We start from the raw sequence: 57,671 nt of genomic DNA on the forward strand, positions 1-57,671 counted from the left end.
GTTATGCCACGACGAACTGCGTCGGAAGAAAATCAGTGCACTTATCCCTCCCCGGAAAGGCGCGGGTTACTGGCCGGGTGAATATGCGGACCGAAACCGTGCAGTGGCAAATCAACGGCTGAGCGGGAGCAATGCCCGGTGGAAATGGACGACAGATTATAATCGTCGCTCAATAGCCGAAACGGCAATGTACAGGGTAAAGCAGTTGTTAGGCGGTTCGCTGGCGCTACGGGACTACGACGGTCAGGTTGCAGAGGCTTTGGCGCTGGTGCGTGCACTGAACAAAATGACGAAGGCGGGTATGCCAGAAAGCGTGCGCATTGCCTGAACAGTGAGCTGTTACAGGAAGACTCGCCTCAAATCTGATTTATTCAACAAAGCCCTGCAGGGAACAAATTTCATCAGCCAAAGGCATCCCTCCGGCGAAGCCCATTGGATATCTCTCATTGTTGGGAACAGCATAAATAGTTTTTTCTAAAACATATTTTTGAATTTACTCATTTAGAACCGTTCTCACCAGACGTTATTGTTGCAGGCAGTTTGAACACGGACAGCGCGGAAAAACCGGAGCGTACACTAAGTACGTGAGGATTTTGAGCGCGGCCCTGATTCAAAATGACAAATAAAATAGCTCTAATGGGACAGACTCTTAAACAATTCTAATAAACATTCAACCATCCGTTTTTTCGGCGATATATTTTTCTATTAGGAGTGGCGCTGAGAAAAAGTTGCCAATGAATTTATTATGATTGTTAATATTAATAGCTTTTCACTATACATTTAATTAAATAGTTTTATTTTATTTTTTGGATTAATGTCATATCACTTTGGGCATTAGCACAAAACTAAAAATAACGATTAAGCTAATTTCCCATAATCTTATTTTTAATGGCGCACTACACTGAGTAAATAAAATTAACGAGTGAGCGCATGTAACTTTTCTTTATGATGTAAACGGGGGGTGTCAGACGTTGTAGTTGTAATGAAGCAGATATGTTAAACATACCAGATTCGGCCGCTTGATTTATAGAGTATCCGCGTCAGTTCTGCGAAAAAAATTACAGTACCCTAATAAATATTCAATTAACCAACGACGAAATTAAAGATGAATAATGAAAAACGTACCAATGTCCGGTTTTATGTCATCTTGATGGTGCTTATTACCGGTATAATTTTATTTGCTGACAGAAACCTTTTGCCAACAATTGCCAAACCATTAATGCATGCTCTGGATATCTCCCCGGCGACACTGGGTTGGATTTTTAGTTGTTTCTCTATCGTCTACGTTGCCTGTCAGATTCCCGGTGGCTGGCTGCTTGACAGGTTTGGCTCACGTAAAATAGTTACCCTGTCCTTTGTCGGGATGGCTATCGTGAATATCCTACAAGGGTTTGTCACGTTCTATTCCGGAGTGTGGGTGCTGATTTCTTTCTGTATCCTGCGCGGAGTCATTGGGTTTCTGGAAACGCCGGGGGTGCCTGCTTTTATAAGGGTGATCACCACATGGTGCCCGCTGAAAGAGAAAGGCTTAGCAGGAAGTCTGGCCGGGGCGGCACAGTATATGGCGGTATTCGTGTTTGTGCCGTTTTTCGCGTGGTTCGCCAGCGCATATAACTTCCAGAAATTGTTCTTTGTTATTGGCATACTTGAGTTGCTGATTGCCTGGCTTTTTTACAAATCTACCCCCGCTCCGGCACATCATCCGAAAGTGAATCAGGCGGAGCTTGATTATATCCGTGAAGGCGGTGGCCTGCCGGATATGGATATTAAGAAGAAAGAAAAGAAAGCTCAGAAGGTTGTTGAGTGGACTGACATCAAAGCCTTCATCACCAACAGGCAGACTATTGGCATTTTCATCAGCCAGTATTGCTTTAACTGTCTGGCGTTATTCTTCCTCTCCTGGTTCCCTATGTATTTGATGACGGAACGGGGAATTGATATTAAAGCTACCGGTATTCTGGTTGCGATCCCGGCTTTCGGAGCATTTGTTGGCGGTCTTTCCAGCGGCGCGCTCTCCGATTTCCTAATGAGGAAAACATCTTCCCTCACCATTTCCAGAAAAACGCCTATCTATATCGGTATGCTCTGTTCATTCTCTATGTTTTTCTGTAACTACGTTGATTCTATCTATTTAGTGGTAGCACTGATGACGCTCGCGTATTTTGGCAAAGGTTGTTCAACGCTGGGTTGGGTAATTCTTACCGATGTTGCGCCGAAGAAAATCATCAGCACCGCTGGCGGTATTTTCAATGCGTTCAGCAATATCTCAACGATCGTAACGCCAATTGTGATTGGCTACATAGTAAATTACACAGGAAGTTTTACCTGGGCGCTTATATTTGTATCAGCACATGCCCTCCTCGCTTTACTTAGCTACCTGGTTATTGTCTGGCCAATTAAACGTATTGAGGTAGATCCGAACGAGGAAATCTCGGTATCGGCCTCTGAACCAGTGAAAGAATAAGCCGCGGCATCGGTGTTTATCTATCAACCGGTGCTAAAATTTTTATACTGTCGATCGTGATAACGATATGCAGGGGAGAACAAACTATGACGGCCAAAAGTGACTATGCAGCATACCTGCAACGTAAAGAGAGAAAGAAAGCTGAATTGATGGGGAAATACTGGGTTAACCAGGAAAGCCGCTATATATCTCCCTTTCAGATTTATGGGAATTTGTATTATGTCGGTGACAGCTGGGTTTGCGCACATATTGTGGATACCGGAGACGGGCTCATTTTATTTGATGCAGGCAATACTGGTGCGACTGCAATGCTGATTCATGCGATCTGGGCCGCGGGATTTAATCCTGCCGATGTCCGCTGGCTGATACTATCGCATGGTCATGTAGAGCATATTGGTGCGGCTAATTTTTTCAAAAGGATGTTTGATACTAAAATCTATCCGGGAGCGCCAGATGCTGAAATGTTCAGAACTAAGCCCGAGTTCGTCTTTATTCAAGACGGTGCCAGTATCGAAGATGAATTATGCCTGATTGATGTTGAAATCAATGATGGAGATGTGCTCCAGTTCGGTCATATTACCGTAAAATTTGTGCTCGTTCCGGGGCATACTGAGGGATGTATCGCCTGCTTTTTTGATGTGACTGATGGCGATCATACCAGGCGAGTAGGCTATTACGGTGGGTTTGGTTTCAATACATTACAGAAAGAATTTCTTGAAGAGTATGGCGACCCACAGCTGACTCTGCGTCAGCAGTACCTTCATTCACTTGAAAAAGTGCGCAATGAACCCGTTGATATTTTTATGGCAAATCACACTGTTAATATTGATCTGTTAGCCAAACGTCAGCAAATGCTTGCTGATCCAGGCGTAAATCCTTTTATAGATAAAAAGGCATGGTCATTATATCTGGATAAAAACGTGATGATTTACTTAAAATGATGGAAGATTGATATTTACCGTACTAAGAGCGTTATTCGTAACCAGAGGTATTTACTGATGAAATATTTTATTGAACCCGGCAGAACCCGCAAAAGCATCAACTTTATTGATAATATTATTTATTCCCACTCCCATGATCTAAATGGTAATCCTCTGGAACTGAAGTTGTCGATTATGTCACAGAACGGTAATAGTGAAATGAAAGCGGCCTCAGGAAGCGAATATCAAGAAGAAAAAAATCAGCTCGTCAGGCTATCCTCTGGATTCCCGGAGGTGGATTTCGCGGCGTCGATAAAAATATGATGGTGGCGGAAGTTCAGTATCTGGTCGAGGCTGGTTACATCGTTGCATCAATGTATTATCGTGGCAGTCATCAGGCACATTATCCCGAGCAATTAAAAGATGTTAAAACCGTGCTGCGTTTCTTACGTGCCCATGCCGGGGAATATGATATTGATCCGCAATATATAGGTGTAATGGGGCGTTCTGCGGGGGGACATTTAAGTTTAATGGCGGCAATGAATACCGAAGGTTACGATACCGACGAATGGGCGGGATTTTCATCAAAAGTACAGGCAGCTTACGATCTCTTCGGGCCGGCAGATATTGTAACCCTGATGGAAAACGATGAAATTCAGATGCGTAATCCAGGCCACCGCTGGAAAAAAATTGAGGATACTCATGCTGGTGCATTACTGGGAGGCGACCCCGCGATAATGAAAGAACGTGCAAAGGAGGCCTGTGTAAAATATTTCATTAATCATGAGATGGCCCCGGTATTGATTATGCATGGTGATAACGATCCTCTGGTACCACTAACGATTAGTGAAGATATCTATAATGACATTTGTCGCGCTGGGTTAGAATATCGCGTAGATTTCTATGTCGTCAAAAATGGAGGACACGGTACGCCAGAGTTTTTTCAACCGGAAACACAACAAATTTCACTGGGATTTTTTAATCGACAGTTACGTGCAAAATAAAATAATCATTTAATAACAGAGATGCTGCTTCCATTATTAGCTTAGCTAGCATCCGTATGATTTTATATTTCCATATAAAAATAACGCGCAGACAATCATCTTTAATATTCTTCACTAGCTTATCTCTCCAGGCAAGCGGATAAATAGTTTATAAACAAAAAAATCATCAGTTAAAAACATCGATATGAAATAAAATTTCAATTATTAACAACACAATACAGATTATAACTTAGCACGATTTGAACTTTAAAAAAGTCATAAACTATTTAATCATGGAAGATTATGGTATCTACAATACTTACTCGAGTTTGCTTATGAAACAGATTTGTTCTACAGATTTTACACATTTTAAGCATGTGCGTTTTGTACTCACAGACCTCGATGACACGCTAACCTATAGAGGACGGCTGTCAGCTGAAACCTATACGGCGCTGGAAAGGTTGCAAAAAGCGGGGGTTAAAGTGATACCAGTCACAGCCGCGCCCGCAGGCTGGTGCGATCAGATGGCGCGGATGTGGCCAGTTGATGGCGTCATTGGTGAAAATGGCGGCATATTTTTCAGAAGAAAAAATGACGGCCACGGAATCGAACACTTTTTTTGGCATGATAAAGAGAAACATTCTGAGGTTGCTGAACGCCTGAAGCTGATTGGGGAACAGATAAAAAGGGAAATTGTTGCCGCCCGCTTTGCCGACGATCAACCGTTCAGAATGACCTCAATTGCCTTTTCTAAACCGCAAGAAGATCGGCTTTGTTCATTAATACTTGACGCATTAGTACAAGCAGGTGCGGCAACCACTGTAAATAATCTCTGGATTCTTGGCTGGCTTGGGAAATATGACAAGTTATCTATGGCCCGGCGAATACTCAGGGATTTTTACGCGCTTGACATAGATTTCGATCGCTCCGCCATACTGTATAGCGGCGACTCGACGAATGACGCGCCGATGTTTTCATTCTTTGAACATACGGTTGGAGTGAGCACAGTAACAGACTACCTGGATCAAATCCCGCAACCTCCGCAGTGGATTACCTGTGGGCCAGGTGGCGCTGGTTTTGTAGAAATTGCAGATGCGATAATCGCTTCCAGATAATAAGGGGATATTAACTGGTTAAGTAAACTTTAAGTTAACCCCATCCAGCTATATCGGTAATCCTCACGAGCCAGCAGGTCAACCAACGGTTTACCCTTAAAGCGCTGCTTGCGGTTCTTCGGTAACTGCTGGAGAACATAACGAACCCTGAGCACATCAATCAGCGCGGGTTACCCTTTTGGCGTCAGCATTGAGACCCAGATAGTCGAATATTTCGATTAACTCAGCGTGAGATGATTGGTTTTCCCCTAAGGTGGTTGGCTTCTAGTATGGAGCGTTTTCCGCTTCGTACTGCTCAAAGAGGCTAGCGCAGCTAATGCTGCCTGGTCACTACAGGGTTACAGTGAATAAAACTATCAGGAGGCTTAAAGCTGCATCCCTTAGGATTCAGTAAACAGGAATACTTTAAGAAGATGTCTGGAGCGGGCGAAGGGAATCGAACCCTCGTATAGAGCTTGGGAAGCTCTCGTTCTACCATTGAACTACGCCCGCGAGGAAGTGCGTGGGCCATTATAGACCTTACACATCGGCTGACAAGCCTGAACTGCGCTAACTGCCGATAAAATAACCTGTTAGCACTTAGGTTTACTGCCCTGCGGTGGTAAATAACGCAGTGGGTCGATCGCCGTCGCTCGGTAGCGAATCTGGAAATGCAGACGCACGGAGTCCGCATCCGTGCTGCCCATTGTGGCGATCTGCTGGCCAATCTTCACGTTCTGCCCGTTATTCACCATCATCTTATCGTTATGCGCATAGGCGCTGATATAGTCCTCGCCATGTTTAATCATAATCAGATTACCGTAGCCGCGCAGTTGATTACCCACGTATACCACTTTGCCCGCGCCTGCGGCGTAGATCGGCTGGCCGCGCCGGCCAGCAATATCAATACCTTTATTACCGCCATCGCGGGTGGAATACGGCAACACAACTTTACCGCTGGTTGGCCAGCGCCAGCAGCGTTGTCCCACCGGCGGCCAGGATGATTGCGGAACCTGTGAGGAAGGCGTCACGGTAACGGTGCGGCTGGTTGACGGCTTCTTAGTGGATGAATGTCCTTTCGTCGTGGCCCCTGAACGACTGTTCAGCTTCAGCTTCTGTCCGACTTCAATGATATAGGGAGGCGAAATATTGTTAAGTCGGGCGAGATCCCTGACGCTGGTGCCCGTAGCACGTGAAATCGCATACAGCGTATCGCCACGCTTCACGGTATATATGGAGCCGGAACCAGATGAACTGGAACACCCCGCAACGATCAGGCTGCTCATCAATATTATCGTGATATAAAAGCGTTTACCCATCAGGCATCCTGCACTCAACACAAACCGCCACCTCAACAATCAGAACAATCATCATACCAGTCAGCCGGAGGATACCCAATCGCGACACCGCCACCGGAAGTATTAAAGTGATGATATCCATCCGCGCGAGGACATTTGCCGATACCGGCCAGAGTTTATCGCCTTATGCACTGTGTATCATAATGATTTAATTAGGCTCATAATGATATACCGCATTCGGCCCGCTTTTCTCCCCTGCCCCGTCATATGCGCCACATTTTTTAACGTCATCACACTTCCATGTTACCTCGCCCGAGATTTCCGCTTCTGGCGTAATTCTTGCCTGTTTCAGGTATTGGCATACATGCCAAATCTTCATTTCAGAGGGGACGATTATGGAATCGCGAGAAGCGACCGCAACCGGTGAATCATGCATGCGTGTGGATGCCATTGCCAAAGTGACCGGGCGTGCCAGATACACCGACGATTACGTTATGGCAGGGATGTGTTATGCCAAATATGTCCGCAGCCCTATTGCTCACGGTTATGCCAATAACATTGATTGCAGCGAGGCCAAAAAGCTGCCAGGCGTACTGGCGGTGTTTACCTGGGAAGACGTGCCAGATATTGCGTTTGCCACTGCCGGGCATGCCTGGACGCTGGACGAAGGTAAACGCGATATTGCCGACCGCTACCTGTTAACCCGTCACGTCCGTCATCATGGCGACGCGGTGGCGATTGTCGTGGCACGAGATGAGCTTACCGCCGAGAAAGCGGCCCTGTTGGTCAACGTCGACTGGCAGCCACTGCCCGTAATAACGACGCCGGAGGCCGCGCTGGCGCCGGGTGCGGTCAAAATCCATCCGGAGGGCAATCTGCTCAAACAGAGCGAAATGAATGCAGGCAACGTTACCCAGGCGATAGAAACCGCAGACCTGCAGATTCAGGGGCATTATCAAACCCCGGTTATCCAGCATTGCCATATGGAAAGCGTCACCTCCTTTGCCTGGATGGAAGAGGATTCCCGCATCTCCATCATCACCAGCACGCAGATCCCGCATATCGTGCGCCGGGTTGTCGGTCAGGCGCTCAGTATTCCGTGGTCGCATGTGCGGATCATCAAACCGTATGTCGGCGGCGGTTTCGGCAATAAGCAGGACGTGCTGGAAGAGCCGATGGCGGCATTTCTGACCAGCAAACTTGGCGGTATTCCGGTGAAAGTATCGCTGAGTCGCGAAGAGTGCTTTCTTGCTTCCCGTACCCGCCACGCTTTTACTATCAATGGCCGAATGGGTATCAATCGCGACGGCACTTTACAAGGCTATAGTCTCGATGTTCTGTCAAATACTGGCGCTTACAGCTCGCATGGTCACTCCATCGCCTCAGCCGGCGGCAATAAAGTGGCATATCTCTATCCGCGTAGCGCTTACAGATACCGTTCAACAACCTGCTACACCAACCTTCCCACAGCAGGCGCCATGCGCGGTTACGGCGCTCCGCAGGTGGTCTTCGCGCTAGAAGCAATGATCGATGATGCCGCTACCGCGCTGGAGCTCGATCCGGTGGACGTCCGCTTATGTAACGCCGCCCGCGAAGGTGACGCTAACCCGCTCACCGGGAAAATTATCTACAGCGCCGGGTTGCCAGAATGTCTGCAAAAAGGCCGCAAACTGTTTGACTGGGATAAACGCCGCGAGGCGTGTCGCCATCAGCAAGGCAATATCCGCCGGGGCGTCGGCGTCGCCTGCTTCAGCTATACCTCCAACACCTGGCCGGTAGGGGTCGAAATCGCCGGCGTTCGCCTGCTGATGAATCAGGACGGTACAATTAATGTGCAAAGCGGCGCCACCGAAATTGGTCAGGGCGCCGATACCGTATTTGCACAGATGGTAGCAGAGACGGTTGGTGTCGCAGTAAGCAACGTACACGTAATTTCAACCCAGGATACCGATGTCACACCATTCGATCCTGGCGCATTCGCTTCGCGGCAAAGCTATACTACCGCGCCCGCGCTGCGCAAAGCGGCACTGCTGTTAAAAGAGAAAATCCTTGCCCAGGCCTCGACTATGCTGCATCAGTCGGCCATAAACCTGACGCTGATCGACGGCAATATCGTCCTTATCGATCGCCCTGCAATCCCGTTGCTGTCGCTGAAAGAGCTGGCCATGGATGCGTTTTATCATCCTGAACGCGGCGGGCAGCTCTCAGCGGAAAGTTCCGTAAAAACCACCACCAATCCTCCGGCCTTCGGCTGCACTTTTGTCGATCTGAACGTTGATATCGCACTTTGCAAAGTCACCATCAACCGCATCCTCAACGTTCATGATTCCGGTCATATTCTGAACCCTCTGCTGGCGGAAGGTCAGGTGCATGGCGGAATGGGGATGGGTATTGGCTGGGCGCTGTTTGAAGAGATGATTATCGACGCTGACAGCGGCGTCATACGCAACCCCAATCTGCTGGATTACAAAATACCCACCATGCTCGATCTCCCGGAACTGGAGGGGGCTTTCGTCGAAACGCTGGAGCCGCAATCCGCCTATGGCCATAAATCACTTGGAGAGCCGCCAATCATTCCCGTTGCGGCCGCCATTCGCAATGCGGTCAAAATGGCGACGGGCGTGGCGATCGATACGCTGCCGCTGACGCCAAAACGGCTGTTCACCGCATTTCACGACGCGGGTTTGATTAAAGGATAAGACTATGTTTGATATCGCGACCTACCACCGCGCCACGGATATCGACGGGGCCATCACGCTGCTGACGAACAATCCGCAGGCCAAACTACTCGCGGGTGGTACAGATGTATTAATTCAGCTTCATCATCATAACGCCCGTTATCGCCATATTGTGGATATCAATGGATTAGCGGAACTACGCGGCATTACCCTCGCGGATCATGGAGGAATACGCATTGGTTCCGCCACCACCTTCTGCGAACTGATCAACACTCCCTTGATCCAGCACCATCTTCCAGCACTCAGCGCCGCTGCCGCGTCGATTGCCGGGCCGCAAATTCGCAACGTCGCCACCTATGGGGGCAATATTTGCAACGGCGCAACCAGCGCCGATTCGGCGACGCCTACGCTGATTTACGAAGCGACCCTCGAAATCCATTCTCCCGACGGGGTGCGTTTTATGCCCATCAACGGCTTTCACACTGGCCCAGGAAAGGTTTCTCTTGCACACAACGAACTGGTGGTGGCGTTTCATTTTCCTGCCCAGCCTGCCACCGATACCGGTAGCGCCCACTATAAATACGCGATGCGCGACGCCATGGATATTTCCACTATTGGCTGCGCCGCGCGCTGTACTCTGGAGGATGGCCATATTCGCGAGCTTCGGCTGGCTTTCGGGGTCGCCGCTCCGACGCCGATCCGCTGCCCCCACGCGGAACAGAGTGTGCAAAATGCCCCGTTAACCCAACAAACGCTGGAGACGGTTAGCGAAGCGGTTTTACATGATGTCGCACCGCGATCCTCGTGGCGTGCCAGCAAAGCATTTCGTCTACATCTTATCCAGACGATGACTCAAAAAGTGGTCAGCGAAGCCGCTATCAAGGCAGGAGGAGAATGGCAATGAATCACACCGACAGAATCACCCTCGCATGCCAGATCAACGGCATGGATTTTCAACTAAGCGTCCCTCCGGGCATGCCGCTCTCCGAACTGCTACGCGAACAAGGGCTGTTGAGCGTAAAGCACGGCTGCTGCGTCGGAGAGTGTGGTGCCTGTACCGTCCTGGTTGATGGTACCGCCATAGACAGCTGCCTGTATCTCGCCGTCTGGGCCGCGGGTAAAGAGATTCGCACGCTGGAGGGGGAATCACAGAACGGTCAACTATCGCACGTGCAGAGGGCTTATGCCGAATCAGGCGCCGTACAGTGCGGATTCTGCACGCCGGGGCTCATTATGGCCACCACGGCCATGCTTGCAAAACCCCGTAACCAGCCAATGACCATACTGGAGATACGTCGGGGGCTGGCGGGAAATCTGTGCCGTTGTACTGGCTATCAGATGATCCTCAACGCAGTACGTGCCTGCGAGACGCCGGAATAAACCGCATCTGACCGGCCTGAATTCAGGCCAGTCAGATATTCATTAATTCGTATTTTTTAATCTTGCGATAGAGCGTGGCGATGCCAATACCCAGTTCGTCCGCCGCCTGCTTTTTATTGTGATGCCGTGACAGCGCCTCGCGGATCATCTGTTTCTCCATCTCTTCAAGCGCGGTACCGCCAGCGTCCTCGGCCTGAGGAGGCAATATGTTAACGGGTTCGTCATCGCACCCTGGCATTTTATCATTGTGAAGCAAATTCGGCGGCAGCAGCGCGCTATCAATCACCTCACCAGAGGGCACGACGTTAACCAGATACTCCATCAAATTACTCAACTCCCGCAGATTGCCCGGCCAGCGATGACGCTTTAGCAAAGTCACCACATCCGGAGCGATGCCGGGATACACCAACCCAAGCCGACGGGTATGCAGATGCAGAAAGTAATGCACCAGCAGTTCAATATCATCCTGACGTTCACGCAGGGGCGGCAAGGTTAATGGAATCACGTTAAGCCTGTAGAAAAGATCTTCGCGAAATTTACCTTCTGCAATGAACTGCCCCAGATTTTGATTGGTAGCGGAAATAATTCGGATATCCACCTGCACCGGACTGCTGGCACCAAGGGGTAAAATTTCCCTCGCTTCAATCGCGCGCAACAATTTCGCCTGCAGCATCAGCGGCATATCGCCAATCTCATCGAGAAACAGCGTCCCGCTATTAGCGGCCTGAATCAGGCCGGTTTTACCGTTAGCAGACGCGCCGGTAAAAGCCCCTTTCACATAACCAAACAGTTCACTTTCCAGCAGTTGTTCTGGGATCGCAGCGCAGTTAATGGCGATAAAGGATTTGTTTTTACGCTCGCTCAGCTTGTGGATCGCCCGGGCGACAACCTCTTTCCCGGTACCGCTTTCGCCAACGATCATCACGCTGGAAGGACTGGGAGCAATGCGGCTAATCAGTCGCTTAAGCTGACGCATCACCCGGCATTCACCGACCAGTTGCTCAATATGCGGTTCGTCGGTTGCCAGCGATACGGCGGTACTGGTATGCGACTGATGAAAGGCCATCAGGAATAATTGCCGCCCTTGAATATTATGTAACTGGCCGATAATCAGTTCATTTTTATCATCCCAGGAGACAATATGTTGCATATGCCCATGAGTGAAATTGCTTTCAAATGTTAGCGGCCTGAAGCGAACGGATTTTCCCGTCATGGTGTTATTCATAACCCCAAGAATTTTCAGGGCCGTTTGATTGGCGAACTGCACACGGCTGTCTTCATCGATGACCAGCACGCCTTGATCCATATTTTCGATCATGGTCGAGAATATTTTACTGATCCCCTCGCCGCCACCTTGATCCTGAAGAAGTTTCGAAACAAAAATGGTTGATATATGCCGAACGTAATCGGAAAACTCCCGCAGATTATCGTTAATATGTTCCTGCTGTTCATGCGTGACGGCAAGCAAACTGATTACGCCAACACAACGATTCTGTAAAATAACCGGTGTTCCCAGAAATGCTTTCTCACGACAATTATCTTTGCAGTCACATCCTTCGCAAAGAGGATCGTGACGAGAGTGCGTCACCACCTTTTCCTTTTGCGTTTCCAGAACATAACGTAATAACCTTGAATTGCTGCTCAATTGACGACCGAGGAATTTACCGTAGGTGCCTGTGCCCGCAACGCGGCACAGATTTTCATCGACGATCTCCACCTCCAGTTGCAATACACTGGCAAGCATTCTGGCAAAACGCTGAATAGTCGGTTGAATTTGCATCAAAACGGATTGCGTCGTTGCAAGCACCATAGACTCACCTTCCGGCATCACTTAAGTAGTTGAACATTTATAATATTGATGTTTATCAGGGGTTAATAATACTAACCCAGGAAAATATTGCTTTGATAAAAACAGGACTCTTTATCATTTTCCCATCCTCATTATGGAAGAGATGTCACATTTTCATATCAATATGAGAATCGACCCAACAATTTTATCAATATGGCTATCTACTCTGTTCTTCGATGCCTTATTTTCATTCTATTTCTCACCATAAAAAATGACGTTTAAAAAGCCAAACGTTTACGTCCGATAATCCGCAGAAAAAAGAGCGATAATGTGTGATCGCCGCCACAAATAACCGTTCTGAAATAATATCCCCGCAGCACTGGATTAATTCTGGCACAGTTATTGTTAGGTGATGGTATCGCTGTGATATCGCGCAGTCATAGCAATTAAGCCACCTTGCCGTTATTCCACTACCGGGACTTTACAATGAAAACTGTTAATGAGCTGATAAAGGATATCAATTCGCTGACTTCGCACCTTCACGAGAAGGATTTTTTATTAACGTGGGAACAGACAACGGATGAACTACAACAAGTCCTTGATGTTGCCGCCGCACTGAAGATGCTACGCGCCGAGAATATCGCGACCAAAGTCTTCAATAGTGGATTAGGGATTTCCGTTTTCCGCGATAATTCCACCCGAACCCGCTTCTCTTATGCCTCTGCTCTTAACCTGCTTGGCCTGGCCCAGCAAGATCTTGATGAAGGTAAATCGCAAATCGCCCACGGCGAAACGGTCCGCGAAACGGCCAATATGATCGCCTTCTGCGCCGACGCAATTGGTATCCGCGACGACATGTATCTTGGCGCGGGGAACGCCTATATGCGTGAAGTCGGCGCCGCGCTTGATGACGGTTATAAACAAGGTGTTTTGCCCCAGCGTCCAGCGTTAGTCAACCTGCAATGCGATATCGACCATCCGACCCAGGCAATGGCCGATCTGGCCTGGCTGCGCGAGCATTTTGGTTCGCTGCAGAATCTGAAAGGTAAGAAAATCGCCATGACCTGGGCTTATTCACCGAGCTACGGTAAACCGCTCTCTGTGCCCCAGGGCATTATCGGCCTGATGACCCGTTTCGGCATGGAGGTGACCCTGGCGCATCCGGAAGGCTATGACCTGATCCCCGATGTTATCGAAGTTGCCAAAAACAATGCCAATGCTTCCGGCGGCAGCTTCCGCCAGGTCACCAGCATGGAAGATGCATTCAAAGACGCAGACATCGTCTATCCGAAGTCATGGGCGCCCTATAAAGTTATGGAAGAACGGACCAAACTCCTGCGCGCCAACGATCACGCGGCCCTGAAAGCCCTGGAAAGGAAGTGTCTGGAGCAGAATGCGAAGCATAAGGACTGGCACTGCACCGAAGAGATGATGCAGCTCACGCGCAACGGAAATGCGCTGTATATGCACTGCCTGCCGGCGGATATCAGCGGCGTCTCCTGTGAGGAAGGGGAAGTCACCGAAGGGGTATTCGAAAAATACCGTATCGCCACTTACAAGGAGGCCAGCTGGAAGCCATACATCATCGCCGCAATGATCCTCTCTCGCAAATACGCGAAGCCCGGCATCCTGCTGGAACAACTGCTGAAAGAAGCGCAACAGCGCATCAAATAACCCCCCAGGCCGACCTTCCGGTCGGCCCTCCGTTTCCGGAGGCAACAAGGAGAAGGATAGAATATGTCCGTTTTCTCATTGAAAATTGATATCGCCGACAATCGCTTTTACAGCGGTAAAACGTCCGCGCTGTTCTCGCAACGGCAGGCGAAACAGGCTCGCCTGTTCCACCAAAAAATTACCGGTTATCGTCCGACGCCGCTCTGCGCACTGGACAGTCTCGCCAGCCTGTTTGGCGTAAAGAAAATTCTCGTTAAAGATGAATCGAAACGCTTTGGACTGAACGCCTTCAAGATGCTCGGCGGCGTTTATGCCACCGCCCGTCTGCTGTGTGAAAAATACCAGCTTGACATCAATACCCTTTCGTTCTCGCAGCTTAAAAACGCCATTGACGAGAAGATGACCTTCGCGACGACCACCGATGGCAACCACGGCCGGGGCATTGCGTGGGCTGCGCAACAACTAGGGCAAAACGCGGTGATTTATATGCCGAAAGGCTCTGCCCAGGAGCGGGTCGACGCCATTCTCAATCTTGGCGCGGAGTGCATCGTCACTGATATGAACTATGACGATACGGTCCGTCTGACCATTCAGCATGCGCAACAGAACGGTTGGGAAGTGGTACAGGATACCGCCTGGGAAGGCTACACCAAAATCCCCACCTGGATCATGCAGGGCTACGCCACGCTAGCCGATGAAGCCGTGGAGCAAATGCGTGAACTGGGCGTCGTTCCGACCCACGTACTGTTGCAGGCTGGCGTCGGCGCAATGGCAGGCGGCGTGCTGGGCTATCTGGTCGATGTCTATGGCCCGCAGAACCTGCGCAGCATTATCGTCGAACCGGACAAAGCCGACTGCATTTACCGCTCGGGCATTAAAGGCGACATCGTCAATGTCGACGGCGATATGGCGACCATCATGGCCGGTCTGGCCTGTGGCGAACCTAATCCGCTCGGCTGGGAAATTCTGCGCAACTGCGCCACACAGTTTATCTCCTGCCAGGACAGCGTCGCCGCGCTGGGTATGCGCGTACTGGGAAATCCCTATGGCGACGACCCGAGAGTCATCTCCGGTGAGTCAGGAGCCGTGGGGCTGGGCGTACTGGCCGCCATTCACTATCACCCGCAGCGTCAGGCCTTAATGGAAAAACTGGCGCTGAATAACGACGCCGTGGTGCTGCTTATCAGTACCGAAGGCGATACCGATATCAAGCACTACCGCGAAGTGGTCTGGGAAGGCAAACATCCCGTCGCACCGTAGTTCCCTTTATTGACAAAGGCTCCCAGAAGACGCGGGGGTTAAAACTGGAGATAAACAATGGCTAAGAACATTCCATTTAAACTGATTCTGGAAAAAGCAAACCACTACAAAGACGATATGACGCGCTTCCTGCGCGATATGATCGCCATTCCCAGCGAAAGCTGCGATGAAAAGCGCGTGGTTCATCGGATCAAACAAGAAATGGAAAAAGTCGGTTTCGATAAAGTCGAGATCGATCCGATGGGTAATATTTTGGGTTATATCGGTCACGGGCCGCGTCTGGTTGCAATGGACGCACATATTGATACCGTTGGGATCGGTAATATTAAAAACTGGAATTTTGATCCCTATGAAGGAATGGAAACCGATGAGCTGATCGGCGGACGCGGCACCTCCGATCAGGAAGGCGGCATGGCATCAATGGTTTACGCCGGAAAGATCATTAAGGATCTCGGTCTGGAAGATGACTACACGCTGCTGGTCACCGGTACGGTACAGGAAGAAGACTGCGACGGCCTGTGCTGGCAGTACATTATTGAGCAATCCGGTATTCGGCCGGAATTTGTCGTCAGTACCGAACCGACCGACTGCCGGGTGTATCGTGGGCACCGCGGGCGTATGGAAATCCGTATTGATGTCCAGGGCGTCAGTTGCCACGGTTCCGCACCGGAGCGCGGCGATAACGCGATCTTTAAAATGGGGCCGATCCTTAACGAATTGCAGGAGTTATCACAACGTCTGGCCTACGATCCGTTTCTCGGCAAAGGCACTCTGACCGTTTCCGAAATCTTCTTCACCTCGCCCAGCCGTTGCGCCGTAGCGGACAGTTGCGCCGTCTCTATTGACCGTCGTCTGACCTGGGGAGAAACCTGGGAAGGCGCGCTGGAAGAGATCCGCGCCCTGCCGGCAGTGAAGAAAGCCAATGCAGCCGTTTCTCTGTACCACTACGATCGCCCCTCCTGGACCGGCCTGGTCTACCCGACCGAATGCTACTTCCCGACCTGGAAAGTGGAAGAGGATCACTTCACCGTGAAAGCGCTGGTCAGCGCTTACGAAGGGCTGTTTGGCAAAACGCCGGTGGTCGATAAGTGGACCTTCTCCACAAACGGCGTCTCGATCATGGGCCGCCACGGCATCCCGGTAATCGGCTTCGGCCCGGGCAAAGAGCCGGAGGCCCACGCGCCAAATGAGAAAACCTGGAAATCGCATCTGGTTACCTGTGCCGCCATGTACGCCGCCATTCCGCTGAGCTGGCTGGCAACGGAATAATCATTAACCGCACCTCCGCTTAGAGCTTGTCTCCGCAGGCATCATTAGCGTGGCCAGTAGGATACCGACAGTGCGCAGAAACCGGAACGTACACGCTGTACGTGAGGATTATTCGCATCACTCGCCCCTTCGGTGCCACGCCTAAAGTGCCTTCAAAACGCAACGCGTTTTGTACGGGCACAGCCCATGACCAGAATGGCAAATGAAAACATCCTGCCGGGATGGGCTCTTCGCCGGAGGCGATTCTGGAGTCCGCTATGCGCGTGCTGATTAAAAACGGCATTGTCGTTAATGCCGATGCTCAGACAAGACAAGATTTGCTGATAGAGAACGGCATTGTTCGCCAACTGGACGACGATATTATTCCGCAGCTTCCCTGCGAGATTATCGACGCGACAGACTGCTACGTCATGCCCGGCGGCGTGGATGTACACACTCATTTTAACATTGACGCCGGTATTGCCCGCAGTTGTGATGATTTTTTTACCGGTACCCGCGCAGCAGCATGCGGCGGTACAACAACCATCATCGATCATATGGGATTTGGCCCGACGGGATGCCAGTTGCGCCATCAGCTAGGGGTTTATCACGGTTACGCCGCGCATAAAGCCGTCATCGACTATAGCTTTCACGGGGTCATTCAGCATATCAACCACGCCATTCTTGATGAAATTCCGATGATGGTTGAAGAGGGGATCAGCAGCTTTAAGCTGTATCTGACATATCAATACAAGCTTAACGATGATGATGTGTTGCAGGCACTGCGCCGTCTGCATCTCTCTGGCGCGCTGACAACGGTCCATCCAGAAAATGATGCCGCCATCGCCTGCAAACGCGCCGAGTTTCTTGCCGCAGGACTCACTGCGCCGCGCTATCACGCCCTGAGTCGCCCCCTGGAGTGCGAAGCCGAAGCCATTGCCAGGATGATCAATCTTGCGCAGCTCGCCGGCAATGCACCTCTGTATATCGTCCATCTCTCCAACGGCTTAGGGCTGGATTATTTACGTCTGGCGAAATCCAGACACCAGCCGGTATGGGTAGAAACCTGTCCTCAATATCTACTGCTGGACGAGCGTCGCTATAACACACCGGAAGGACTGAACTTCATTCTCAGCCCTCCGCTGCGCAATGTCAGCGAGCAGGACAAACTCTGGTGCGGTATCAGCGACGGCACGATTGATGTGGTCGCCACCGATCACTGCAATTTTTCAATGGCGCAGCGCCAACAGCTCTCCGGCGGCGATTTCAACCGCTGCCCAAATGGGCTGCCCGGCGTAGAAAACCGGCTGCTGCTGCTCTTTTCCAGCGCCGTGATAACTGAGCGCATTACGCCACAACGCTTTGTCAATATGACCAGCGCCCTACCCGCGAAACTGTTCGGCCTGTGGCCGCAGAAAGGGCGGCTGGCGCCAGGCTCCGATGGCGATGTGGTGATTATCGATCCGCATCAGACAACGGAAATTCGCCATGCCGAACAGCATGATAACGGCGACTACTCTCCCTGGGAGGGATTCCGCTGTACCGGGGCTATCGTCAGAACCCTTTCACGCGGCGAAACCCTGTTTTGTCAGGGGGAGTTTAACGCCAGAGCGGGCCGGGGTCGCTTCCTGAGACGCAAGCCGTTTAGCCATCCTAATCACACTGAATAAGTGAGGAAAAATGAGTAAGAAAATTGTTCTCGCGCTGGGCGGGAATGCGCTGGGCGAGGATCTGGCCGGGCAAATGCAGGCCGTTAAAATGACCTCTCAGGCGATCGTGGATTTAATCGCCCAGGGCCATCAACTGGTGGTCACGCACGGTAACGGTCCGCAGGTGGGGATGATCAACCTGGCCTTTGAAGCGGCGGCGAAAACCGCAGCCCATACGCCAATGCTGCCGATGTCAGTGTGTGTGGCATTAAGCCAGGGTTATATTGGTTACGATCTGCAAAACGCGCTGCGCGAAGAACTGTTATCACGCGGCATACAAATGCCGGTGGTGACACTGGTCACGCAAGTGGAAGTTGACGCCAGCGATCCTGCCTTTCTTAATCCAACCAAACCCATTGGTTCTTTCTTCACCCGGCAAGAAGCCGAATTGCTGGAGAAACAGGGTTATACGCTGAAAGAAGATGCCGGTCGCGGCTACCGCCGCGTTGTCGCCTCTCCCAAACCAATAGACATTATCGAAAAAGAGACCGTCAAGGCGCTGGTCGAGGCCGGACAGTTAGTCATTACCGTCGGCGGCGGTGGTATTCCCGTGATCCGTGAAGGCAACCATCTGCGAGGCGCCAGCGCGGTTATCGACAAGGACTGGGCCAGCGCCCGGCTCGCCGAAATGATCGATGCAGATATGCTCATCATTTTGACGGCAGTGGAAAAAGTGGCGATTAACTTCGGTAAAGAAAATGAGCAATGGCTGGATCGTCTGTCATTAAACGATGCCGATCGCTTTATCAACGAAGGCCATTTCGCCAAAGGCTCCATGCTGCCGAAAGTTGAAGCCGCCGTGTCATTCGCCCGTTCCCGGCCTGGACGGGAAGCGCTGATTACCGTCTTGAGCAAAGCGAAAGAAGGCATTGAAGGAAAAACCGGCACCGTGATCTGCCAGTAGCCGGACAATACAGCGCCATCCGGCATACGCTCCACACGGTTGCCGGATGGTGACGCTAACGTCCCCTGTCATCCTCTGCGAACAGCGTGGTCGTTGGTGACAAACAACACGCAACCTTATGCAACTTCCAGCACTTCTCTGGTTGATTTTACCCCCTGATGCATCAGCATCATCAGCGCTTCCAGGACTCCGCCGCCGATCGCCCGCGCTTTATCAGACACGGTGGTAAAATCGGCTGTCTCGCCACGCGGGTCAATATCACCGATTTTAAACCCGCCGACCACCGCCAGCCCGTCGCTTAACAGGCCACGCACCATGCCCGACAGCGGGGCCTTAATTTCACTGTCGCCAATCCAGGCGATCACCTCCCCCTCCTTCACCAGGTCGCCTAATTTTACATTGGCACGCATGATGCCCGCTGCGGGCGCACGAATCACCCGTCGCGCGGTATGCCCCATAATATTCCCCGGCACGCCGGTATTTTCTTGTGCGCAACCGGAGTAAATCACCTTTCCCAGCCAGTGGCCGCGATTGGTTTCTATTACCGCATGACAATCCTCACCTGCGCTAAATCCTGGCCCTAAAGCAATCGTCACCGGGGCCATCGCAATATGGGTGCCCAAATTGTGTTTTGCCAGAATGGCATCCACCACGCAGACGGGCTTTAACGTATCAAGAGATGCACAGACAGGATCGACCAGTACCGGAATGATGCCGCGCTCCGCCAGCGCTATCGCGTCTGTCGCCGAATTCACCCGCCGGGCGGTGACGCTTTCCACCACCATTTCCCCCTCAAACACCGCCTGAGCAAATGCCACGCTACGGCGGATCACCGTCGGTTGCTCCACTTCCAGCATGAATACCTTGAATCCGGCATGGTAAAGACGCAACGCCACGCCGCTGGCGATATCTCCCGCGCCGCGGATCACCACGCGCTGATGCCCGGAAGGATGCGCAGGTTTCATCATTAATCCGCCAGGCGCATTATTCTTTATCTGTAAAATCTCAGCCAGCACGCTTACCGCGATCTCCTGCGGCGTTTCAGCGCCAATGTTGTAACCTACCGGCGCATGCAGGCGCGCAAGATGTTCTTCCGCGATGCCTTTTTCCCGCAACTGGCGCAAAAAAAGCTGAACCTTGCGGCGACTTGCCAGCAGCCCCAGCCAGGCCAGCGGACGCTCCACCAGCTTATCCAGCGCCTCGCGATCCTGATTATTGGTGGCGATAAGGACGAAGTTATCGGGCCGGATCTCCAGCGCATCCACCGCCTCAGCAAACGAATCGGCATGCAGTAACTGCACCGAGGGCGGGAATGCCGCCAGATTTAAGCTTTCACGATAAATATCCGCCACGGCGATATCAAAACCCAACAGCGCGGCGCTCTGTGCTATCGCCCGATTCACATGCCCGGCGCCGATCAGCACCAGACGGGGACGGAGCCCATGTACGCTGATGAAGACCGTCATCGCGCCACCGCAATCAGAACCGACAGCATCCGCACCATTACGCGCCATCCGCCCATGAAACAAACGCGGCTTTCTTTCCCGTAAAGCCTGTTGCGCCTCATCGATCACTTTGCGCTCCACCATTCCTCCGCCAATCGTGCCAAAGGTCGTTCCATCCTGATGAATCAACATCTCAGCTGAATGTCGCGGCGTTGAGCCACGGCTATCGACAATTTGCGCCAACGCAAATGGACTGTTTTGTTCTTCGAGTCTTGCCGCTTCTGTGAAAATATTCATAAAAACCTCAATGGATATCCCTATGGTGGTTCCGGTTTCCCGGCCTCGCTATCTCACAAGTCTGCGCGTAATCGGTGGCTGTTCCCGTACCGCCCCCAGCCAGATGGCATCCACATTCCCATTGCGCAATAGCTGGAACAGATCGTATTCCGTCGCGCTATTCTCAGATTGAGAAAATTGATTGAGAAACCAGATACGCCTGCTGTCCGGCGGGACGTTTTTAAACGCCCCCTGTGGGTGGCGAATTAGCCGAAGAAGGTGCCCGAAGGTCAGCGGCTCATCCGCCGTCAGGCCAGTGATCTCAGCAAACAACGGCCAGCGATGGACATTCTCCGCGCCCGTATTCTCCCCCAACATCTGCCCGCCCATAACGGCAATCACGCAGCAACTGCTTTCAGGTATGCAAGGTTCGTGCTCATCCGGCGCTTTAAGCGGCAATCCGTGAGCGCCATCCGCTTCTACCAGAATAACGTCACATTCCGCACGGGCCGCCAGCGCATCAATGGCCTGCGGCGAAAATCCTCTCGCTTTCCCTTCCTGCGCTTTCCATGCGCGAAAACAGGCCCAGATGGGCCGCATAAGATAGTGGGAAGGCAGAGCGGCAGGCTCCCTGCAGAAGATCGTTGGGCAAGCGGCATCGGGCAGAAACATATGCGTCGTTGTGGTCACGATGACCCGCCTGCCGTAGCCATGAAATAATCTCGCCAGCCAGAAAAGCGTACTCGTTTTCCCTCCAGCCCCGACAAGCGAAATAATCAAGGGACGTTTCTGCGCACCTAAATCAAAGAATAAACCGGCGTGACTCTTTATATTTTTATCAATAATCATCAGCCACCTAAAATAAGGAATGGACGATGCCGCCAATCGACTGCATTATTACCGCCGCGGGGCTTTCATCACGAATGGGAAAATGGAAAATGATGCTACCCTGGCAGGACGGGACAATTCTTGATGCAAGTATCAAAAATGCCCTGCAATTTTGCAGCCAGGTTATTTTAGTTACCGGCTATCGCGGCGATGAACTGTACCATCGCTATGCCGGCGCAAGTCATATACTGATAACGCACAACCCTGACTATGCTGATGGTCTGTACTCTTCTGTGAAGGTCGCCGCAAACGCCGTTAAAAGCGAATACTGCTTCATCACCCACGGAGACATGCCCTGCCTGACGTTTGAAATATTTAATAAAATATGGTCATTACGCAATGACAGCGCGCTAATCCCGTACTATCAGGGCACGCCAGGCCATCCGATTCTGCTCACCCGACGCTGCCTGTTACAGGCCCTCTCCGGCCCGCAAAAAAATATGCATCAGGCATTACTGGCTGGCGCGCATAATAAGGTGGAAATAGATCATATAGAAATCATTTCGGATGTTGATACGCCAGAGGATTTTATTCGCCTCCATCAGCGTTAATAAAAATTATCACGACCAGGTTAAACGATTGCGTTCAAACAAAAAAGTTCCACACCCTCCACACTTATCATAATGATACAAATTCCTTCTTTTTGAGAAAATAAAAGGCGTTCGTGAAACAACCGTTTGATAAATGGATCATACTGATTTTAATTCTCATTTACGACATGTGAGATATTTCACAAAGCGGGCTCAAGTTTAGAAGCACTTCACAAAAAATTATATTTATGCCCGGTGTCCGTAATCATGGTGTGAATGTTGCTCTACCCCCCCCAGACCTCCGGTTTATCCACACCGGTTAATTCATGATAAAAGGAGAGGGTTATGGGGGATATTATGCGTCCCGTGCCATTTGAGGAGCTTTTGACGCGCATATTTGATGAATACCTGCAACAGGGTTCTATCTTTGGTATTCCTGAGCAACAGTTTTACTCACCCGCCAATGATAGGTCAGTCAACGTCTTTGGTGAAACCTGTGCCACCCCCGTTGGTCCTGCCGCTGGCCCGCACACCCAACTGGCGCAAAATATCATCACCTCCTGGCTGACTGGCGGCCGCTTCATTGAACTGAAAACAGTACAAATACTTGACCGGCTGGAGCTGGAAAAACCCTGTATCGATGCGGAAGACGAATGTTTCAATACTGAGTGGTCCACCGAGTTTACTCTGCAAAAGGCCTGGGATGAATACCTGAAGGCCTGGTTCGTCCTGCATCTGTTAGAGCAGATGTTCCAGCCCGCCAGCGCTGGCGCCGGGAAATCATTTATCTTCAATATGAGCGTCGGCTACAACCTGGACGGCATCAAACAACCGCCGATGCAGCAGTTTATCGACAGTATGATCGATGCTTCAGCGCAGCCGAAATTTACGCAATACCGCGACACACTTAGCCGCTGGCTGCATGACGACGATTTTCTGGCACGCCACGGACTGAATAAACAGCGGGAAACCCTGCGCGCGCTTCCCGAACGTATTCCTGCCACCCTGGTTCACGGCGTCACCCTCTCTACCATGCATGGCTGTCCGCCACATGAAATCGAGGCCATCTGCCAGTACATGCTGGAAGAAAAGGCGCTGAACACCTTCGTAAAACTGAATCCAACCCTGTTGGGCTATGCCCGCGTTCGCCAGATTCTGGATAGCTGCGGCTTCAGTTATATTGGACTGAAAGAGGCGTCGTTCGAGCACGATCTCAAACTGCCTCAGGCGCTGGAAATGCTGAAACGCCTGATGACGCTGGCGAAAAAGAAATCGCTGGGCTTCGGCGTCAAGCTCACCAACACCCTTGGCACCATCAACAATAAAGGCGCGCTTCCCGGCGATGAGATGTATATGTCCGGTCGGGCGCTGTTCCCGCTTTCTATCAACGTGGCGGCGGAACTGTCCCGGGCCTTCGACGGAAAATTACCGATCTCATATTCCGGTGGCGCCAGCCAACTGACAATTCGCGATATTTTCGATACCGGGATCCGCCCTATTACTATGGCGACCGATCTATTGAAGCCCGGCGGCTACCTGCGTCTGAGCGCCTGCATGCGTGAGCTGGAAGCATCGGATACCTGGGGAATGACCCAAATCGACGTGGAGCGATTAAATCGGCTGGCAGAAGACGCCATGACGATGGCCTATACCCAGAAACACTGGAAACCGGAAGATCGTATTGAGGTAGCGGAAAGCCTGCCGCTAACCGATTGCTACGTCGCGCCGTGCGTTACCGCCTGCGCTATTAAGCAGGATATCCCCGAATATATTCGCCTGATGGGAGAACAGCGCTACGCCGATGCGCTGGCGCTTATCTATCAACGCAACGCTCTGCCTGCCATTACCGGTCATATTTGCGATCATCAATGCCAGTACAACTGTACGCGCCTGGATTACGACAGCGCCCTGAACATTCGCGAACTGAAAAAAATCGCTCTGGAAAAAGGCTGGGATGAATACAAACAACGCTGGCATAAACCCGCAGGCTCCGGCTCCCGGCATCCGGTAGCGGTGATCGGCGCGGGCCCCGCGGGGCTTGCCGCAGGTTATTTCCTGGCGCGAGCCGGACATTCAGTTACCCTGTTTGAGCGGGAAGCTAACGCTGGCGGCGTCGTCAAAAACATTATCCCGCAGTTCCGCATCCCTGCTGAGTTAATCCAGCATGATATTGATTTTGTTGCCGATCACGGCGTGAAATTCGAATATGGCTGTGATGCCCATCTCACGATAGAACAGTTGAAAAACCAGGGCTATCAGTATGTGCTGATCGCCACCGGTACTGACAAAAACAGTGGAGTGAAGCTGGAAGGCGATAATCCTCATGTCTGGAAATCGTTGCCCTTCCTGCGTGAATACAATCAGGGCTCCACGCTGAACCTGGGTAAACACGTGGTTGTTGTTGGTGCCGGGAATACCGCGATGGACTGTGCCCGGGCGGCGTTGCGCGTGCCCGGTGTGGAAAAGGCAACCATTGTCTATCGCCGTTCACTGCAGGAAATGCCTGCCTGGCGTGAAGAGTATGAAGAGGCATTGCACGATGGCGTTGAGTTCCGCTTCCTGATGAATCCACAACGCTTTGCTGCCGACGGGACGCTCACCCTGCGCGTGATGTCTCTTGGCGAGCCTGATGAGAAAGGGCGCCGCCGTCCGGTAGAAACAGATGAGACCATTACGCTGCATGCCGACAGCCTGATCACCGCCATTGGGGAACAGCAGGACACCGATGCGCTGAGCGCCATGGGAGTCCCGCTGAACGATAAAGGCTGGCCGGAGGTAAACGCCAACGGTGAAACCCGCCTGACAAACGTCTTTATGATTGGCGATGTTCAGCGTGGTCCTTCCTCTATCGTCGCCGCTATCGGCTCTGCCCGGCGGGCAACCGATACGATCCTTTACCGGGAAAATATCCGCTCTCACCACGCCGATAAACGCTGGAATAACGTAAATCCTGCTGAAATCTACCAGCGTAAGGGGGAGATATCGGTCGCCATCATCGACAAAGACGATCGCGATGCCTTCGTTGCCCAGGAAGGCGAACGCTGCCTTGAGTGCAACTACTTATGCAGCAAGTGTGTCGATGTCTGCCCAAACCGCGCCAACGTATCGATTGCGATACCAGGCTTCAGGAACCGCTTCCAGACGCTGCACCTGGACGCTTACTGCAACGAATGCGGCAACTGCGCCCAGTTCTGCCCGTGGCAGGGCAAACCTTACAAAGACAAAATCACCGTCTTTAGCCTGGCGCAGGATTTTGACGCCAGCAGCAATCCAGGTTTCCTGGTGGAAGAGGATCGCGTACGCATCCGTCTCAATAACCAAAGTTGGGTCCTGAATATTGATAACGACGGCCAGTTCGCCAGCATCCCACCGGGACTGGATGAAACCTGCCGCATCATCAGCCATGTCCACCAGCAACATCACTATCTGCTGGGCCGGGTGGAGGTATAACCATGTTAATTCTGAAAAATGTCACTGCCATACAGCTTCACCCTGCGAAAGTGCAAGAGGGTGTTGATATCGCCATAGACAATGACGTTATCATCGGGATCGGCGATGCGCTGACCCGACGCTACCCAGAGGCGGACTGGAAAGAGATGCATGGGCGCCTCGTCATGCCCGGGCTGGTTTGCGCACACAACCATTTCTACTCCGGCCTGTCGCGCGGCATTATGGCGAAAATTGCGCCCAGCCCGGATTTTATTTCAACGCTGAAAAACCTGTGGTGGCGGCTGGATCGCGCGCTGGACGAAGAGTCGCTCTACTACAGCGGATTAATTTGCGCCATCGAAGCGATTAAGAGCGGATGCTCTGCGGTCATCGATCACCACGCTTCTCCCGCGTACATCGATGGATCGCTCTCCACGTTGCGCAATGCTTTTCTGAAAATCGGCCTGCGCGGAATGACCTGCTTTGAAACGACCGATCGCAACGGTGGGATCGATGAGCTACAGGCCGGTGTGGAAGAAAATATCCGCTTCGCCCGCCAGATAGATCAGGCCAGGGAAGCGGGCACAGAACCCTATCTGGTGGAAGCGCATATCGGCGCTCATGCCCCCTTTACCGTACCGGACGCTGGCCTGGAAATGCTGCGCGAAGCGCTCAACGCCACCGGTCGCGGGCTGCATATCCACGCCGCGGAAGATCGCTATGATGTTTCCCACAGCCACCATATGTATGGCAAAGATTTGCTTATCCGGCTGGCGGAATGGGATCTTATCAATCGCAAAACGCTGGTCGCGCACGGCCTTTATTTGTCCGCAGACGATATCGCCCTGCTGAACGAACAGGATGCGTTTCTGGTGCACAACGCCCGCTCCAACATGAACAACCATGTCGGCTACAACCACCATCTTACCGATATTCGCAATCTGGCGCTGGGCACCGACGGTATCGGCTCCGACATGCTGGAAGAGATGAAATTTGCCTTCTTTAAACATCGTGATGCCGGCGGTCCGCTGTGGCCTGACGGTTTCGCTCGTGCCCTGACTAACGGCAACGAGCTGCTGAACCGCAACTTCGGCGCACGCTTCGGTCGACTGGAGGCGGGTTATAAAGCCGATCTGACCATTTGTGATTACGCCGCGCCCACGCCGCTGCTGGCTGACAACATCGCCGGACATATCGCCTTTGGTCTCGGTTCCGCCAGCGTCCATAGCGTGATGATCAACGGCGCGATGGTTTATGAAGACCGCCAGTTCGCTTTCGATTGCGATTCGATTTATGCCCAGGCACGGAAAGTTGCTGCGGATATGTGGCGTCGAATGGACTCGCTGGCATAACCCACGCCTCTTTCGTATCGACAGAAAGATTGATGAGGAAAGATTATGATCGAGCAATTTTTCAAACCGGACTCCGTAGAACAAGCGCTGGAGCTCAAATCACGCTACCAGGATGATGCCGTCTGGTTTGCCGGGGGCAGTAAGATCAATGCCACGCCGACGCAGCCTGACAAGCAAATTGCCATTTCCCTACAGAACCTTGAACTGGAGTGGGTTGACTGGGATAACGGCTCTCTGCGAATTGGCGCAATGACGCGCCTGCAGACTCTGCGCGATACCCACTATATTCCCGACGCGCTGCACGACGCGCTGGGTTTCGTTTACTCCCGCCACCTGCGTAACCAGTCGACTCTTGGCGGTGAGATCGCCGCCCGTCAGGAAGAGTCCGTTTTGCTCCCTGTTCTGCTGGCGCTGGACGCGCACCTGATATTTGCCGACGGCAAGAGCCTGTCGCTGGAGAATTACCTCACTCAGCCCGGCTCGCCCCTGATCACGGAAATTGTCATCAACAATCCGTTTTGCGCCTGTGCAACCCGTAGAATCAGCCGCTCGCAAGCCGGGTTAACCGTAGTCACCGCCGCGGTGGCTATTCCGGAACAGGATGAAATACGTATCGCGCTGGACGGCGTGGCGGACAGGCCAGTCCGTTTGCGGGATGTGGAATCACAGCGCCTGGAAGGCCGTGCGCTGGAGCAGGCCGTCGCCGCCTCCATTTTCCCTCAGCAGGATCTACGGGGCAGCGTGGCTTATAAACGCTATATCGCCGGTGTGGTCGTGGCGGATTTGTATACCGACTGCCAGCAGACAGGGGAGAAGGTCGTATGATTATTCACTTTACCTTAAACGGCACTGCGCGCGAGATGAAGGTGAATCCTGGCGCTAACGTACAGGCATTACTTTTCGATCTTGGCATGCATTCGGTGCGCAACAGCGATGATGGTTTTGGTTTCGCCGGTTCTGACGCGATTCTGTTTAATGGCCGCATCGTCAACGCCTCTCTGCTTATCGCCGCCCAACTGGAGCAGGCAGCGATCCGCACGAGCGAATCGTTGGGCAAATGGAATCAACTGAGCCTGGTACAGCAGGCAATGGTCGACGTCGGGGTGGTGCAATCGGGCTATAACGACCCCGCTGCCGCGCTAATTATCAGCGATCTTCTCGAGCGTATCGCGGACCCGACGCGTGAAGAGATCGACGACGCGCTCTCCGGTTTATTTAGTCGAGATGCTGGCTGGCAACAGTATTATCAGGTGATAGCGCTGGCGGTGGCACGTAAAAGCAACCCGCAGATAACCCTTGATAGCGCACCAACCTTCCGCGACGACCTGGCAATTGTCGGCAAGCTGTATCCGAAAACCGATGCGGCAACCATGGTGCAGGCTAAACCCTGCTACGTCGAAGACCGTATCACACCCGATGCCTGCGTGATTAAGATGCTGCGCAGCCCGCATCCTCATGCACTGATTACCCACCTTGACGTTAGCAAAGCCGAGGCGCTGCCGGGAGTCGTTCACGTTATCACCTATCTTAACTGCCCCAACATCTACTACACCCCCGGCGGCCAGAGCGCTCCGGAGCCGTCGCCGCTCGACCGAAGGATGTTTAGTCAAAAACTGCGTCACGTTGGCGATCGCGTCGCGGCGGTCGTTGCAGAAAACGAACAGATAGCACTGGCGGCGCTGAAGCTTATCGACGTCAAATATCAAGTGCTCAAGCCGGTCATGTCGATTGACGACGCAATGGCCGATGACGCGCCGGTAATTCACGATGAACCGGTTGTCTATATGGCCGGGGCGCCGGATACGCTGGAAGAAGATAACCGCCATGCAACCCAGCGCGGGGAACATATGATCATCAATTTCCCCATTGGCGCGCGTCCACGTAAAAATATTGCCGCCAGTATTCACGGTCATATTGGCGATATGGAAAAAGGCTTCGCCGAAGCCGATGTGGTGATTGAGCGTACCTATTCCTCTACCCAGGCCCAGCAGTGTCCGGCAGAACCCCATATCTGCTTTACCCACATGGACGGTGACCGTCTGATTATTCACGCGTCAACGCAGGTTCCATGGCACTTACGTCGCCAGGTTGCTCGCCTCGTCGGAATGAAACAGCACAAGGTTCATGTGATTAAAGAGCGTGTGGGCGGCGGATTTGGTTCCAAGCAAGATATCCTGCTGGAAGAAGTTTGCGCCTGGGCCACCTGCGTCACCGGACGCCCGGTCTATTTCCGCTACACCCGTGAAGAGGAATTTATTGCCAATACCTCCCGCCACGTTGCCAACGTCACCGTAAAGCTTGGGGCGAAGAAAGATGGTCGCCTGACCGCGGTGAAGATGGATTTCCGCGCGAATACCGGCCCCTACGGCAACCACTCTCTCACCGTGCCGTCCAACGGACCAGCGCTGTCACTGCCTTTGTATCCCTGTGATAACGTCGATTTCAACGTAACAACCTACTACAGCAATATCTGTCCGACCGGCGCCTATCAGGGATACGGCGCACCGAAAGGCAACTTCGCTATCACCATGGCGCTGGCCGAACTGGCCGAACAGCTACAGATTGATCAACTGGAGATGATTGAGCGTAATCGCGTCCATGAAGGTCAACCATTGAAAATTCTTGGCGCAATTGGCGAAGGTAAAGCGCCAACATCGGTGCCGACCGCGGCCAGCTGTGCGCTGGAAGCGATTCTGCATCAGGGGCGCGAGATGATCCAATGGTCCTCACCCAAACCGCACGACGGTGACTGGCGAGTGGGCCGCGGTGTCGCCATCATTATGCAGAAGTCCGGGATCCCCGATATCGATCAGGCCAACTGCATGATTAAACTCGAATCTGATGGCACGTTTATCGTGCATTCCGGCGGGGCGGATATTGGTACCGGCCTGGATACGGTGATCACCAAACTGGCGGCGGAAGTGCTGCATTGCCCACCGCAGGATGTATACGTTATTTCCGGCGATACCGACCACGCCCTGTTTGACAAAGGCGCCTATGCCTCATCCGGCACCTGCTTTTCCGGCAATGCGGCGCGCAAAGCGGCGGAAAATCTGCGGGAAAAAATCCTCTTTCACGGAGCTGAAATGCTCGGTGAGCCGCTGAGCGATGTTGCGCTGGCAGCCCCTGGCGTGGTGCGTGGCAAGCAGGGTGAAGTGAGCTACGCTGACATCGGCCACAAAGCCGAAACTGGCACCGGTTTCGGGACGCTGGTCGCCACCGCCAGCTATATCACGGCCGATTTCGCGTTCCCGTATGGAGCGAACTTCGCCGAAGTGGCGGTAAATACCCGCACCGGCGAGATTCGCCTCGATAAATTCTATGCGTTGCTGGACTGTGGCACGCCGGTTAATCCCGAACTGGCGCTGGGACAAATTTACGGGGCGTCAATGCGCGCCATCGGTCACAGCCTGAGCGAAGAGATTATCTATGACGCACAAGGCCATCCGCTCACCCGGGATTTGCGCAGCTATGGCGCACCGAAAATCGGTGATATTCCGCGTGATTTTCGCGCGGTGCTGGTACCCAGCGACGATAAAGTCGGTCCATTTGGTGCCAAATCTATCTCCGAAATTGGCGTGAACGGCGCGGCGCCGGCCATTGCCACCGCCATTCACGATGCCTGCGGCGTCTGGCTGCGCGAATGGCATTTTACACCGGAGAAAATACTGAGCGCCTTAGGAAGGCTGTAACGCGAAGAACCGCGACAGTACACAGCAAGCATTCCCTCTCCTCCGGGAGAGGGAAAGAACCACGCGGGCTTTTTTATTCCAGTAATACGGCCAGATTAAGAGCCTATCCCACCAGGCGTTATTGGCGCAGACAGTTTGAACACGGCCAGCGCGGAAGAACCGGAGCGTACACGTAGTACGTGAGGATTCTGAGCACTGCCCAGGTTCAAAATGACAAGCAAAATAGCCCTGACGGGATAGGCTCTAAGAGCCCGGCCCAACAGGCGTAGTTGGCATGGCCAATGAAAGCCTTCTGCTGGGCCAGGCGCAAGGTGATTCAATCATTATTAAATGCCGTCTGTGGGTTGATCGCCTCGCGGCTCAGGGCGTTCTGCGCTCAGCATCCACAGAATTTTAATCTACTGAATCAGATGATCAAATTTGCTTATACCCAAACAGAGGGAGTAAAGGGATGTCTGATCTACCCCATGCAGGTTCCGACCTGATTTATGAACTGGAGGATCGCCCTCCTTTTCGCGAGACAATAGTGGGAGCGATTACCCATTTATTAGCTATTTTCGTCCCCATGGTCACCCCTGCCCTGATTGTCGGAGCAACGCTACAACTCTCTGCGGAAACCACCGCGTATCTGGTCTCGATGGCGATGATCGCCTCCGGGATCGGCACCTGGCTGCAGGTTAACCGCTACGGCATTATCGGCTCGGGTTTGCTGTCGATACAGTCGGTGAATTTCTCGTTCGTTACCGTGATGATAGCCCTCGGCAGCAGCATGAAAAGCGATGGTTTTCATGAGCAGTTGATTATGTCATCACTGCTCGGCGTGTCGTTTGTCGGCGCATTTCTGGTCGTAGGTTCCTCGTTTATCCTCCCCTATCTACGCCGGGTGATCACGCCCACGGTCAGCGGCATTGTGGTGCTGATGATTGGCCTGAGCCTGATTAAAGTCGGCATTATTGATTTTGGCGGCGGCTTTGCAGCAAAGAGTAGCGGCACCTACGGTGATTATCAAAATATCGGCGTCGGCTTGTTAGTCCTGATAGTCGTGATCGGTTTTAACTGCTGCCGCAACCCGTTACTGCGCATGGGAGGGATCGCCATCGGATTAGGCGTCGGCTATATCGTATCGCTATGTCTTGGCATGGTCGATTTCAGCAGCATGAAAAACCTGCCGTTGGTGACCGTACCGGTCCCGTTTAAATATGGTTTTCATTTCAGCCTGCATCATTTTCTGGTGGTCGGCACCATTTACCTGCTGAGCGTGCTGGAGGCCGTTGGCGACATTACGGCAACGGCGATGGTTTCGCGGCGTCCAATCCAGGGCGATGAGTATCAGTCGCGCCTGAAAGGCGGCGTGCTGGCTGACGGACTGGTCTCGGTCATTGCCTCCGCACTCGGCTCCCTGCCGCTCACTACCTTTGCGCAAAATAACGGCATTATCCAGATGACCGGCGTCGCCTCGCGCTATATCGGGCGCACCATCGCCGTGATACTGGTGATCCTCGGTCTGTTTCCCACAATTGGCGGCTTCTTCACGACCATTCCCTCTGCGGTACTCGGCGGCGCGATGACGCTGATGTTCTCCATGATCGCTATCGCCGGGATCCGCATCATCATTTCAAACGGTCTGAAGCGCCGCGAAACGCTTATCGTCGCGACCTCTCTCGGTCTGGGGCTCGGCGTTTCCTATGACCCGGAAATTTTCAAAATATTGCCTGCCTCCATTTATGTGCTGGTGGAAAACCCCATCTGCGCGGGCGGGCTGACCGCGATCCTGTTGAATATCATCCTCCCTGGCGGCTATCGGCAAGAGGACGTTTTGCCCGCAGCGACCTCGGTGGAAGAAACGGATTAATTGTAAGGGGATCACATGTCAGGTGAACACACGCTTAAAGCCGTGCGCGGCAGTTTTCTCGATATCACTCACACCATCGACAATCCCGAAGCGCTTGAATCGGCGTTGCGGTTTGTCGAGGATGGGTTGCTCTTGATTTATCAGGGGAAAATCGAGTGGTTTGGCGAATGGGAACAAGGGAAACATCAGGTTCCGGAGGCTACCCGCATCCGCGATTATCGTGGAAAACTGGTGACTCCCGGATTTGTCGATACCCATATCCACTATCCGCAGAGCGAAATGGTCGGCGCCTATGGCGAACAGCTACTGGAGTGGCTGAACAAACACACCTTTCCCACCGAGCGGCGTTATCAGGACCTGGAATATGCGCGCGAGATGTCCTCTTTTTTCCTGAAGCAATTACTGCGTAATGGCACCACCACTGCGCTGGTCTTCGGTACCGTACACCCCCAATCGGTAGATGCCCTGTTCGAAGCCGCCAGCCATATCAATATGCGCATGATCGCCGGCAAAGTGATGATGGATCGCAACGCCCCGGCTTACCTGTTGGATGATGCGGAAAGCAGTTACCAGCAAAGTAAAGCGCTGATTGAACGCTGGCATAAAAAGGGTCGCTTGCTGTATGCCATCACCCCTCGTTTCGCCCCAACGTCTACGCCGCAACAGCTTGCGATGGCGCAGCGCCTGCGCCAGGAGTACCCGGACACATGGTTACATACGCATCTGTGTGAAAACAAAGATGAAATTAACTGGGTGAAAACACTCTACCCCGACCATGACGGCTACCTTGACGTCTATCACCAGTACGGATTGACCGGTAAGAACTGCGTCTTCGCTCACTGCGTGCATCTGGACGAGAAAGAGTGGGATCGCCTGAGCGAAACAGGTTCCAGCATCGCCTTTTGCCCCACGTCAAACCTGTATCTCGGCAGCGGCCTGTTCAATTTGCAAAAAGCCTGGCGCAAAAAGATCAACGTTGGCCTGGGCACCGATATCGGGGCGGGCACCACCTTCAATATGCTGCAAACGCTAAACGAGGCCTACAAAGTCATGCAGCTTCAGGGATACCGTCTCTCGGCCTATGAGGCATTTTACCTCGCGACGCTGGGCGGGGCGAAGGCGCTGGGGCTCGATCCTCTCATCGGTAATTTCACCCCGGGAAAAGAGGCGGATTTTGTAGTGCTGGAGCCAACGGCAACACCGCTGCAGCAATTACGTTACGACAACTCGGTGTCTTTGATCGACAAACTGTTCGTGATGATGACGCTGGGTGACGATCGCTCTATTTATCGTACCTATATTGACGGCCGCCTGGTGTATGAGCGCACCTGACGCAACCCTTATATTCGACTGAGGACATGATTATGTCTGGAGATACTCTGCCAACGCCTAACGCATCACAACCCCGCGGTGCGCTCGATGCTTACTTCAACATTACGGCTCGCGGCAGTTCAGTTCGCCAGGAAATCCTGGCCGGGCTGACCACCTTTCTGGCGATGGTCTATTCGGTCATCGTGGTGCCCGGTATGCTGGGAAAAGCGGGATTCCCGCCAGCCGCGGTGTTTGTCGCAACCTGTCTGGTCGCAGGATTCGGGTCACTACTGATGGGGCTGTGGGCCAATTTACCCATGGCGATCGGTTGTGCCATTTCTCTGACCGCCTTTACCGCCTTTAGCCTCGTGCTGGGACAACAGATCAGCATTCCCATCGCACTCGGCGCGGTATTTCTGATGGGGGTCATTTTCACCGCAATTTCAGTCACCGGAGTACGAACCTGGATCTTGCGTAATCTGCCAATGGGCATCGCCCACGGTACCGGAATCGGTATTGGGTTGTTCCTGCTGCTCATTGCGGCGAACGGCGTCGGTATGGTGATAAAAAACCCGCTCGAAGGGCTACCGGTTGCGCTAGGCGCATTTACTTCTTTTCCGGTACTCACGAGTTTGCTGGGCCTGGCGGTCATTTTTGGTCTGGAAAAATGTCACGTTCCCGGGGGGATCCTGCTGGTCATTATCGCTATCTCAATTATTGGCCTGATTTTCGATCCCGCCGTCCAGTATCACGGCCTGGTCGCGATGCCCAGTCTGAGCGGCGAAGACGGAAAGTCGCTGATTTTTAGCCTCGATATCATGGGTGCGCTGAAGCCAGCCGTACTGCCCAGCGTACTGGCGCTGGTGATGACCGCCGTCTTTGATGCCACAGGTACGATTCGCGCGGTGGCCGGGCAGGCAAATCTGCTGGATAAGGACAACCAGATTATCAACGGCGGTAAAGCGCTAACCAGCGACTCCGTGAGCTCCGTATTCTCCGGCCTGGTCGGCGCCGCCCCCGCGGCGGTCTATATCGAATCCGCCGCAGGAACCGCCGCCGGAGGGAAAACCGGCCTGACGGCGACCATTGTCGGCTGCCTGTTTTTGCTGATCCTGTTTTTATCTCCGCTGTCTTATTTAATCCCTGGCTATGCCACCGCACCGGCACTGATGTACGTAGGGTTGCTGATGCTAAGTAATGTCTCAAAACTCGATTTCAACGACTTTATTGATGCGATGTCGGGCCTGGTCTGCGCGGTGTTTATCGTCCTGACTTGCAATATCGTCACTGGCATTATGCTCGGCTTTGTCACCCTGGTTGTCGGGCGCATTTTCGCCCGCGAATGGCAAAAACTGAATATTGGTACCGTAATTATCACGCTCGCCCTGGTGATATTTTATGCTGGAGGATGGGCCATTTAAGTACCCACGGACAGGGTATCGAGGCTCGTCATTTTTAATCCCCGGTAAGCGATTTGGCCGTTTACCGGGTTAAGGAGAAATACGCATGAGCGCCATAGATTCTCAACTTCCTCCCCCCGCAGATCCCGACAATACGATCGACGAAGTTGATCGTCTCTTATCGCCGGGAAAGCTCCTCATTCTGGGGCTACAGCACGTACTGGTTATGTACGCGGGTGCGGTAGCAGTACCGCTGATGATTGGTGACAGACTCGGACTGAATAAAGACGCCATCGCCCTGTTGATCAGCTCCGATCTTTTTTGCTGCGGCGTAGTCACGCTGCTGCAATGCATTGGAATCGGTCGTTTTATGGGCATTCGTCTGCCGGTGATTATGTCGGTGACGTTTGCCGCCGTAACGCCGATGATCGCCATTGGGATCAACCCGGATATTGGCCTGCTGGGGATTTTTGGCGCAACCCTTGTCGCCGGGCTCATAACCACATTGCTGGCGCCGCTTATCGGGCGCTTAATCCCGCTATTTCCTTCACTGGTGACCGGCGTGGTCATCACCTCTATTGGTTTGAGTATTATTCAGGTTGGCGTCGACTGGGCTGCCGGGGGCAAAGGTAACCCGGAATACGGCAATCCGGTATATCTGGGCATTTCATTTGCGGTACTGATTTTTATCTTATTGATCACACGGTTCGCAAAGGGCTTTCTCTCTAACGTCGCCGTTTTATTAGGCATTATTTTTGGCTTTACGCTGTCCTGGATGATGAATGAGGTTAACCTTTCTGGCCTACAGGACGCCTCATGGTTCGCTATCATCACCCCAATGGCTTTCGGGACGCCGGTCTTTGATCCGGTATCGATCCTGACCATGACGGCGGTGTTAATCATCGTCTTTATTGAATCGATGGGAATGTTCCTCGCTCTCGGAGAGATCGTTGGCCGCAAACTCTCCTCGCAGGATATTGTCCGCGGGCTGCGCGTGGATGGTGTGGGCTCGCTGATTGGCGGCCTGTTCAACAGCTTCCCCCATACTTCATTTTCGCAAAACGTCGGTCTGGTCAGCGTCACCCGCGTGTACAGCCGCTGGGTATGCATCGCTTCCGGGATGATTTTGATTCTGTTTGGCATGGTACCGAAAATGGCGGTACTGGTTGCGTCGATTCCACAGTTTGTCCTGGGCGGCGCTGGTCTGGTCATGTTCGGAATGGTGCTGGCGACGGGCATTCGCATTCTGTCGCGCTGTAACTACACCACTAATCGTTACAACCTCTATATTGTGGCAATCAGTCTCGGTATCGGCATGACGCCCACCCTGTCGCATGATTTTTTCTCTAAATTGCCCGCGGTCCTCCAGCCGCTGCTGCATAGCGGCATTATGCTGGCCACCATTAGCGCTGTACTACTTAACCTGTTCTTTAATGGCTATCGGCATCATAGCGAACTGGCGCAAGAAACCGCGTCCTCGGGCGTTAAAGTCCGAACGGTACGCATGTGGCTACTGCTGCGCAAGCTCAAGAAGAGCCAGCGGGAGGAGTAAGATGAATGCCGCTCTGCGCTGTATTATTAGCCTGTTACTGCTAGTGCTACTGGCGATCCCGGCGGTTTCCGAGGGCATTGCGCTGGCCATTGAAAGTCGGTTTCAGTTTATGCTGCTTTTCTGAGTCTCCCTTCTTCGGCGGCCTCATCAGATAAGATGAGGCCGTCATCTATAGGTGAAATAGTCCGAAGTGTTAATTATTCCGTCGCAACAGGGCTTATAATAGCCAGTGCTTATGATTTTTGGTGAAAACTATGCGACAGGAACATGTTATTTTGCTGGATGAGCAAGATAAGCCCTCAGGTATGCTGGAGAAGTATGCCGCCCACACCCGCAGTACTCCTTTGCATCTTGCGTTTTCCTGCTGGTTGTTTAATGAACATGGTCAGTTGCTGGTCACCCGGCGTTCACTGGGCAAAAAAGCCTGGCCCGGCGTCTGGACGAATTCTGTTTGCGGGCATCCGCAGACCGGCGAAACCTTTGAGCAGGCGGTTGCCCGCCGCTGCCGCTTTGAACTTGGTGTTGATATTACCGACATCACGCCGGTCTTTCCTGCATTTCGCTATCGGGCCATCGCGCCAAACGGTATTGTCGAAAACGAAGTCTGCCCGGTATATGCTGCCCGAATAGCCAGCCCGCTACAGGTTAATCCCGATGAGGTTATGGATTACCAGTGGAGCAATCTTACAGCGGTGCTAAGCGGTATCCGCACCACGCCGTGGGCTTTTAGTCCGTGGATGGCAATGCAGGCCGCTGATAATAATGCGCGTAACGCGTTAATCAACTTTAGCCGCCAGATGTAAAAAACCCCAGCAGCGCTGGGGTCTCGTTTATTGCCGTTATGCTTATTTTACCGGACGCATCGCCGGGAACAGGATCACGTCGCGGATAGTGTGACTGTTGGTGAACAGCATCACCATACGGTCGATGCCAATGCCCAGCCCCGCCGTTGGCGGCAGACCGTGCTCCAGCGCGGTAACATAGTCTTCGTCGTAGAACATCGCTTCGTCGTCACCGGCTTCTTTCGCGTTAACCTGATCCTGGAAGCGCTGCGCCTGGTCTTCCGCATCGTTCAGCTCGCTAAAGCCGTTACCGATTTCACGCCCGCCGATGAAGAATTCAAAGCGGTCGGTAATTTCCGGGTTCACGTCATTACGGCGCGCCAGCGGAGAGACTTCTGCCGGATATTCGGTGATGAAGGTCGGCTGAATCAGGTGCGCTTCCGCCACTTCTTCAAAGATCTCGGTCACGATGCGACCCAGACCCCAGCTCTTCTCAACGTGAATGCCGATGCTTTCCGCAATGGCTTTTGCAGAATCGAAGTTATCCAGATCGGCCATATCTGTTTCAGGACGGTACTTCTTGATCGCTTCGCGCATGGTCAGTTTTTCAAACGGCTTGCCGAAATCAAAGGTCTGATCGCCGTAAGGCACTTCGGTATGGCCGAGAACGTCCTGCGCCAGGGTGCGGAACAGGGATTCGGTCAGCTCGATCAGGTCTTTATAGTCCGCATAGGCCATATAGAGTTCCATCATGGTGAACTCTGGGTTATGACGAACGGAGATACCTTCGTTACGGAAGTTACGGTTGATTTCGAACACGCGCTCGAAGCCGCCAACTACCAGACGCTTCAGGTACAGTTCCGGCGCGATGCGCAGGTACATGTCCAGATCCAGCGCGTTGTGATGGGTGATAAACGGACGGGCGGAAGCGCCACCGGGGATCACCTGCATCATCGGAGTTTCCACTTCCATAAAGCCGCGGCCGACCATGAACTGACGAATGCCTGCCAGGATCTGCGAACGCACTTTAAAGGTGTTGCGGGATTCATCGTTGGCGATCAGGTCCAGGTAGCGCTGACGATAGCGCGCTTCCTGATCCTGCAGACCGTGGAATTTGTCCGGCAGCGGGCGCAGGGCTTTGGTCAGCAGACGCAGTTCGCTGCAATGGATGGAGAGTTCACCGGTTTTGGTTTTGAACAGCTTACCGCGCGCCGCGATGATGTCCCCGAGGTCCCATTTTTTGAACTGCTCGTTGTAGACCCCTTCCGCCAGATCGTCGCGGGCGACATACAGCTGAATGCGGCCGCCAACGTCCTGCAGCGTAACGAAGGAGGCTTTCCCCATAATGCGACGGGTCATCATACGGCCAGCAACGGCGACTTCAACGTTCAGCGCTTCCAGCTCTTCGTTTTCTTTGGCATCGAATTCAGCGTGCAGTTGGTCAGAGGTGTGGTCACGACGGAAATCATTCGGGAACGGGATACCCTTCTCACGCAGTGCAGCCAGCTTTTCACGACGGGCTTTCAGTTCATTATTAAGGTCAATTGCCGCGTCAGCGCCCTGTGCTTGTTGTTCAGACATGTTGGTTCCTCATAGCCCTGCTTTCAAACTTGCTTCGATAAATTGATCCAGGCTGCCGTCCAGCACCGCCTGAGTGTTACGGGTTTCCACCCCGGTACGCAGATCTTTAATGCGGGAGTCATCCAGCACATAAGAGCGGATCTGGCTACCCCAGCCGATGTCGGATTTAGTATCTTCCATCGCCTGCTTCTCAGCATTTTTCTTCTGCATCTCCAGCTCATAAAGCTTCGCTTTCATCTGCTTCATGGCCTGGTCTTTGTTCTTGTGCTGTGAACGGTCGTTCTGACATTGAGTCACTAAGCCAGTCGGGATATGGGTGATACGCACCGCGGATTCCGTCCGGTTAACGTGCTGACCGCCCGCGCCGGACGCGCGGTAAACGTCAATGCGCAGATCCGCCGGATTAATTTCGATATCAATATCGTCATCCACTTCCGGGTAAACGAACGCGGAGCTGAAAGAGGTGTGGCGTCGGCCGCCGGAATCGAACGGGCTCTTACGCACCAGACGATGAACGCCGGTTTCGGTACGCAGCCAGCCGTAGGCGTAGTCACCGATAATCTTGATGGTCACGGACTTAATGCCCGCCACTTCGCCTTCGGACTCTTCGATAATCTCAGTCTTAAAGCCGCGCGCTTCCGCCCAGCGCAGATACATACGCATCAGCATGCTGGCCCAGTCCTGCGCTTCGGTTCCGCCGGAACCTGCCTGGATATCAAGGTAGCAATCGGCGCTGTCATATTCACCGGAGAACATACGGCGGAACTCCAGCTGCGCCAGCTTCTCTTCCAGTCCGTCAAGCTCAGCGACGGCTTCGTTAAAGGTCTCTTCGTCGTCGGCTTCAACGGCCAGCTCCAGCAGGCCAGAGACATCTTCCAGCCCCTGAGACATTTGATCCAGCGTATCAACGATGGCTTCCAGCGAGGAGCGCTCTTTACCCAGCGCCTGGGCGCGCTCGGGTTCATTCCAGACGTCCGGCTGCTCCAGCTCGGCGTTTACTTCTTCGAGACGCTCTTTCTTGGCATCATAGTCAAAGATACCCCCTAAGAACGTCCGAGCGCTCCGTAAGGTCCTGAATGCGGTTTTTTACCGGATTTATTTCAAACATGATCGGTTTCTTTTAATGGATTCGTCAAAATGCGGTGATAAGAGCGGAATTCTACCGGATTCGCGCTCTTATTAATATACTGTTGTCAATTTGGCCAGAGGTGGTCGATAATCAGCTGCAGGCTACGGTTGCCGCGGAACTCGTTGATATCAAGCTTATAGGCAAGCTGCACTTCGCGCACGCCGTTATCCGGCCAGATGGAAGTATCAACATTGAACGCGATACCGTCCAGCAGCGGGCCGCCGCCAACAGGCTCAACCATCACTTTCAGATGACGTTCGCCCACCAGCCGCTGTTGCAACAGGCGAAAGCGCCCGTCAAACAGCGGCTCCGGGAACATCTGCCCCCAGGGACCGGCATCACGTAACATTTGCGCGACTTCCATGCTCATCTCCGCCGCCGCCAGCGGGCCGTCGGAGACGACTTCCCCCTGCAAAAGCGCGGGATCGAGCCACTCAGTCACCAGCTCGCCAAACCGTTGCTGAAATTCGGCAAAACGCACCTCTTCCAGCGACAGTCCCGCCGCCATAGCATGACCGCCAAACTTCAGGATCATACCAGGGTAGAGCGTATCCAGGCGTTCCAGCGCATCACGCATATGCAGCCCCGGGATCGACCGACCGGACCCTTTTAACGTTCCGTCCCCGGTAGGCGCAAAAGCGATAACCGGACGGTGAAAGCGCTCTTTAATGCGCGAAGCCAGAATGCCGACCACGCCCTGGTGCCACTGCGGATGATACATCGCCAGCCCGCCAGGCAGCGCCTCACTGCCGTGCTCCAGCCTCTCGCACAAGGCCAGCGCTTCCGCCTGCATGCCCTGCTCTATCTCTTTGCGCGTCTGGTTTAACGCATCAAGTTCATTAGCCAGCATCCGTGCTTCGCCGATGTTGTCGCATAGCAACAATGCGACGCCGACGGACATATCGTCCAGCCGCCCCGCCGCGTTCAGACGCGGTCCGAGAGCAAAGCCCAGATCGCTGGCCGCCAGCTTTTGCGGATCGCGATTAGAAATTTCCAGCAACGCCTTGATGCCAGGGCGGCATTTCCCCGCCCGGATACGGCTCAGCCCCTGCCAGGTCAGGATGCGATTATTGGCATCCAGCGGCACCACATCGGCCACGGTACCGAGCGCGACCAGGTCGAGCAGATCCGCCAGATTCGGCGGCGCAATGCGGTGCTCGTCAAACCAGCCTTTATCACGCAAAAAAGTGCGCAACGCCAGCATCAGGTAAAAAGCGACGCCAACCCCGGCCAGCGATTTCGACGGGAATTCGCAGTCGATCAGGTTAGGGTTAATAATGGCTTCCGCCGGGGGTAACGTATCTCCCGGCAGGTGGTGATCGGTCACCAGCACCGGAATACCCAGCGAGTGAGCATATTCGACGCCCGTATGGGATGAAATACCGTTATCAACGGTCATAATCATCTGCGCACCGCGAGCGTGAGCCTGAGCGACCACCTCCGGGCTTAGGCCATAACCATCTTCAAAGCGGTTAGGCACCAGATAGGAAACATTACCGTAGCCCATCGACCGCAGAGCCAGTATGCTTAGCGCGGTGCTGGTGGCGCCGTCGGCGTCAAAATCGCCGACCACCACAATGTGCAGCGCCTGTTTAAATGCGCCATAGAGCATCTCAACCGCTTTTTCGACCCCGCTCAGCTGTGACCACGGCAGCATGCCTTTCACGCCGCGCTCCAGCTCCTGCGCACTGCGCACGCCGCGACTGGCGTACAAGCGTTGCAGCAGAGGCGGGAGACTGGCAGGTAAATCGACGCCATCAACCGCCTCACGGCGGCGTAGTTGTATCTGTTGTTTCACGCGTATCAGTTACCGCTCGTTTGTTTTTGATACTCATCAAGGAGTGCTTTCAGATCCTTAGGATCCCGATAGCCTGGCATAAGCGTGCCGTCACTCAGCACCATCGCCGGAGTACCGTTAACGCCAAACTGCACGCCGAGCGTGTAGTGTTTAGCGATATCAATATCGCAGCTCGCGGGCTCAACACTTTTGCCGCTCATCGCATTATCCAGCGCTTTGTTACGATCTTTCGCACACCAGATAGCCTTCATATTCTGCTCGGCTTCGCTTTGCAGGCCTTGTCGAGGGAAAGCGAGATAGCGCACCGTAATGCCCAATGCGTTGTAATCGCGCATCTGTTCATGCAGTTTATGGCAGTAGCCGCAGGTAATATCAGTGAAAACGGTAATAACCTGCTTTTCCTGCGGCGCTTTATAAACAATCATCTCTTTTTCCAGCGCCTTCAGCTTACTCGCCAACAGCGTATTAGTGACGTTCACCGGCTGCGCGCCGCTAACGTCATACATCGGCCCCTGGATAATATGCTTACCATCATCCGTAACATACAGCACGCCGCTTTCCGTTAACACGGTGCTGATACCCTTGATCGGAGAAGGTTGAACGTCCGAACTCTGAACCCCCAGTCTGGTCAACAGCTGTTTAATCGCCGCGCTATCGGCATGTGCCGCGCCGGACAAAGTGGTTGCCAGTAGGGTGAACATCAGTAAACCTTTTTTCATACTCAGTCCTTTTTTCAGCACTCACGCACGCGGGTGATGCTGTTGATGAAGTTGTCGCAGACGCTCGGTCGCCACATGGGTATAGATCTGCGTCGTGGAGAGATCGCTGTGTCCTAACAGCATCTGCACCACGCGTAAGTCGGCGCCATGATTAAGCAAATGCGTAGCAAAAGCATGGCGCAACACGTGCGGAGAGAGCTTTTCGCTGTCAATCCCCGCCAGTACGGCATAGTGCTTAATTCGATGCCAGAACGTCTGTCGCGTCATCTGCTGCGCGCGCTGACTCGGGAAAAGCACATCGGATGCCGCGCCGTTCAGCAGCCAGGGACGCCCGTACTCAAGGTAATTCTCAACCCACAGTATCGCTTCTTCGCCTAACGGCACCAGTCGTTCTTTATTACCTTTCCCGATCACGCGCAACACGCCCTGACGCAGGCTAATGTCGCTCATGGTCAGGCCAACCAGCTCTGACACGCGCAGACCGGTGGCGTACAGCACTTCCAGCATTGCTTTATCGCGCAGCTCAAGCGGTTGTTCAACCAGAGGTGCCTGTAACAGACGCTCAACCTGAGCCTCGCTCAGATCCTTCGGCAGCCTCTGCGGCAACTTTGGCGATGCCAGCCGCGCGCTGGGATCGTCCGGGCGGATTTTTTCCCGATAAAGGTGCTGGAAGAAACGGCGCACGGCGCTTAGCAAGCGCGCGGTGCTGGTGGCTTTATAGCCGCCGGTTTGCCGCTCCGCCAGCAGCGACTGGAGATCTTCGCCGCTAACGCTGGCAAGCGACAGCCCGCGGTGGTGCAACCATTCGACCACCATCGTCAGGTCCCGACGATAGGCGCTTAGCGTGTTTTCCGCCAGATTACGCTCCAGCCATAAAGCATCAAGAAACTGCTCGATTTGTCCGAGATCCTGTTCCACTCCGGCCTCTTTGCTTATTAAAACGGCGTCATTATACCCTAAATAATTCGAGTTGCAGGCTGGCGCGACCTTTCTGGTACACTACGCCAAAGTCACAGCAAGAATTGAGACGTTTTCGCGATGAACATAGGTCTTTTTTACGGTTCCAGCACCTGCTATACGGAAATGGCGGCAGAAAAAATACGCGATATCATCGGCCCTGAACTGGTGACGCTACACAACCTGAAAGATGACTCCCCTGCCCTGATGACGCAATATGATGTGCTGATCCTCGGCATTCCGACCTGGGATTTTGGCGAGATCCAGGAAGACTGGGAGGCTGTCTGGTCGCAGCTCGATACCCTGGATCTGCAGGGTAAGATTGTGGCGTTGTACGGTATGGGCGACCAGTTAGGCTACGGCGAATGGTTCCTTGATGCGCTCGGTATGCTGCACGACAAGCTGGCGACCAGAGGCGTGACGTTTATCGGCTACTGGCCAACCGAGGGCTATGAATTCACCAGCGCCAAACCGGTTATCGCCGATGGTCAACTGTTCGTTGGCCTGGCGCTCGACGAAACGAACCAGTACGACCTGAGCGATGAACGTATTCAGAGCTGGTGCGAGCAAATTCTCGGCGAAATGGCCGAGCAGTTTGCCTGAGTCCGCGCACAGGCCAGGCCTATCCGACGTTGTTGTCACAGCCAGCCTCAACAGCGTACAACAACCGAAACGCAGATGGAGTCTATAAGGACTGACTCGCGACGTTCGCTCTCCGGGCCGCCCGGAAGAGTGTTCAAAATAGGTTGGTATGTTGCCGGGCACTGCCCTGGTGCAAAATAGCAAGTAAAATAGTTCTGATGGGCCAGTCGCTTAATCTTGCGTGGGTTTCTGTAACACCAGCCGACACAAATCGCGCCACTCTCCCGCATCCATGCTATCCGCCGCAACCCACAAATTTTGCGTCCGGTGGTCTTCCATATGCCGCAGCCGCAGCAACATTCCGCTGCTGATCACCCACGGCGTGCCGATAATCGCCCACTCCGTTTTTTGCCAGCGTAAGCGAGAGTCAATCAGCAGCTTTATTTCACCCTGTCGGGCGTGGATCCGCCGCTGGCTACGCACGCAGTCAAACACCACCAGCGACAAGAGTATCAGCCAGAGTGGGGTATAACTTAGCGGCCAGGGCATCAGCAGCACCAGCGCCGCCACGATGCCATGCAGCAACAGTGAGAACCACTGCGCTCGCCATGAGATGCGTAAATCAGATTGCCACAGGACCACGTTCCCGATTCCGTGTCTGAATTAATTTTACCATCCGTTGCAGTTCTGCATCAGCCGGCTCACCATGATTCATTAACCAGTTGAATAAATCCGGATCGTCGTTTTCCAGCAGGCGGATAAACAACTGTTTGTCGCCATTGCTCAACGAATCGTACTCATGCTCGAAAAACGGCATGATGGAAATATCAAGTTCACGCATACCCCGACGGCATGCCCAGTGGATACGAGCTTTATTGTTAATGTCCATGTTGTCATTCCTGCACAGAGATATTGCTTAGTTTAACGCGTTTTCGCTATCGACTTCACTGGAATATCAAGATTCGCGAACGCTATTCCATGAAATCCCTAAAAATACCCGGGTTTTGCTGAATGCCTCCCCCACGATTAACGCGCCCGGCGCCATGCCGACTTGTGGGGATATTTATTCTTCTCCCTTGCCTTCGCTCTGGCGTTTAAGGGCACTCGTGGCCTGGCGAAAGCGCTTGCATTGCGCAATAGCTCTTTTACCATTAGTCGCACACTCTGCGTTAAGCTATTCAGGATATGACTATGGCTTTTACACCTTTTCCTCCGCGTCAGCCCTCCTCTTCCGCTCGCCTGCCGTTAACGCTGATGACGCTGGATGACTGGGCGCTGGCGACGATTACCGGCCCGGATGGCGAGAAATATCTGCAGGGGCAGATTACTGCCGACGTCAGTCACCTGACCGACGAGCAGCATCTGCTTGCCGCGCATTGTGACGCCAAAGGCAAGATGTGGAGCAACCTGCGCGTTTTCCGCCGTAACGAGGGGTTTGCGTGGATTGAACGCCGCAGCCTGCGTGAAGCGCAACTGACCGAGCTAAAAAAATACGCAGTATTTTCTAAAGTGACGATCGCCGCCAATGATGACCTCGTGCTGTTAGGCGTCGCCGGTTTCCAGGCGCGCGCCGCGCTGGCGCCGCTGTTTGGCGAATTGCCTCATGCCGAAAAACAGGTTGTCAGCGAAGGCGCCACTAGCCTGCTGTGGTTTGCGCATCCGGCTGAACGTTTCCTGCTGGTGACCGATGTGGAAACCGCTACCCGCATCACCAACGCTCTGCGCGGTGAAGCCCAGCTTAATAACAGCCAGCAGTGGCTGGCGCTGAATATTGAAGCCGGTCTGCCGGTTATTGATAGCGCCAACAGCGCGCAGTTTATTCCGCAAGCCACCAACCTACAGGCGCTGGGCGGTATCAGTTTTAAGAAAGGCTGCTATACCGGTCAGGAAATGGTTGCCCGTGCTAAATTCCGGGGCGCCAACAAGCGCGCCCTGTGGTCTCTGGCGGGGAAAGCCAGCCGCGTACCGGAAGCCGGGGAAGACCTGGAGCTGAAAATGGGTGAAAACTGGCGTCGTACCGGCACCGTTTTAGCCGCGGTGCAGTTAGACGATGGTCATCTGCTGGTGCAAGTGGTGATGAATAACGATATGGAGCCCGACAGCGTCTTCCGCGTACGTGATGACACCGGTAGCCTGGGCATCGTGCCGCTGCCATATTCGCTGGAAGAGCGTTAAGGCCCGATTATAGCCTTAGCAGAGCCGTCTCCCCGGAGGCGGCGCTCTAAAACGTCGAGCGCACAACATGGTCGGAGGGAGTTTCCCGATGACGCTTTATTAAACCTACCCCACGTACAAATAAATCGCCAGGAAATGGCATACGCTGCCGCCCAGCACAAAGCCGTGCCAGATCGCATGGTTGTACGGAATGCGCTTGCAGACGTAGAAAATCACGCCCAGCGAATAGACCACGCCGCCAACCGCCAGCAGCGTCACACCGCCCACCGAGAGTTTAATCGCCAGTTGATAGACGACGATCAGCGACAGCCAGCCCATTGTCAGATAGGTCACCAAAGAGAGGATCTTGAAACGATGCGCAATTGTCAGCTTAAACAAGATCCCCAGCAGCGCCAGACTCCAGATCACTATCATCAGCCCGCGGGATAGCGGCGAATTTAGCCCTACCAGCAGGAATGGCGTATAGGTTCCGGCGATCAGCAGGTAGATAGCGCAGTGGTCGAACTTTTTCAGCCAGAGCTTGGCCCGCTGATGCGGAATCGCGTGATAGAGCGTGGAGGCAAGAAACAGCAAAATCATACTGCCGCCGTACAGGCTGTAGCTGGTAATGGCTGTAGCACTGGCATTCGCATCTACCGCCTGAACCAGCAACAACACCAGACCGACAATGCCAAATACCAGGCCGACCCCATGACTGACGCTGTTGGCAATTTCCTCTGCCAGAGAATATCCCTGAGTGATTAATGGTCTGCGAACCATAGTTGACTCCGAAAACAAGTACGCTTTCAATGCTCACTTAGGTTAACTGAGAATGATTCCAGTGAACACCTGTTAGCTAAAATAAAAAGGTGAATATTTATTAACAATATAAAATCATAAAGTTACAGATAAATTTCAACTAACAGTCGTTCGCTTTTTAATTAAAGCTTTTCAAATTCAATCACATAAAACTGCTTTTCATGCGGATAGATCTCTGCAATTACCTTTTTCAGCTGCGGCAGCGTCATATTTTCCTGCTGAGCCTGCAATTCACTCAGAGTATCCAGAGTCACCGTTGATGTCGCCAGTACGCGAATGGCGCAGAAATAGCCATCATCTTCATAGCGGCCAACGCGCAGAATATCGCCCGCTTTAAAGTGCGATTCAGACGCATCGCGGATGGTAATGGTCTTGCGCCCGGCGAGGATGTCCTCCTGAAAACGCTGAAAAAAAGTGATGTCATTTGGCTGCATGATATCATTCCGTCCTGGTCATTATGAATTGTGAGTTTGCCCTGTGAGTATCTTCTCCCACGCCGCTATCGCCAGTCTCAATAATCTTGAGATGATGGTCTATCACTACGTCATTAAAAATCGCGACAAAGTGATGTACATGACCATCCGCGAACTGGCGGAAGCCGCCGGGGTCTCGACGACTACCGTCCTGCGCTTCTGCCGCAAGCTACAGTGCGAAGGTTACTCGGAGTTTCGCGTACGCTTTAAATTATATTTAGAGCAGGATGAGCCGCAACAGGCCAATTTTGGCGCCAGCGAAATAATAAGCTTTTTTAAAAGCGTGAATAACGATGAATTTGACCAGCTACTCGCCCAGGCGGTCGATATTATTCTCGCTTCCGAGAGAATTATTTTCGTCGGCGCCGGAACCTCCGGTGCGCTGGCAAAATATGGCGCACGCTTTTTCTCTAACGTCGGAAAATTCAGTAATCATATCGACGATCCTTATTTTCCGGTTACCAGTGATATGGCGCGTCATGCGCTGGCAATTGTGCTGTCCGTCTCCGGTGAAACCGAAGAGATCCTGCGCTTCGCCAGCCAGTTCAGCCTGCATCGCTGCAAGGTGATGTCCATCACCAGCCACGAACACTCGCGGCTGGCAAAGCTGGCCGATTTCAATCTCTCCTGGCATGTGCCGCAAACGCGTATTGCTGGCGGTTATGATATTACCACGCAGATCCCGGTGATTTATATTCTTGAAACGCTGGGACGTAAATTAGCGCGCAAACTCATCTGAAAATAACAGGATGTTTTTTCGATGTAACAAATCCCACGCCGGGTAAATTGTTATATCGTGACATTTATATTCTCTTTGTTAGACTCAAACCAGATTGTATTAATTTGAGATTGAGCAACAATGAAAAAACTCACCTTACCAAAAGATTTCTTATGGGGCGGCGCCGTTGCCGCTCATCAGGTTGAAGGCGGCTGGAACAAAGGCGGAAAAGGGCCAAGCATCTGCGACGTGCTGACGGGCGGGGCGCATGGCGTACCGCGTGAAATCACCCAACAAGTCGTAGCGGGTAAATATTATCCAAACCATGAAGCGGTCGATTTTTACGGTCACTATAAAGACGATATTAAGCTGTTCGCCGAGATGGGTTTTAAATGCTTTCGCACCTCCATCGCCTGGACCCGCATTTTCCCGCAGGGTGACGAGACGCAGCCGAACGAAGAAGGGCTGAAATTCTACGATGATATGTTCGATGAGTTGCTCAGATACAACATCGAACCGGTCATCACCCTCTCCCACTTTGAAATGCCGCTGCATCTGGTACAGCAATACGGCGGCTGGACCAACCGTAAAGTAGTGGATTTCTTCGTCCACTTCGCGGAGGTGGTATTTGAGCGCTACAAGCACAAAGTCAAATACTGGATGACCTTCAACGAGATCAACAACCAGCGCAACTGGCGCGCGCCGCTGTTTGGCTACTGCTGTTCCGGCGTGGTGTATACCGAACATGAAAACCCGGAAGAAACCATGTATCAGGTGCTGCATCACCAGTTCGTCGCCAGCGCGCTGGCGGTGAAGGCGGCACGCCGCATCAACCCGGAGATGAAGGTCGGCTGTATGCTGGCGATGGTTGCGCTCTATCCCTTTTCCTGTAATCCGGAAGATGTCATTTTCGCGCAGGAATCCATGCGTGAGCGCTATGTGTTTACCGACGTTCAGTTACGCGGCTACTACCCGTCTTATGTGCTGAACGAATGGGAACGTCGCGGCTTTAACATCAGCATGGACGCTGGCGACGCGGAGATCCTGCGTGAAGGCACCTGCGATTATCTTGGCTTCAGCTACTACATGACTAACGCGGTAAAAGCAGAAGGCGGTAGCGGCGATGCCATTTCCGGCTTCGAGGGCAGCGTGCCGAATCCGCACGTCAAAGCCTCCGACTGGGGCTGGCAGATTGACCCGGTCGGCCTGCGTTATTCCCTGTGCGAGCTGTATGAACGCTATCAGAAGCCGCTGTTTATCGTCGAAAATGGCTTTGGCGCCTACGACAAAGTGGAAGAAGACGGCAGCATCAACGACGATTACCGCATCGACTATCTGCGTGCTCACGTAGAAGAGATGATTAAAGCGGTGACCTATGATGGCGTGGATCTGATGGGCTATACGCCATGGGGCTGCATCGACTGCGTGTCATTCACCACCGGGCAATACAGCAAGCGTTACGGTTTTATTTACGTGAACAAGCATGACGACGGCAGCGGCGATATGTCACGCTCGCGGAAGAAAAGCTTTACCTGGTATAAAGAGGTTATCGCCAGCAACGGCGAAACGCTCTAACTCAGCCACGCCGGGCGGCGCTACGCTTGCAACGCCCTACAAAACCATAGGCCCGGTAAGCAATTAGCGCTACCGGGCGTTTATTTTCCACCCGCTAATTCAAGAAAACTCCCCGTCACATACGAAGCTTTCTCACTCAGTAACCAGACAATGGCCTGCGCGACCTCCTCCGGCTGGCCGCCGCGCTGCATAGGGAGCATCGACTTAACGCGATCAACCCGCCCTGGCTCACCGCCGGAAGCATGCATTTCGGTATAGATAAGACCAGGGCGCACACAGTTCACGCGAATCCCCTGGGCCGCTACTTCCAGCGCCAGCCCGGTAGTGAGCGTATCCACGGCCCCTTTTGACGCCGCATAGTCAACATATTCGAAAGGCGCTCCCAGCCGCGATGCCACAGATGAAACATTAACAATCGCACCACCCTGCCCCCCGTGCTTTCTGGACATCCGCTTTACCGCCTCCCGACAACAGAGGAAATAGCCTGTCACATTGGTCGCCAGTACGCGATTAATCCGTTCAGCGGTTAAATTTTCTATCGTGCTCTGTTCAAACAAAATCCCGGCGTTATTCACCAACGCGCTCAGCGGCTCAGCTTCGCGATCGATGGCTTCGAACATCGCCATAACCTGGCTTTCATCGCTGATGTCGGCACGCAAAGCAAAGGCATTCCTGCCTGCGGCAATAATCGAATTCACGACCTCTGTAGCCGCTCGAATATTGTGATGAAAGTTAACCGCGACGGTATAGCCCTCTTCTGCCAGTTGCAGAGCCGTCGCCCGTCCTATCCCACGACTACCGCCGGTAACCAGTGCTATTGCCATATCATTTCTCCTAAAAATAAAGGCGCCGAAGCGCCTTTAAAAGATAGTCGAATCAGCTGATTACTGATATTCAGCGATCGGTACGCAGGAACAGAACAGGTTACGATCGCCGTAAACATCATCCAGACGTTTCACGGTCGGCCAGTATTTATTGTTCAGCCCTGCCGGGAATACCGCCAGCTCGCGACTGTAAGGATGGTTCCACTCGCTCACCAGTTCGCCCTGCGTGTGCGGCGCGTTAACCAGCGGGTTATCCGCCAGCGGCCACTCACCGGCCTTCACGCGATCGATTTCCGCGCGAATCGCCAGCATCGCATTGATAAAGCGATCCAGCTCCATCTTGCTTTCCGATTCCGTCGGTTCAACCATCAGCGTACCCGCCACCGGGAACGACATGGTCGGCGCATGGAAGCCGTAGTCGATCAAACGCTTGGCAATATCCAGTTCGCTGATGCCGGTCTCTTCTTTCAGCGGACGGATGTCGAGAATACACTCGTGCGCCACGCGGCCATCACGACCGGTATACAGCACCGGAAATGCATCTTTCAGCCGGCTGGCGATATAGTTGGCGTTCAGAATCGCCACCTGACTTGCCTGCTTCAGCCCTTCCGCCCCCATCATGCGGATGTACATCCAGCTGATCGGCAGAATGGATGCGCTGCCGAACGGGGCGGCAGACACCGCGCCCTGACGGGTCAGCATCCCTTCGATGTGCACCACGCTGTGACCCGGAACAAACGGCGCCAGATGCGATTTCACACCGATCGGCCCCATACCCGGGCCGCCGCCGCCGTGCGGAATGCAGAAGGTTTTATGCAGGTTGAGGTGCGAAACGTCTGCGCCGATAAAACCCGGAGAGGTAATGCCGACCTGCGCGTTCATATTGGCACCATCAAGATAAACCTGACCGCCGAACTGATGCACTATCTCGCACACATCACGAATGGTTTCTTCGTACACGCCGTGGGTGGATGGGTAAGTGACCATGATGCAGGAGAGGTTCTGCGCATGCTGCTCCGCTTTCGCCCGCAGATCCGCTAAGTCGATATTGCCGTTTTTATCGCAGGCCACTACCACCACCTGCATTCCTGCCATATGCGCTGAAGCCGGGTTGGTGCCGTGAGCCGAAGCGGGGATCAGGCAGATATCACGATGCCCTTCATTGCGGCTTTCGTGGTAATGACGAATCGCCAGCAGACCCGCGTATTCGCCCTGTGCGCCAGAGTTCGGCTGCATACACACGGCGTCATAGCCCGTCAGTTTCACCAGCCAGTCAGAAAGCTGGCTGATCATCTGATGATACCCTTCCGCCTGATCTGCCGGACAAAACGGATGCAGTTCCGCAAATTCCGGCCAGGTGATGGGGATCATCTCGGCGGCGGCATTGAGCTTCATAGTACAGGAACCCAGCGGGATCATCGCCTGGTTCAGCGCCAGATCCTTACGCTCCAGCGCATGCATATAGCGCATCATCTCCGTTTCGCTATGGTAGCGGTTAAATACCGGATGCGTCAGGATCGCGTCATCACGCAACATGCAGGCCGGAATTGAGCGGCTATCAAGCGCCACATCTTTATCCAGCGTATCAATGTTAAGGCCGTGGTCGTCACCCAGCAGGACAGAGAACAGTTGCCGCACATTTTCGCGGGTTGTCGTTTCATCCAGCGTGATGCCAACGGCGTTGTGGATGTCGCTGCGCAGGTTGATCTCTGCCGCTTCCGCGCGCGCCAGAACGGCGGCTTTATCCGCGACTTCCACACACAGGGTGTCAAAATAGTGCGCGTGACGCAGTTTCAGCCCTTTTTGCTGTACGCCCGCCGCCAGAATGTCGGTCAGGCGGTGAATGCGATTAGCAATGCGCTTCAGCCCAACCGGGCCGTGATAAACGGCATACAGGCTGGCGATGTTGGCCAGCAGCACCTGAGAAGTACAAATATTGGAGTTGGCTTTCTCGCGACGGATATGCTGTTCGCGAGTCTGCATCGCCATGCGCAGTGCGGTATTGCCCGCCGCATCTTTCGATACGCCGATAATACGGCCCGGCATAGAGCGTTTGAATTCATCTTTGGCGGCAAAGAACGCCGCGTGTGGGCCGCCGTAGCCCATCGGTACGCCGAAGCGTTGCGCAGAGCCGAACACAATGTCCGCACCCTGCTTGCCCGGCGCCGTCAGCAGCACCAGCGCCATAAAGTCAGCGGCCACGCTAACGATAACTTTACGCGACTTCAGTTCGCTAATCAGCGCGCTGTAGTCGTGAACTTCACCGGTGGTGCCAACCTGCTGCAACAGCACGCCGAACACATCCTGGTGATCCAGCGCTTTTTCCGCATCATCGACAATAACATCGAAACCAAAGGTTTTCGCCCGGGTGCGCACCACGTCCAGCGTTTGCGGATGAACGTCAGAGGCGACAAAGAAACGGCTGGCGTTTTTCAGTTTGCTGATGCGTTTTGCCATTGCCATCGCTTCCGCTGCGGCGGTGGCTTCATCCAGCAACGAAGCGGAGGCCATATCCAGCCCGGTCAGATCCAGCGTCACCTGCTGGAAATTCAGCAGCGCTTCCAGACGCCCCTGCGAAACTTCCGGCTGATAAGGCGTATACGCAGTGTACCAGCCCGGATTTTCCAGCATATTGCGCAGGATAACCGGCGGCAGCTGCACCGCGGTATAACCCATGCCAATGTAAGACGTGAAGCGCTTGTTGCGACCGGCAATCGCTTTTAATTCTGCCAGCGCGGCGTATTCCGTCGCCGCTTCACCTACCTGCGGCGGCGTGGCAAGCTGAATGTCTTGCGGCACAATCTGGCAGATTAGGGCGTTTAGCGACCCGGCGCCAACGGCATTCAGCATCTCTTGCTGCTGCGCGGCATCCGGTCCGATATGGCGTGTAATGAAAGCGCCGCTATTTTCAAGCTGGCTTAACGTCTGTGTCATGGGCGATGGTTCCTGAAACGTGCGGTGAATCGTGGTTGTCTCTGGCTCAATTGCCCGGTGGCGCTAACGCTTACCGGGCCTACGCGTGCGAAAACGAATACGCAAAATCATTCACATGGCAGGACGGCGGCGACGCAGAGAATCCCAGGAGCTTACATAAGTAAGTGACTGGGATAAGCGAGGAGGCCAACACACCTGCAACATGAAGGATGACGCGTATTTATTCGTCTTCTAACAATGCTTCGTATGCGGTTGCATCCAGCAGCGCATCGATTTCACTTTCGTCACTGGCTTTGATTTTGAAGATCCAACCGCCCGCATATGGCTCGCTGTTGACCAGTTCCGGGGAATCGTTCAGATCTTCATTGACGGCAACGATTTCACCGCTAACTGGCGCATAAATATCAGAAGCCGCTTTTACCGACTCGGCAACGGCGCAGTCAGCGCCCGCGTCAACGGTCGCGCCCACTTCCGGCAGGTCAACGAAAACCATATCGCCAAGCAGCTCCTGCGCGTGCTCAGTGATGCCGACGGTATAGGTGCCATCCGCTTCTTTGCGCAGCCATTCGTGTTCTTTGCTGTATTTCAGTTCTGCTGGTACGTTGCTCATCAATTCATCTCCAAAAGGGGAAATCACACCACGGCTTTGCCGTTGCGTACAAAAACGGGTTTCGTCACTTTTACCGGCATTTCGCGGTTGCGGATCTGCACCACGGCGGTTTCACCAATGCCTGCCGGCACACGCGCTAAGGCAATGCTGTAACCCAGTGTGGGGGAGAAGGTGCCGCTGGTGATAATGCCTTCTTTCTGATTACCATCGGCATCGCTAAAGTGGACCGGCAGGCCGCCGCGCAGGACGCCTTTCTCAGTCATTACCAGCCCCACCAGCTTCTCGGTGCCTTTTTCACGCTGCAGTTCCAGCGCTTCGCGACCGATAAAATCACGATCAGCGGGCTCCCAGGCGATGGTCCAGCCCATATTCGCCGCCAGCGGAGAGACGCTTTCATCCATCTCCTGGCCGTAAAGATTCATCCCCGCCTCCAGGCGCAGCGTATCCCGGGCGCCAAGGCCGCACGGCTTAACGCCTGCGTCCAGCAGGCCACGCCAGAAACCTGCCGCCTGCTCGTTCGGCAGCGCGATTTCATAGCCCGCTTCCCCGGTATAGCCGGTGGTGGCGATAAACAGGTCGCCGGACTGCACGCCAAAAAAGGGCTTCATGCCTTCAACGGCCTGCCGCTGGGTCTCGGTAAACAGCGTGGCCGCTCTCTCCTGCGCCTTCGGCCCCTGTACGGCAATCAGGGAAAGATCGTCGCGCACGGTTACCCCAAGGCCATAGGATTCAGAATGCTGAGCAATCCAGGCGAGATCTTTCTCACGGGTGGCGGAGTTAACAACAAGGCGGAAATAATCTTCAGAAAGGAAATAAACAATCAGGTCATCAATGACGCCGCCGGAGGCAGTCAGCATTCCGCTATAGAGCGCTTTACCCGGGACGGTAAGCTTCGCCACGTCATTCGCCAGTAAATAGCGCAGAAATTCGCGGATACGGCTACCATGAAAGTCCACGATGGTCATATGCGACACATCAAACATCCCGGCATCACGACGCACCGTGTGATGCTCATCGATCTGCGATCCGTAATGCAGCGGCATCATCCAGCCATGGAAATCCACCATGCGCGCGCCGCATAACGTGTGTTGTTCAAACAACGGAGTCTGTTGAGCCATCTTTTCCTCATCGAATAAAACGGAAACCAGCCACTGGTTTTAGCGATTTTACGCCGCAAACGCGCCGCCGCCATCGCTGACGAACACCGACGCAAACGTTCTCTTTGGCCTGAACTTACCACCGAAATCCGGACTAAACCATAAGCTAAATCAGGACATCACATTAGCTTATGACAAAAATCCACGGCACAACCAACAGAACTTTAAACTAAAAAATCACCTATTATTCCGCGCAAAATAAAACAAAATCGCCAATGAAGCAGAAAATTATGACATTTAATGTTGAATTAAAAACCTAAGATCGGTGATGAAAATAAGACGGCATTAATAAAACTAATGCGAAAAAAGAGGTGAAATTAGATTATTTCAAATGAGAGAGGGTAGCCCGGCGCGGAGGCCGGGGAAATAAATGTGACGAACTTAACGTAACCAGGCAGGAAGGTCGTTTAACCCCATCGCCTGACGAATAAGCTGTGGCTTCACGCCGGGTAACGTATCCGCCAGCTTGAGGCCGATGTCGCGCAGTAGCTTCTTCGCCGGATGGCTGCCGGAGAACATCTCGCGAAATCCCTGCATCCCCGCCAGCATCAACGCTGCGCTATGCTTACGCCTGCGCTCGTAGCGACGCAGATACAGATGCTGACCGATATCCTTACCCTGCGCATGCAGGCGTTTCAGTTCATCAATCAGCTCGGCGGCATCCATAAAACCAAGGTTAACGCCCTGCCCGGCCAGCGGGTGAATAGTGTGAGCGGCATCGCCAACCAACGCCAGGCGATGGGCGGCAAACTGACGGGCATAGCGGCCGGTCAACGGAAAGACCTGACGCTCGCTCTCAACGGCGCACAACCCCAGACGATTATCAAAAGCAATATTCAGCGCCTGGTTGAAAGCGGGTGCCTCTGCCTGTTGCATCCGTTTCGCTGCCTCGGGAGACAGCGACCAGACGATAGAGCAGAGATGCGGATCGCTCAGCGGCAAAAACGCCAGGATGCCTTCGCCGTGGAACGCCTGGCGAGCAATCGCTTCGTGCGGCGCTTCAGTGCGAATGGTAGCGACCAGCGCGTGATGCTGATAATCCCAGTACGTCAGCGGAATGTCGGCATTGTTGCGCAACCACGAATTGGCGCCGTCAGCGCCAATCACCAGCCGGGCGGTTAACATACTGCCATCCTGCAGGCTAAGAAAGGCTTCATTTTCCCCCCAGGCGACATGCTGCAACTGGGCCGGAGCCAGCAAGGTGACGTCGGAACAACGCTGCGCTTTTTGCCACAGAGCATGGTGTATCACCGCGTTTTCAATAATATGCCCCAGGTGGCTAAAGCCCATGCTTTGATCATCGAAGCGAATGCGACCAAAACTGTCTTTATCCCACACTTCCATGCCGTGATAGCAACTGGCGCGTCGGGCAATGATATCCTGCCAGACGCCCAGTTTGCTCAATAGCGTTTCGCTGGCGGCGTTAATCGCCGACACCCGCAGCGCCGGCGGCGCATCGGCGTTCAGCGGTTGAGGCTCAGCCTGTTCCAGCACCGCAACGCGCAGCCCGCTACCCTGCAACCCGCAGGCAACCGCCAGCCCCACCATTCCACCGCCCACAATGGCGACATCAACACTTTGCACGTTTCACTCCTTAACGGGGGACCCAACCGAGGGTACGCTGCGCCAGCGCATCGCGAGCCGGGGTAAATAATTCCATCGCCATCAGACCGACATTGCGCCCCACGACCAGCGGCGCCCAACGATTGGCGAACAGATGCACCAGACCGT

The 57,671-nt window shown here is 53.4% G+C and carries 48 protein-coding genes, 1 tRNA gene and 1 pseudogene (1 of these 50 running past the window's edge); 29 read left to right on the forward strand and 21 right to left on the reverse strand.

From position 1 onward, the window contains the following. The 6 genes from FE839_RS10350 to FE839_RS10375 all read left to right on the forward strand — a co-directional run. Window positions 1–328, forward strand: a 328-nt coding sequence (locus tag FE839_RS10350; RefSeq protein WP_138360744.1) for a transposase, incomplete at its 5' end; no start/stop codon positions are given. 777 nt (window positions 329–1,105) lie between these two features. Next, entirely contained in the window at window positions 1,106–2,464 is a 1,359-nt protein-coding gene (locus FE839_RS10355; RefSeq protein ID WP_138360745.1) for an MFS transporter, read from the forward strand. Between the two features lie 86 nt (window positions 2,465–2,550). Then, window positions 2,551–3,405: an MBL fold metallo-hydrolase gene (locus FE839_RS10360; protein WP_138360746.1), complete on the forward strand. Its 855-nt coding sequence runs from the start codon at window positions 2,551–2,553 to the stop codon at window positions 3,403–3,405. Between the two features lie 57 nt (window positions 3,406–3,462). Then, a complete protein-coding gene (locus FE839_RS10365) occupies window positions 3,463–3,708 on the forward strand; it encodes a hypothetical protein (protein ID WP_138360747.1) in 246 nt (81 codons plus the stop codon). After that, the gene (locus FE839_RS10370) at window positions 3,669–4,388 is read left to right on the forward strand and encodes an alpha/beta hydrolase fold domain-containing protein (protein ID WP_338324973.1); all 720 of its coding nucleotides are present in this window, start codon (window positions 3,669–3,671) and stop codon (window positions 4,386–4,388) included. Before FE839_RS10365 ends, FE839_RS10370 begins: the two co-directional genes overlap by 40 nt. Before the next feature lie 314 nt (window positions 4,389–4,702). Next, window positions 4,703–5,482, forward strand: a complete 780-nt coding sequence (locus tag FE839_RS10375) for an HAD-IIB family hydrolase (protein WP_138360749.1) — start codon at window positions 4,703–4,705, stop codon at window positions 5,480–5,482. Window positions 5,483–5,541: 59 nt separating this feature from the next. Here the strand turns inward: FE839_RS10375 and FE839_RS24855 are convergent. From FE839_RS24855 to actS, 3 genes and pseudogenes are all read right to left on the reverse strand, one after another. Next, a pseudogene (locus tag FE839_RS24855) lies at window positions 5,542–5,803 on the reverse strand (integrase); the annotation flags it as partial. 97 nt (window positions 5,804–5,900) lie between these two features. After that, window positions 5,901–5,974: transfer RNA gene (locus FE839_RS10385), tRNA-Gly, on the reverse strand. Window positions 5,975–6,054: 80 nt separating this feature from the next. Next, window positions 6,055–6,780, reverse strand: coding sequence for an amidase activator ActS (gene actS / locus FE839_RS10390; protein ID WP_138360750.1), 726 nt, complete (start codon window positions 6,778–6,780; stop codon window positions 6,055–6,057). Between the two features lie 374 nt (window positions 6,781–7,154). On the opposite strand from actS, the gene xdhA reads away from it, so the two are divergent. The 3 genes from xdhA to xdhC are packed head-to-tail and all read left to right on the forward strand — an operon-like array spanning window position 7,155 to window position 10,817. After that, the gene (gene xdhA, locus FE839_RS10395; RefSeq protein ID WP_138360751.1) at window positions 7,155–9,458 is read left to right on the forward strand and encodes a xanthine dehydrogenase molybdenum-binding subunit XdhA; all 2,304 of its coding nucleotides are present in this window, start codon (window positions 7,155–7,157) and stop codon (window positions 9,456–9,458) included. Between the two features lie 4 nt (window positions 9,459–9,462). Beyond that, window positions 9,463–10,341 (forward strand): xanthine dehydrogenase FAD-binding subunit XdhB, encoded by an 879-nt coding sequence (xdhB, locus tag FE839_RS10400; RefSeq protein WP_138360752.1) that lies wholly within the window; start codon window positions 9,463–9,465, stop codon window positions 10,339–10,341. Further along, window positions 10,338–10,817 carry a xanthine dehydrogenase iron sulfur-binding subunit XdhC gene (xdhC, locus tag FE839_RS10405; protein ID WP_138360840.1) on the forward strand — a complete coding sequence of 160 codons (480 nt, stop codon included), beginning with the start codon at window positions 10,338–10,340 and terminating at the stop codon, window positions 10,815–10,817. The genes xdhB and xdhC overlap by 4 nt, the downstream gene beginning before the upstream one ends. A gap of 31 nt (window positions 10,818–10,848) precedes the next feature. Here the strand turns inward: xdhC and FE839_RS10410 are convergent, their stop codons facing one another. Beyond that, on the reverse strand, window positions 10,849–12,627 hold the full coding sequence (locus FE839_RS10410; protein WP_138360753.1) for a sigma-54 interaction domain-containing protein: 1,779 nt from the start codon (window positions 12,625–12,627) through the stop codon (window positions 10,849–10,851). A gap of 465 nt (window positions 12,628–13,092) precedes the next feature. Here FE839_RS10410 and ygeW point away from each other — a divergent pair, with 465 nt between their 5' ends. From ygeW to arcC, 5 genes are all read left to right on the forward strand, one after another. Then, a complete protein-coding gene (gene ygeW / locus FE839_RS10415; RefSeq protein ID WP_138360754.1) occupies window positions 13,093–14,280 on the forward strand; it encodes a knotted carbamoyltransferase YgeW in 1,188 nt (395 codons plus the stop codon). Between the two features lie 63 nt (window positions 14,281–14,343). Then, window positions 14,344–15,540, forward strand: a complete 1,197-nt coding sequence (dpaL, locus tag FE839_RS10420; protein ID WP_138360755.1) for a diaminopropionate ammonia-lyase — start codon at window positions 14,344–14,346, stop codon at window positions 15,538–15,540. 57 nt (window positions 15,541–15,597) lie between these two features. Beyond that, window positions 15,598–16,809, forward strand: a complete 1,212-nt coding sequence (locus tag FE839_RS10425; RefSeq protein ID WP_138360756.1) for a YgeY family selenium metabolism-linked hydrolase — start codon at window positions 15,598–15,600, stop codon at window positions 16,807–16,809. 257 nt (window positions 16,810–17,066) lie between these two features. Further along, window positions 17,067–18,458, forward strand: a complete 1,392-nt coding sequence (gene hydA / locus FE839_RS10430; protein ID WP_138360757.1) for a dihydropyrimidinase — start codon at window positions 17,067–17,069, stop codon at window positions 18,456–18,458. Window positions 18,459–18,468: 10 nt separating this feature from the next. Beyond that, complete coding sequence (gene arcC / locus FE839_RS10435) at window positions 18,469–19,401, forward strand: carbamate kinase (RefSeq protein ID WP_138360758.1); 933 nt, start codon at window positions 18,469–18,471, stop codon at window positions 19,399–19,401. Window positions 19,402–19,517: 116 nt separating this feature from the next. Here arcC and yqeB read toward each other — a convergent pair whose 3' ends face one another. Together yqeB and yqeC are read right to left on the reverse strand one after the other, a co-directional pair. Beyond that, entirely contained in the window at window positions 19,518–21,143 is a 1,626-nt protein-coding gene (gene yqeB / locus FE839_RS10440; RefSeq protein ID WP_138360759.1) for a selenium-dependent molybdenum cofactor biosynthesis protein YqeB, read from the reverse strand. A gap of 48 nt (window positions 21,144–21,191) precedes the next feature. Further along, window positions 21,192–21,971: a selenium cofactor biosynthesis protein YqeC gene (gene yqeC, locus FE839_RS10445; RefSeq protein ID WP_138360760.1), complete on the reverse strand. Its 780-nt coding sequence runs from the start codon at window positions 21,969–21,971 to the stop codon at window positions 21,192–21,194. A 26-nt stretch (window positions 21,972–21,997) separates the two neighbouring features. On the opposite strand from yqeC, the gene FE839_RS10450 reads away from it, so the two are divergent. The 11 genes from FE839_RS10450 to idi all read left to right on the forward strand — a co-directional run bounded on the left by FE839_RS10450 (window position 21,998) and on the right by idi (window position 37,931). After that, window positions 21,998–22,561 carry an NTP transferase domain-containing protein gene (locus FE839_RS10450; protein WP_138360761.1) on the forward strand — a complete coding sequence of 188 codons (564 nt, stop codon included), beginning with the start codon at window positions 21,998–22,000 and terminating at the stop codon, window positions 22,559–22,561. Window positions 22,562–22,885: 324 nt separating this feature from the next. Further along, window positions 22,886–25,990, forward strand: coding sequence for a putative selenate reductase subunit YgfK (gene ygfK, locus FE839_RS10455; RefSeq protein ID WP_138360762.1), 3,105 nt, complete (start codon window positions 22,886–22,888; stop codon window positions 25,988–25,990). A gap of 2 nt (window positions 25,991–25,992) precedes the next feature. Beyond that, window positions 25,993–27,321 carry a putative aminohydrolase SsnA gene (gene ssnA / locus FE839_RS10460; RefSeq protein WP_138360763.1) on the forward strand — a complete coding sequence of 443 codons (1,329 nt, stop codon included), beginning with the start codon at window positions 25,993–25,995 and terminating at the stop codon, window positions 27,319–27,321. Window positions 27,322–27,366: 45 nt separating this feature from the next. Then, window positions 27,367–28,146: a molybdopterin-dependent oxidoreductase FAD-binding subunit gene (ygfM, locus tag FE839_RS10465; RefSeq protein WP_138360764.1), complete on the forward strand. Its 780-nt coding sequence runs from the start codon at window positions 27,367–27,369 to the stop codon at window positions 28,144–28,146. Continuing rightward, complete coding sequence (locus FE839_RS10470; protein ID WP_138360765.1) at window positions 28,143–31,013, forward strand: molybdopterin-dependent oxidoreductase Mo/Fe-S-binding subunit; 2,871 nt, start codon at window positions 28,143–28,145, stop codon at window positions 31,011–31,013. Before ygfM ends, FE839_RS10470 begins: the two co-directional genes overlap by 4 nt. Window positions 31,014–31,464: 451 nt before the next feature. Beyond that, window positions 31,465–32,865 (forward strand): nucleobase:cation symporter-2 family protein, encoded by a 1,401-nt coding sequence (locus tag FE839_RS10475; protein WP_138360766.1) that lies wholly within the window; start codon window positions 31,465–31,467, stop codon window positions 32,863–32,865. Between the two features lie 15 nt (window positions 32,866–32,880). After that, complete coding sequence (guaD, locus tag FE839_RS10480) at window positions 32,881–34,197, forward strand: guanine deaminase (RefSeq protein WP_138360767.1); 1,317 nt, start codon at window positions 32,881–32,883, stop codon at window positions 34,195–34,197. Between the two features lie 32 nt (window positions 34,198–34,229). After that, window positions 34,230–35,597, forward strand: coding sequence for an NCS2 family permease (locus FE839_RS10485; RefSeq protein ID WP_138360768.1), 1,368 nt, complete (start codon window positions 34,230–34,232; stop codon window positions 35,595–35,597). A gap of 85 nt (window positions 35,598–35,682) precedes the next feature. Then, window positions 35,683–37,128 carry a nucleobase:cation symporter-2 family protein gene (locus tag FE839_RS10490; protein ID WP_138360769.1) on the forward strand — a complete coding sequence of 482 codons (1,446 nt, stop codon included), beginning with the start codon at window positions 35,683–35,685 and terminating at the stop codon, window positions 37,126–37,128. Between the two features lies 1 nt (window position 37,129). Further along, a complete protein-coding gene (locus FE839_RS24860) occupies window positions 37,130–37,252 on the forward strand; it encodes a hypothetical protein (protein ID WP_241675623.1) in 123 nt (40 codons plus the stop codon). 130 nt (window positions 37,253–37,382) lie between these two features. Further along, window positions 37,383–37,931, forward strand: a complete 549-nt coding sequence (idi, locus tag FE839_RS10495; protein WP_138360770.1) for an isopentenyl-diphosphate Delta-isomerase — start codon at window positions 37,383–37,385, stop codon at window positions 37,929–37,931. A gap of 42 nt (window positions 37,932–37,973) precedes the next feature. Here idi and lysS read toward each other — a convergent pair whose 3' ends face one another. From lysS to xerD, 5 genes are all read right to left on the reverse strand, one after another. Next, window positions 37,974–39,491, reverse strand: a complete 1,518-nt coding sequence (lysS, locus tag FE839_RS10500) for a lysine--tRNA ligase (RefSeq protein ID WP_138360771.1) — start codon at window positions 39,489–39,491, stop codon at window positions 37,974–37,976. Window positions 39,492–39,500: 9 nt separating this feature from the next. Beyond that, window positions 39,501–40,599, reverse strand: a protein-coding gene (gene prfB / locus FE839_RS10505) for a peptide chain release factor 2 (RefSeq protein ID WP_138360772.1) whose coding sequence is annotated in 2 segments (ribosomal slippage) — window positions 39,501–40,523 and window positions 40,525–40,599 — 1,098 coding nt in all. Because the reading frame shifts where the segments join, the coding sequence is not laid out codon by codon here. A gap of 85 nt (window positions 40,600–40,684) precedes the next feature. Then, a complete protein-coding gene (recJ, locus tag FE839_RS10510; RefSeq protein ID WP_138360773.1) occupies window positions 40,685–42,418 on the reverse strand; it encodes a single-stranded-DNA-specific exonuclease RecJ in 1,734 nt (577 codons plus the stop codon). Window positions 42,419–42,423: 5 nt separating this feature from the next. Next, window positions 42,424–43,137, reverse strand: a complete 714-nt coding sequence (dsbC, locus tag FE839_RS10515; protein ID WP_138360774.1) for a bifunctional protein-disulfide isomerase/oxidoreductase DsbC — start codon at window positions 43,135–43,137, stop codon at window positions 42,424–42,426. A gap of 21 nt (window positions 43,138–43,158) precedes the next feature. After that, window positions 43,159–44,055, reverse strand: a complete 897-nt coding sequence (gene xerD, locus FE839_RS10520) for a site-specific tyrosine recombinase XerD (RefSeq protein ID WP_138360775.1) — start codon at window positions 44,053–44,055, stop codon at window positions 43,159–43,161. Between the two features lie 120 nt (window positions 44,056–44,175). Between xerD and fldB the strand changes: the two genes are divergently transcribed. After that, complete coding sequence (fldB, locus tag FE839_RS10525; RefSeq protein WP_138360776.1) at window positions 44,176–44,697, forward strand: flavodoxin FldB; 522 nt, start codon at window positions 44,176–44,178, stop codon at window positions 44,695–44,697. A 210-nt stretch (window positions 44,698–44,907) separates the two neighbouring features. Here the strand turns inward: fldB and FE839_RS10530 are convergent, their stop codons facing one another. Further along, the gene (locus FE839_RS10530; protein WP_138360777.1) at window positions 44,908–45,318 is read right to left on the reverse strand and encodes a protein YgfX; all 411 of its coding nucleotides are present in this window, start codon (window positions 45,316–45,318) and stop codon (window positions 44,908–44,910) included. Next, complete coding sequence (sdhE, locus tag FE839_RS10535) at window positions 45,299–45,565, reverse strand: FAD assembly factor SdhE (RefSeq protein ID WP_138360778.1); 267 nt, start codon at window positions 45,563–45,565, stop codon at window positions 45,299–45,301. The genes FE839_RS10530 and sdhE overlap by 20 nt, the downstream gene beginning before the upstream one ends. A 302-nt stretch (window positions 45,566–45,867) precedes the next feature. Between sdhE and ygfZ the strand changes: the two genes are divergently transcribed. Further along, window positions 45,868–46,851 (forward strand): tRNA-modifying protein YgfZ, encoded by a 984-nt coding sequence (gene ygfZ, locus FE839_RS10540; RefSeq protein ID WP_138360779.1) that lies wholly within the window; start codon window positions 45,868–45,870, stop codon window positions 46,849–46,851. Window positions 46,852–46,956: 105 nt separating this feature from the next. Here ygfZ and trhA read toward each other — a convergent pair whose 3' ends face one another. Beyond that, on the reverse strand, window positions 46,957–47,610 hold the full coding sequence (gene trhA / locus FE839_RS10545) for a PAQR family membrane homeostasis protein TrhA (RefSeq protein WP_138360780.1): 654 nt from the start codon (window positions 47,608–47,610) through the stop codon (window positions 46,957–46,959). A gap of 161 nt (window positions 47,611–47,771) precedes the next feature. After that, on the reverse strand, window positions 47,772–48,083 hold the full coding sequence (gene yqfB, locus FE839_RS10550) for a N(4)-acetylcytidine aminohydrolase (protein ID WP_138360781.1): 312 nt from the start codon (window positions 48,081–48,083) through the stop codon (window positions 47,772–47,774). 49 nt (window positions 48,084–48,132) lie between these two features. On the opposite strand from yqfB, the gene FE839_RS10555 reads away from it, so the two are divergent. Both FE839_RS10555 and FE839_RS10560 read left to right on the forward strand, forming a co-directional pair. Then, window positions 48,133–48,861, forward strand: coding sequence for a MurR/RpiR family transcriptional regulator (locus FE839_RS10555; protein WP_138360841.1), 729 nt, complete (start codon window positions 48,133–48,135; stop codon window positions 48,859–48,861). A gap of 120 nt (window positions 48,862–48,981) precedes the next feature. Continuing rightward, window positions 48,982–50,415 carry a 6-phospho-beta-glucosidase gene (locus FE839_RS10560; protein WP_138360782.1) on the forward strand — a complete coding sequence of 478 codons (1,434 nt, stop codon included), beginning with the start codon at window positions 48,982–48,984 and terminating at the stop codon, window positions 50,413–50,415. Between the two features lie 80 nt (window positions 50,416–50,495). Here the strand turns inward: FE839_RS10560 and FE839_RS10565 are convergent, their stop codons facing one another. From FE839_RS10565 to ubiH, 6 genes are all read right to left on the reverse strand, one after another. Further along, window positions 50,496–51,239 carry an SDR family oxidoreductase gene (locus tag FE839_RS10565; protein ID WP_138360783.1) on the reverse strand — a complete coding sequence of 248 codons (744 nt, stop codon included), beginning with the start codon at window positions 51,237–51,239 and terminating at the stop codon, window positions 50,496–50,498. Window positions 51,240–51,299: 60 nt separating this feature from the next. Further along, window positions 51,300–54,173, reverse strand: a complete 2,874-nt coding sequence (gene gcvP / locus FE839_RS10570) for an aminomethyl-transferring glycine dehydrogenase (RefSeq protein ID WP_138360784.1) — start codon at window positions 54,171–54,173, stop codon at window positions 51,300–51,302. A 220-nt stretch (window positions 54,174–54,393) separates the two neighbouring features. Beyond that, complete coding sequence (gene gcvH, locus FE839_RS10575) at window positions 54,394–54,783, reverse strand: glycine cleavage system protein GcvH (RefSeq protein WP_138360785.1); 390 nt, start codon at window positions 54,781–54,783, stop codon at window positions 54,394–54,396. 23 nt (window positions 54,784–54,806) lie between these two features. Continuing rightward, window positions 54,807–55,901, reverse strand: a complete 1,095-nt coding sequence (gcvT, locus tag FE839_RS10580; RefSeq protein ID WP_138360786.1) for a glycine cleavage system aminomethyltransferase GcvT — start codon at window positions 55,899–55,901, stop codon at window positions 54,807–54,809. A 420-nt stretch (window positions 55,902–56,321) separates the two neighbouring features. Further along, entirely contained in the window at window positions 56,322–57,524 is a 1,203-nt protein-coding gene (gene ubiI, locus FE839_RS10585) for an FAD-dependent 2-octaprenylphenol hydroxylase (RefSeq protein ID WP_138360787.1), read from the reverse strand. Between the two features lie 10 nt (window positions 57,525–57,534). Continuing rightward, window positions 57,535–57,671 carry the end of a 2-octaprenyl-6-methoxyphenyl hydroxylase gene (gene ubiH, locus FE839_RS10590; protein ID WP_138360788.1) on the reverse strand. 1,042 nt of this gene lie beyond the right edge of the window, so only the last 137 of its 1,179 coding nucleotides appear in the window; its start codon lies beyond the right edge, outside the window; it ends in the stop codon at window positions 57,535–57,537.

Origin of the sequence: Klebsiella indica, assembly GCF_005860775.1 — a bacterium.
Taxonomy (GTDB): Bacteria; Pseudomonadota; Gammaproteobacteria; order Enterobacterales; family Enterobacteriaceae; genus Klebsiella; species Klebsiella indica.

Excerpts from the sequence above, each read along its gene's own strand:
- dsbC (WP_138360774.1), bottom strand. The coding sequence starts at position 43,137 with ATGAAAAAAGGTTTACTGATGTTCACCCTACTGGCAACCACTTTGTCC.
- FE839_RS10410 (WP_138360753.1), bottom strand. The coding sequence starts at position 12,627 with ATGGTGCTTGCAACGACGCAATCCGTTTTGATGCAAATTCAACCGACT.
- xdhB (WP_138360752.1), top strand. The coding sequence starts at position 9,463 with ATGTTTGATATCGCGACCTACCACCGCGCCACGGATATCGACGGGGCC.
- gcvT (WP_138360786.1), bottom strand. The coding sequence starts at position 55,901 with ATGGCTCAACAGACTCCGTTGTTTGAACAACACACGTTATGCGGCGCG.
- yqeC (WP_138360760.1), bottom strand. The coding sequence starts at position 21,971 with ATGATTATTGATAAAAATATAAAGAGTCACGCCGGTTTATTCTTTGAT.
- lysS (WP_138360771.1), bottom strand. The coding sequence starts at position 39,491 with ATGTCTGAACAACAAGCACAGGGCGCTGACGCGGCAATTGACCTTAAT.
- hydA (WP_138360757.1), top strand. The coding sequence starts at position 17,067 with ATGCGCGTGCTGATTAAAAACGGCATTGTCGTTAATGCCGATGCTCAG.
- FE839_RS10470 (WP_138360765.1), top strand. The coding sequence starts at position 28,143 with ATGATTATTCACTTTACCTTAAACGGCACTGCGCGCGAGATGAAGGTG.
- arcC (WP_138360758.1), top strand. The coding sequence starts at position 18,469 with ATGAGTAAGAAAATTGTTCTCGCGCTGGGCGGGAATGCGCTGGGCGAG.
- FE839_RS10360 (WP_138360746.1), top strand. The coding sequence starts at position 2,551 with ATGACGGCCAAAAGTGACTATGCAGCATACCTGCAACGTAAAGAGAGA.
- actS (WP_138360750.1), bottom strand. The coding sequence starts at position 6,780 with ATGGGTAAACGCTTTTATATCACGATAATATTGATGAGCAGCCTGATC.
- sdhE (WP_138360778.1), bottom strand. The coding sequence starts at position 45,565 with ATGGACATTAACAATAAAGCTCGTATCCACTGGGCATGCCGTCGGGGT.
- ygfK (WP_138360762.1), top strand. The coding sequence starts at position 22,886 with ATGGGGGATATTATGCGTCCCGTGCCATTTGAGGAGCTTTTGACGCGC.
- FE839_RS10475 (WP_138360766.1), top strand. The coding sequence starts at position 31,465 with ATGTCTGATCTACCCCATGCAGGTTCCGACCTGATTTATGAACTGGAG.
- xdhA (WP_138360751.1), top strand. The coding sequence starts at position 7,155 with ATGGAATCGCGAGAAGCGACCGCAACCGGTGAATCATGCATGCGTGTG.
- dpaL (WP_138360755.1), top strand. The coding sequence starts at position 14,344 with ATGTCCGTTTTCTCATTGAAAATTGATATCGCCGACAATCGCTTTTAC.
- yqeB (WP_138360759.1), bottom strand. The coding sequence starts at position 21,143 with ATGAATATTTTCACAGAAGCGGCAAGACTCGAAGAACAAAACAGTCCA.
- xdhC (WP_138360840.1), top strand. The coding sequence starts at position 10,338 with ATGAATCACACCGACAGAATCACCCTCGCATGCCAGATCAACGGCATG.
- FE839_RS10485 (WP_138360768.1), top strand. The coding sequence starts at position 34,230 with ATGTCTGGAGATACTCTGCCAACGCCTAACGCATCACAACCCCGCGGT.
- FE839_RS10565 (WP_138360783.1), bottom strand. The coding sequence starts at position 51,239 with ATGGCAATAGCACTGGTTACCGGCGGTAGTCGTGGGATAGGACGGGCG.
- ssnA (WP_138360763.1), top strand. The coding sequence starts at position 25,993 with ATGTTAATTCTGAAAAATGTCACTGCCATACAGCTTCACCCTGCGAAA.
- gcvH (WP_138360785.1), bottom strand. The coding sequence starts at position 54,783 with ATGAGCAACGTACCAGCAGAACTGAAATACAGCAAAGAACACGAATGG.
- FE839_RS10490 (WP_138360769.1), top strand. The coding sequence starts at position 35,683 with ATGAGCGCCATAGATTCTCAACTTCCTCCCCCCGCAGATCCCGACAAT.
- ygeW (WP_138360754.1), top strand. The coding sequence starts at position 13,093 with ATGAAAACTGTTAATGAGCTGATAAAGGATATCAATTCGCTGACTTCG.
- FE839_RS10425 (WP_138360756.1), top strand. The coding sequence starts at position 15,598 with ATGGCTAAGAACATTCCATTTAAACTGATTCTGGAAAAAGCAAACCAC.
- gcvP (WP_138360784.1), bottom strand. The coding sequence starts at position 54,173 with ATGACACAGACGTTAAGCCAGCTTGAAAATAGCGGCGCTTTCATTACA.
- guaD (WP_138360767.1), top strand. The coding sequence starts at position 32,881 with ATGTCAGGTGAACACACGCTTAAAGCCGTGCGCGGCAGTTTTCTCGAT.
- FE839_RS10365 (WP_138360747.1), top strand. The coding sequence starts at position 3,463 with ATGAAATATTTTATTGAACCCGGCAGAACCCGCAAAAGCATCAACTTT.
- FE839_RS10375 (WP_138360749.1), top strand. The coding sequence starts at position 4,703 with ATGAAACAGATTTGTTCTACAGATTTTACACATTTTAAGCATGTGCGT.
- yqfB (WP_138360781.1), bottom strand. The coding sequence starts at position 48,083 with ATGCAGCCAAATGACATCACTTTTTTTCAGCGTTTTCAGGAGGACATC.
- ygfZ (WP_138360779.1), top strand. The coding sequence starts at position 45,868 with ATGGCTTTTACACCTTTTCCTCCGCGTCAGCCCTCCTCTTCCGCTCGC.
- FE839_RS10355 (WP_138360745.1), top strand. The coding sequence starts at position 1,106 with ATGAATAATGAAAAACGTACCAATGTCCGGTTTTATGTCATCTTGATG.
- trhA (WP_138360780.1), bottom strand. The coding sequence starts at position 47,610 with ATGGTTCGCAGACCATTAATCACTCAGGGATATTCTCTGGCAGAGGAA.
- ygfM (WP_138360764.1), top strand. The coding sequence starts at position 27,367 with ATGATCGAGCAATTTTTCAAACCGGACTCCGTAGAACAAGCGCTGGAG.
- idi (WP_138360770.1), top strand. The coding sequence starts at position 37,383 with ATGCGACAGGAACATGTTATTTTGCTGGATGAGCAAGATAAGCCCTCA.
- FE839_RS10560 (WP_138360782.1), top strand. The coding sequence starts at position 48,982 with ATGAAAAAACTCACCTTACCAAAAGATTTCTTATGGGGCGGCGCCGTT.
- FE839_RS10450 (WP_138360761.1), top strand. The coding sequence starts at position 21,998 with ATGCCGCCAATCGACTGCATTATTACCGCCGCGGGGCTTTCATCACGA.
- FE839_RS24860 (WP_241675623.1), top strand. The coding sequence starts at position 37,130 with ATGAATGCCGCTCTGCGCTGTATTATTAGCCTGTTACTGCTAGTGCTA.
- fldB (WP_138360776.1), top strand. The coding sequence starts at position 44,176 with ATGAACATAGGTCTTTTTTACGGTTCCAGCACCTGCTATACGGAAATG.